Origin of the sequence: Streptomyces sp. CB01201, from assembly GCF_002803085.1 — a bacterium.
Lineage (GTDB): Bacteria > Actinomycetota > Actinomycetes > Streptomycetales > Streptomycetaceae > Streptomyces > Streptomyces hundungensis.
Genome location: NZ_NNBJ01000005.1, coordinates 235,698 through 293,368, shown reverse-complemented (window position 1 = coordinate 293,368; position 57,671 = coordinate 235,698). Strand labels below are relative to the sequence as shown.

Genomic DNA, 57,671 nt, shown 5'->3' with positions numbered 1-57,671 from the left:
GCCACGCCCCACCCGGGGTCGAGGACCACGGACGGGAACGGAAGGGCGTCCGTCATCGCGAAGTAGTCGTGGACATAGGCACGGATCTCGGGGTCGTCCGGGAGCCCGGGGGGCTGTGTTCCGTCGGTCGCCGGGTCATCGGCGGCGCGCTCCCCCGCGGCCGTCTGCCGTCCGGGCGGCTCCTGGACCAGGGCGAACGGTCGCCCCGCCACCGGGGCATGCGCTGCCGGAACCTTGGGCACCGATTCCTTCGCCACCAATTCTTCCGCCATCGAGTACGCGACTCCTCTTGCTGGCCCGCGAGTGCGGCGGCCGGCCTTCGGGCCCGCCCGGGGCACGGAGGGCGATCTTCACACCGTGTGGCGATCCTGATGCCGCCGACACAATGATGTCAAGCATCGTGGCATTCCGGCCCCCCGAAGCTTTGATTGCGCCACAACTGTGGCAAGTTCTGGTTGTTGTTGCCGGGACCCGCTAATCTCCGGAGCATCCACTGTTGTGCCCACCAACCTCGCATGATCTAGGAGAACTACTGGTGACGGACGGCTTCTTGGTTCCGGGACCGACGGCCACGGGCCCCCTCGCGGCCGTCGTCGCCCGTGTGGCCGAGCTCGCCGGAAAACTCGGAACGAGTCAGGCGGACGTGTTCGACGTCCACCGGCTCTCCGAGGCGTCGGGGGTTCCGGCCGATGTCGTGGGCGCCCTGCTCGACGGCCGGCCGGCCGGTGAACCCGATCTCCAGGCGCGCTTCCTCCAGAGGTTCAGCCTGCTGCGCAGCACCCGGCGCAAGCCCAACGGGCGTCCGCACACCCAGCAGGAGATCGCCGACGGCGCGGGCATGTCGCGCCAGCAGGCGGGGGCGCTGATCAACGGCGACCGGCGGCCGACGATGGAGCACTGTGACGCGATCCAGCGCTTCTTCGGCGTCCACGCCGGCTTTCTGACCGCCGACGACACCGACGCGCTCGGCGGCGCCCTGCTGCGCACCGAGCAGGAGCTCCTCCAGCAACTCGCGGGCCGCGAGCGGGAGGTGGCGCGCGCCGGGCAACCGGGTGGCGACGCGCTGGAGCGGCTGCTCCAGGACCACGGGGTCCGCGGCATCGCGTGGCGGGCGGCCCAGCTGCCCACCGACAAGCACCGCGACAAGGTCACCGAATGGCTCGACATGCTCCTGGAGAGCGTCAAGCGGTCGGAGTCCTGACATGGCCCGCACCACCCGGCGGCGACACGCCGCATCCATCAGCCTGCCCGGATGTCGCCGTCCGTTCATTTCCGGCCTTCATGTGATGCCGAGTTCAACGAACTCCGGCTCAATGTCGACTGGATCATTCACGTACGGCTCGGCAGGCTGCACATTGACGGGCTGCTCGACGAAGTGCTGCTCCATGAACGGCTGGCGGGGAGAACGGTGGGCATAGGCAAGGAGATGCGCCGGCTGTGCGGCGAGCTGGTCGCGGGTATCACGATCCCGGCACCGGCGGAACCGACCGATCTGTACGCCGCCCTGTGCGAGGGCATGAGCAAGCGCCGGGGCCGCCCCGTCGACTTCCGTATGGCCGCCTTCCCGTCCGGCACCGCGAGCGGGCTGTGGCTCGACATGGCCGACCGGGATCTGGTCGTGGTGGAGGAGCGGACGACACCCGACCATCAACTGGTGATCCTGGGACACGAGTTGTGGCACATGGACGCGGGGCACGGCAGCCACCACGTGGCGGGCGCGGCGGTCGCCGCCCGGCTCCTCACCGCGGAGGGCGACCTGGGCGCGGCCGTGCGCAAGGTGGCGGCCCGGACCCGTTCGCACCTGGCGGAGGAGTCCGAGGCGGAGAGCTTCGGACTGCTGCTCGGCAGCAAGTGCCGCCCCTGGCTGCCCGGTTCGGGCGCCCACGTCCCCGCGCATCGGGATGCGCTCGCCGGTCGGATCGAGGCCTCCCTGGGCTATCGCCGGCCCCAGGGCTGACGCGTGAAGGATCTGGGTTACTACGTCCCGGCGGTGCTGCTCGCCACCGGGTTCGCCTGCCGGGTGCCCGGCATGCGCCGCACCTGGCGCGACCCGCTGCTACGGACCGTCAACACCCTGCTCATCGTGGCGAGTTCGGTGCTGTTCTTCGCCGCACCGACGACGATCGCCCTGGTCAATCGCGTCACCGGCGTGCCCAACTTCTCGGGGCCGCTGGTGTACTCGATCCTCACCGCGTACAACGCCGCCTGTCTGGTGATGATCATCAATTGGCGGGGCGGGCCGCCCGAGGCGGCCCGCCGGGCGAGTCTGCGGTGCCTTGCGGCCTACGCCCTGGTGATCGTCGCGCTGTTCACCCTCTTCGCTCTCGGGGACCACTCGAAGGAGCGGCTCCGGGACCTGGACACGTACTACGCGAACACCCCCTACATCCGCGAGATGATCGTCCTCTATCTGGTCGCGCACTCCATCGCCTCCCTGGTCACGACCGTGCTGTGCTGGAAGTGGTCGGTCCGGGTGCACGGCTGGCTGCGGGTCGGCCTGGTGCTCATCGTGAGCGGGTACCTGCTCAACCTGGTCTTCGACGTCCTGAAGTTCGGCGCGGTCGGGGCACGTTGGTCGGGGCACGACTGGGACTGGCTCAGTACCGACGCGGCCCCTCCCGTGGCGTCCGTCTCGGCGCTGCTGGTGGCCGCAGGGTTCATCGTCCCCCTGGTCGGGCCGAGGCTCTCGCACACCTGGCAGTCCTGGTCGGCGTACCGCAGACTGGGCCCCCTGTGGCGCGCCCTGCACGCCGGCCCGACGGTCGAAGGCGGATCGGTGCGGATGGCGTGGTGGTCACCGGCCGAGCTGCGACTGACCTACCGCGAGGCGGGCATCCTCGACGGGTTCCTCTCCCTCGCCCCCTACTTCGACCTAGCGTTGCACGCCGCCGCCAGGTCGGCGGCGGCCGGCGCGGGAGCCGACCCGCGACGGGCCAAGGCGGTCGCGGACGCGGCCATGATCGCCGCTGCCCTCACGGCGCGGGCCCGCGATCCGGAGGGCCGGGCCGTACGCGGCGAGCAGCCCGAGGCCGCGTCGGCGATCGAACGGGCCCAGGACCTGGTCCTCGTGTCCGAGGCGTTCCGTACCTCACCCATCGTCGAAGCAGCCCGCCGCGACTCGGCACGGGCGGGAAGCAAGCAGCCATGAACACATCGGACACCGCGCCCTCGGGGCCCTCGCGCAGACCCGGCCCCACCGCCGGGTCCTCGGCCCCCAGGGGCCGGGCCGTCGTCGTCGGGGGCGGTCTCGCGGGCATGCTGGCGGCTGCCGCGCTCGGCGGGTACTGCGACGAGATCACCGTGATCGAGCAGGACACGCTGCCCGCGGGCGCGGAACCCCGCAAGGGACTTCCCCAGGCCCGGCACGGGCACATGCTCTGGTGCGGCGGGGCCGAGGCGATGGAGCGCCTGGTGCCCGGAGTGCTGGAGAGCTGGCTGGCCTTCGGGGCCCGCCGGATACCGCTGACATCCGGGATGATCGGGCTGTCTCCGCAGGGCTGGTACCGGCGCTGGCCCGACTCCCACTATCTGATCTCCTGCGGCCGTGACCTCCTGGACTGGGTGGTGCGCGAGCGGGTCACCGCCCACCCGTCGGTCAGGGTTCTGGAGCGGACGAAGGCACTCTCCCTGACCGGCACCGCGAACCGGGTCACCGGTGTCCGGGTGCGCGGGGAGGACGGAGTCGAGCGGGTGGTCGACGCCGATCTGGTCGTCGACGCGGCCGGCCGGGGCTCGCACGCCCAGCGGTGGCTCACCGAACTCGGTGTGCCCGCCGCGAAGGAGGAGGTCGTCGACGCCGGCACGGTCTACGCGAGCAGGCTCTACCGCTCACCGGCCGGCCAGGCCCCCTTCCCGGTGGTGAGCGTGCAGGCCGATGTGCACGCCCCGCCCGGGCGCACCGCGGTTCTGCTGCCGATCGAGAACAGCCAATGGCTGATCACCCTCTCCGGCACCCGGGGCAGCCGCCCCACCGGGGACGACGAGTCCTTCGTCGCCTTCGCGGCGGCGGCCCGGCATCCGGTGGTGGCCGAACTCATCGCCGGGGCAGAGCCGTTGAGCGAGGTGAGCGTCTACGCCAACACCGCCAACCGGCGCCGGTACTTCGAGCGCGTCGGCTCCTGGCCCGAGGGATTCGCCGCCATCGGTGACGCGGTCGCCGTGTCGAACCCCGTGTACGGACACGGCATGTCGGTGGCGGCACTGAGCGCGCTCGCCCTGCGCAGGGTGGTCGACGAGCGGGGATTCTCGACGACACGGGGCCTGGCGCGCCGGATACAGCGGGCGATGGCCCGCCCGGTGGCCATGGCGTGGACGCTGTCCGCGGGGCAGGACGCCTTCTACCCGGGGGCCACGACCCGTCCGCCCGGGGCGGCCGAACGCCTGCTGTCGCGCTATGTGGACCGGCTCATGCTCACCGCGACCGGCAATTACACGGTGGCCACCGCCCTCACCGAGGTCATGACCCTCTCGGGTCCCGCAGGCGGCCTGGTGCGTCCCCGCGTTCTGCTGGCCGCCCTCGCCGGACCCGGCAGGCCTCAGCTGACGGCCCCTCCGCTGACGGACCGTGAACTCGCCCTCGCACAAAGCCCGCAGAAGACCCCCTAGCCGCACATCACGCATCCGGGGCCGGGGCGGGCCGATTTGGGCCGGGTATCCATGCTTCCATAGGATCCGGCGATGATCACCAGAAAACGGCTGGCGGCCGGAGTGTGCGTACTGGCCGCCGCTTTCGCCACCGGCATCCTCCCCGCCGCGGGCCCGGCCACCGCGGCCGCGCAGCCCGACGGGCAGTCCGCGCCGGCCGCACCCAAGGTCGACCTCGTCCTCGACGTCTCCGGTTCGATGCGGACCGCCGACATCGACGGCAAGTCGCGGATGGCCGCCGCCAAGCAGGCGTTCAACGAGGTCCTCGACGCGGTCCCGCAGGAGGTCCAGCTCGGGATACGGACGCTGGGGGCCAACTACCCGGGCGAGGACCGGAAGGTGGGCTGCAAGGACACCCGCGCGCTCTACCCGGTCGGACCGCTGAACCGCACCGAGGCGAAGACCGCCGTCGCCACCCTCGCGCCCACCGGCTGGACCCCGATCGGACCGGCGCTCCAGGGCGCGGCCGAGGACCTCAAGGGCGGTGACGCCACCCGCCGGATCGTGCTCATCACCGACGGCGAGGACACCTGCCAGCCGCTGGACCCGTGCGAGGTGGCCCGCGACATCGCCGCGCAGGGCATCCACCTCACCATCGACACCCTCGGTCTGATCCCGGACGCCAAGACCCGCGCACAGCTCACCTGCATCGCCGAGGCCACCGGCGGCACCTACACCTCGGTCCAGCACACCGACCAACTCTCGGGCAAGGTCAAGCAGTTGGTGGACCGGGCGGCGGACCCCGTCGCCGTGCCCGTCGCCACCAACGGCACCGCGAGCTGTGAGAACGCCCCGCAGCTGAAGCCCGGCCTGTACACGGACCGCGAGAAGTTCGCCGAGCACCGCTCGTACAAGGTGGACGTGCTGCCCGGCCAGGAACTGCGCGCCTCCGCCAGCATCGGCATGGACCGCCCCGCCAACCCGGACTACGGCGTGCTGCTGCGCGCGGTGACGGCGCACGGCCGGGAGATCGTGCGCGGCTCCGAGGCCGGAGACGGGCGTACGGACCTGATCTCGACGGGGCTGCGCTATCCCAAGGCACCCGCCGACGACTCGGACGACAAGACCCCGGAGACCGTCTGCCTCCAGGTCTCCAACTCCTTCTCCGCGGGACCCGGCGTGAAGACCGATCCGGGTCTGCCGGTCGAGCTCGCCATCGACGTGGTGAACGGCCCCGACCAGGCGTCCGACGTGGCCTCCTTCGGCCTCGGCCGGGGCTGGTGGCTGCTGGGTGCGCTCACCCTGGCCGGGCTCGTCGCGGGCCTGGTGTGGGGCTGGATCTCGCGCTGGCGCATCGCGGTCTGGCGGACCAACTGATGCCGAACACCACATCTCACCCCGGGGGCCAAGTGATGCGCACAGCACGGAAGTCGGCGGCCACCGTCCTGGCCGGAGCCACGCTGGCCGGCGCGGCCCTGTTCGGCGCGGCCGCCCCCGCGCTCGCCGACTCGCCGTCGCCGAGCCCCTCCGCGTCCAAGAGCGACCAGGCGCCCACCGAGGCCGGCACCGCCTTCCGTACCGCGGTGGCCGTGCATCAGGGCCAGCAGGCGACGGCGTCCGCGTCGAGCGGTGACTACCTGTACTGGATGTTCCCCGCCGACGCAGGACAGCGCCCCACCGTGACCGCGAAGGTCACGCTCCCCGAGGCCGCCTCGCGGCACGGCTCCTCCACCTGGCGCCTCGACGTGTACGACGGACTGCGCCGCCGCCAGCCCTGCATGTACGGGATGCAGTCCCGGTCCGCGGCGCAGGACGCGGCCGCCGTGGAGCTGTCCTGCACCCTGCGGCCGACCGTCGCCTGGGCCGACACCTGGTCGACCGACCCGCTGCCGGGCACGTACTACATCCGCCTCACGGCGGTCTCGCTGCCCGACACCGACCGGGGCCTGCCGTTCAAGGCCGAGGTCGAGCCGACCGTCCTGGACACCGGCGGCGCGCACGCCGTGGACGGCAAGCTCGCCACCCCGCTCGGCGCCAGGTCCGCGGTCGAGCCGGACGGCGGCTGGTCCTCCGGCTGGTGGACCGACCGCTGGGTGTGGACCGCCGCGGGTGGCGTGCTCGCCGCGCTCGCGGGCGTCGCCGGGTACAACCTGACCCGCGGCCGGGGCCGGCCGTCCCGGGTGCCGCGGGGGGTGTGAGAGGCGGAGGTCGCGAGTGCGGGTCCGCGTGCGGCAGCGGCAGCGGCAGCGGCAGCGGCAGCGAGTACAGGTGCGGCTGCGGCTGCGGCTGAGAGAGCGCTCCCGGGTCCGCGCCGCGGCCTGAGCACGGGCCGCCGCCGGCGGTGAGAGCGCTCTCGCCCACCCCGTCCAGCCCTCCCCACTCCCCTGCCCGCCCTCCCCTCGCCCGGGAACGGCGGGCAGGGCTCATTGCTGGAGCTCACGCCTGGACGCCTGAACCCCACTCCTGGCGCTCCCGCCCGGGCCTCATTCCCGGCGGTGCCGGTCACCTCCGCGGCGGCGCATCCGTACGAGACTCGGGGTACGCGACACTCGGCCGTACGTGTCCGGCCGTGCGAGACCCGGCCCCCTCGGTCGAGTGCCACCACCCACGCGAAGGAGTCCCCGTGTCCTCAGCCTCCAGCACGTCGAGCACTTCCGGCCCGTCCAGCACATCCGGTGCGTCCAGCAAGCCCGCCGTCGCCGTACTCGGCACCGGGATCATGGGATCCGGGATGGCCCGCAGCCTGCTTCGGGCCGGGCTCGGTGTGCGGGTCTGGAACCGGACGGAGGCCAAGGCCCGGGCGCTGGCCGACGAAGGGGCCACGGCGTTCGCGGACGCCGCCGAGGCGGTGCGCGGCGCGGACGTCGTGCTGAGCGCGCTGAACGACGGCCCGTCCGTGTCCGCCGCCCTCGAAGCCGCCGCCGACGGCCTGCATCCCGGTCAGTTGTGGCTCCAGACCTCGACCGTCGGCCCGGAGGCCACGCTTCAACTCGCGCGCCGGTCGGGCGAGTTGGAGGTGGTGTACTACGACTCCCCCGTCCTCGGCACCAAGGCACCCGCCGAGCAGGGCAAGCTGACCGTCTTCGTCTCCGGGCCCCCCGAGGGCCGCGAGCGCCTCACGCCGGTGCTCGACGCGATCGGGCAGCGGACCGTCTGGGTCAGCCACGAGCCCGGCGGGGCCTCCCGGCTGAAGCTGGTCGCGAACACCTGGGTGATCAATCTGGTCGGCGCGGTCGCCGAGTGCCTGGGCCTCGCGGAGGCGCTCCAGGTGGACCCCCGGCTCTTCCTGGACGCCGTCGCGGGCGGCCCGCTGGACACCGGCTATCTGCATGCGAAGGCCGCCGCCCTCCTCACCGGCGACCTCAGCCCGAGTTTCGCCCTGTCCACCGCCCTCAAGGACACCCGGCTGATCCTGGAAGCGGCCGAACAGGCGGGCGTACGGCTGGATCTGACCGAGGCTTCGGCCGAGCGGTTCGCGCGGGCCGAGGCGCGCGGGCACGGCGCGGAGGACATGATCGCCACGTACTACGCGGGCCGCGCCGAGGGCTGAGCGACCGCGCCGGGCGGCGGGGGCCCCAAACTCCGGCGAGAAGGGCGCGGACGGTTCGATAGCATGGCCCTGCCCATCGGGCGGGGGCGTCACCTGGTGTGACCCCGCGGGTGGGCCTCCCTACCTGGGTTCGCCGCGGCCGCGCCGCGGTGCCGCACGTACGAACATAAGGAGCATCCGAGGATGTCTCGACACCTGATCACCAGCGCGCTGCCGTACATCAACGGGATCAAGCACCTGGGCAACATGGTCGGGTCGATGCTTCCCGCGGACGTGTACTCGCGCTATCTGCGCCAGCGCGGCCACGACGTCCTGTACATCTGCGCCACCGACGAGCACGGCACCCCCGCCGAGCTGGCCGCGAAGGAGGCGGGTCTCTCCGTCGCGGAGTTCTGCGCGCAGGCGCACGACACCCAGAAGGCGATCTACGACGGCTTCCAGCTGGCCTTCGACTACTTCGGCCGCAGCTCCTCGCAGCAGAACGTGGAGATCACGCAGCACTTCGCGCGGAAGCTGAAGGAGAACGGGTTCATCGAGGAGCGGGCGATCCGCCAGGTCTTCTCGGTCGCCGACGACCGGTTCCTGCCGGACCGCTACATCGTGGGCACCTGTCCGCACTGCGGCTACGACAAGGCGCGCGGCGACCAGTGCGAGAACTGCACCCGCGTCCTGGACCCGACGGACCTGCTGGAAGCGCGTTCGGCGATCAGCGGCAGCAGCGAGCTGGAGGTCCGCGAGACCCGGCACCTGTTCCTGCTCCAGTCCAAGCTCCAGGGCGAGGTCGAGAAGTGGATCGACCGGGTCGGGGACGAGTGGCCGCAGCTCGCCTCGTCGATCGCCCGCAAGTGGCTGACCGAGGGGCTGCACGACCGCGCGATCACCCGTGACCTGGAGTGGGGCGTGCCCGTCCCGGCCGACACCTGGCCGGAGCTGGCCGCCGAGGGCAAGGTGTTCTACGTCTGGTTCGACGCCCCGATCGAGTACATCGGCGCGACGAAGGAGTGGTCCGACCTCGACCCGGCGAACCGCGACTGGAAGTCGTGGTGGTACGAGCCCGAGGGCGCGGCCGACGTCCGGTACACCGAGTTCATGGGCAAGGACAACGTCCCGTTCCACACGGTGATGTTCCCGGCGACGGAGCTGGGCGTGCGCGAGCCGTGGAAGAAGGTCGACTACGTCAAGGCCTTCAACTGGCTGAACTACTACGGCGGCAAGTTCTCCACCTCGCAGCGGCGCGGTGTCTTCACGCACGACGCCCTGGAGATCCTGCCCGCCGACTACTGGCGCTACTTCATGATGGCGAACGCCCCGGAGTCCGACGACACGTCGTTCACCTGGGAACACTTCACGGCGACCGTCAACAAGGACCTCGCGGACACGCTGGGCAACTTCGTGAACCGCGTCCTGTCGTTCTCGCGCAAGCGCTTCGGCGACGACGTCCCGGCGGGCGCCGCGGCCGGGCCCGCCGAGGCGAAGCTGGGCGAGGAGATCGCGGCGCTGCTCGCCGAGTACGAGGGCCACATGGAAGCGCTCTCGTTCCGCAAGGCGGCCGCCTCGCTGCGGGCCCTGTGGTCGGCCGGCAACTCCTACCTGGAGGAGAAGGCGCCCTGGCTGGAGATCAAGACCGACCCTGAGGCCGCCGCGCTCACGCTGCGTACCGCGATGAACCTGATCCACCTGTACTCGGTGGTCTCCGAGCCGTTCATCCCGTCCTCGGCGACGGCGATGCGCTCGGCGTTCGCGCTCGGCGACGACACGGCGACCTGGGTCACCCCGGAGCAGGCCAGGGCCCTGGACACGGTTCCGGCCGGGACGGCCTTCACGGTGCCGCCCGTCCTCTTCGCGAAGATCACGGACGAGGACCTGGAAGCCTACCGAGAGCGCTTCGGCGGCGCCGACGAGGCGTGACGCATGACCGAGGGCCCCGTCCGGCACGGACGGGGCCCTCGGTCGTGTGCCGGTACACCGGGTCACACGGCGTCTGCCAGAGGTACGGCCACGGAACCGGTACGGGTCAGACGGTGATCAGCGCCGGGTCGCTGACACCGGACGCGCCGGTCTCGACGTGTCCGGCGAAGCGGCGCAGGAAGGTGGTGTCGGCGTCGGAGGTCACCGACACGTCGTACCAGCTCTTGCCCGCCCGCAGGTCGACGGTGTACTTGACGGTGGCGCCGGCGGCCACCGTGAAGGTCTGGGTCGCTCCCCCGTAGGCCGCCGCACTCGCGACCTTCAGGTGGACGGTGGCCTTGCCGGCGTTCGTCATGGTGAGGTCGAGGTTGCCGGTGCCCGCGTTGTGCCGGGCGGTGACCTCGGGGCCCGCCGTCTTGCCGGGCCCCTGGAAGGTGCGCAGGAAGCCGTTGGGCCCGAAGACGCTCAGGTTGGTGGCCCCGCTCGAATAGGCCGTGTTCCAGGAGTCGGCGATCGTCTTGCCCGCCTCGGTGGTGTACGTCCACGGGCCGTCCGTGCGGTTGGCCGAGGTGACGAGGAACTGGGCCCCGGCCGAGGCTCCGCCGCCGAAGGTGAGCGTGTACTTGCCGGTGCTCACGTTCGCCGAGCCGTCGACGAACGGCGCGTAGCGCAGCGGCCGGGTCGGCCGGGTGCCGCGTTCCTGCTTGGGCAGGGTGCCGGTCGCGGGCGGCACCGGCACGAAGTCGGGGTGCCGGTTGTGGTCCGGCGGGATGTACGCGGTCGTCGAAGGCAGGCCCGGCGCCGCGGAGTTGGTGCGGCTGAAGTCGAACGCCGAGGTCAGGTCGCCGCAGATGGCGCGCCGCCAGGGCGAGATGTTGGGCTCCTGCACGCCGAAGCGGCGCTCCATGAACCGGATGATCGAGGTGTGGTCGAAGGTCTCGGAGCAGGTGTACCCGCCGGTGCTCCACGGCGAGACGACGAGCATGGGTACGCGCTGGCCCAGCCCGTAGGGTCCGGCCGCATAACTCGCGTTGCCCGGGAAGTAGTCCGGCCCGGTCGCCACCGTCGAGAGGCCCTGGTTGGCGTCGGCGGGCACATAGGGCGGGACCACATGGTCGAAGAAGCCGTCGTTCTCGTCGTACGTGATGAACAGCGCCGTCTTGGCCCACACCGCCGGGTTGGAGGTCAGCGCGTCCAGGACCTGGGAGATGTACCAGGCGCCGTAGTTCGCCGGCCAGTTGGGGTGCTCGGTGAAGGCCTCGGGGGCGGCGATCCAGGAGACCTTGGGCAGGGTGCCGGCCTTGACGTCGGCCTTGAGGATGTCGAAGAAGCCGTCGCCGTTCTTGGCACTGGTGCCGGTGCGCGCCTTGTCGTACAGCGGGTCGCCCGCCTTGGCGTTGCGGTAACTGTTGAAGTAGAGCAGCGAGTTGTCGCCGTAGTTGCCCCGGTAGGCGTCGTTGATCCAGCCCCAGCCGCCGGCCGCGTCCAGGCCGTCGCCGGTGTCCTGGTAGATCTTCCAGGAGACGCCCGCCTTCTCCAGGCGCTCGGGGTATGTGGTCCAGCCATACCCCTTCTCGTCGTTGCCCAGGACCGGGCCGCCACCGGTGTTGTCGTTGCCCGTGTAGCCGGTCCACATGTAGTAGCGGTTCGGGTCGGTGGAGCCGATGAACGAGCAGTGGTAGGCGTCGCAGATGGTGAAGGAGTCGGCGAGCGCGTAGTGGAAGGGGATGTCCTCGCGCGTGAGGTACGCCATCGTGGTGGACGTCTTCGCGGGGATCCACTGGTCGTACTTGCCGTTGTTGAACGCCTTGTGGCTACCGGTCCAGTCGTGGTTCAGGTCCTGGATGAACTGGAGGCCGAGCTTGTCCGCCGCGGGCCGGAAGGGCAGCACTTCCTTGCCGGCGCCGACCTGGTGGAAGACCGACTTGCCACTGGGCAGCGTGACGGGCCGCGGGTCACCGTAGCCGCGAACGCCCTTGAGGGAACCGAAATAGTGGTCGAACGAACGGTTCTCCTGCATCAGGACGACGATGTGCTCGACGTCCTGGATGGTGCCGGTACTGCCCGCGGCGGGGATGGCGGCGGCCCGCGCGATGCTCTGCGAGAGCGCGGCGAAAGCGGCGGTGCCGCCCGCGAGCTGCATGAACCGGCGCCGGTTGAGTTCAGCCATGAGTGGGGGCCTCTGCAAGCGTGAGGGAACAAGGGGGCGAGAGGGGTGTATCAAGAACACCCTGGGCCGCGAAAGACCCCATGTCGTCACTGTGACGTTCGGCGGTACGTCGAACGAACAGGAAACCCGGCAGATACCCCGCCGGTCGCCCCGGCAGGGACCCCGACCCGGTGCGTCCAGCCTGCGCCGGTGACGTATCCGCGCTTTTCGTTCATGCCATCCACTTCATGGCATCCGGTTCATGCCATCCAGAAGAAGACCGCGGTCATGCGTTTGTCGTCGATGGTGCTGCCGCAGTATCCGGTGGCGCTGTGCATGGTGTTGGCGGTGTAGAGGAGAAGCCGGTTGTAGCGGTGGGCGACGCGCACGTCCTCGGTGAAGGAGTCCGGGGGAACGAAGCGCGTACCGAGCGCCTCGACCAGGTTGTTGTGCGGCGCCGTGACCATATTGCCGCCCAGTACGCCGCCGGGCAGGCTCTGCCGGTAGAAGCTGGTGCCGCAGTCCTTGGGCGCTTTCGGGCTGAGGTAGAGGACCGCCGCGAATCGGCACAGCGCCCGGGAGTCGGTGTGCGGACGCGGCTCGCTCTCACCGGCGCCGACGACCTGAATGCAGTTGTGGTTGAGGGTGGCGCCGCCGGGGGCGGTGGCCTGCCAGAGTTCCTTGGCGCCGGTGTGCTGCTTGACCAGGCGCTCCACCCGGGCGAGCTCGGCCGGCGCGAGGCCGGGCATGGTGCGAAGGCCGGGCCAGGATTCGGGCTTGTACGGATATCCCTCGACCCAGTCGTCCTTGGCGACACAACGCGCGCGCACCTCGTCGATGTTGGGCAGCACATCGTCCAACACCCAGTAATCCCGGCCGAGTTTGGGCTTGCGATAGGGAAGGACCGGGAGCGCCGGACGATTGGGGGGCATACGGCCGACCCTACTGACCGGCCACTTGCCGCTCTCCACCGAAGAGGTCAACCTTTCGCCAATACAAGGGAATTGAAGGCGGAGGGATATCGGGCACGGGCTCGCAAATGTCCGGAGCATGATCGCGCGGAATGAAAAGGGAGGGAAAGAACGGTCCATGGGCTGGTAAGGGGTAGCTCCGCATTTCGCCAGGTGGTGGATACGTGCGCCCTCGGGACGCCCCGAGGCGCCCCGGGACCGGCGCCGGCCACCCGAGAGCGCTCCCGGAAACCCGCGCAAGGCCGCCCGCGGCCGCCCCCGGAAACCCGCGCAAGGCCGCCCGAGAGCGCTCCCGGCTCGCAAAGATCCGGAGAGCGGCTTGTTGCGACGCGCGGCCCGTCATCCCGTACGCCGCCCGTACGCCGACCCCGCCACGGCCGGTAAGCGCCCCCGCGCTCGCGCCCGGGACACTTCGGCCTCCGGTGGGCCGCGGGCTGGGATTAGGCTCCTGGGTGATATGGACGATCAATCGACTTCGCGCGGCCGCCCCGCCCCGCTCGCACCCAAGGCCGACAAGGACACCGTGCGTCGGCACAACCTCAGCCTGGTGCTGCGGGCCGTACACGACGAGAGCGCTCTCAGTCGGGCCGGCGCCGCCGCCCGTACCGGCCTGACCAGGGCCGCGGTGTCCTCGCTCGCCGATCAGCTGATCCGGGGCGGGTTCCTCACCGAGTCCGGCAAGTCGTTCAGCGGGCAGGCCGGGCGGCCGGGCACCATGCTGACCCCGGCCCGCACCGGGCCCGCCGGCGCGGGGGTCGAGGTCAATGTCGACTACGTCTCGGTCTGCGTGGTGGACCTCGCGGGTACCGACCGGGTGCGCCTGACCGAGCACTTGGACAACCGGCGCGAACCACCGGCCGACGTGCTGGAACGGGCGGCCCGGATCGCGGCCCGCGCCCTGGAGTCCGCCGCCGAGCAGGAGCTGCACCCGGTCGGTACGGACCTCGCACTGCCGGGCCTCGTCTCGCAGGGGTCCGTGCGCCAGGCCCCCAACCTGGGGTGGAACCAGGTCGAGGCCGAGGCGCTGTTCAGCCGGGCGCTCGGCCGGTTCCGGCCCGACTCCGCGCCCCTGCCGGTCAGTTCGGACAACGAGGCCAATGTGGCGGCCCTCGCCGAGCTGTGGTTCGGCGCTCCGGAGGAGCGGGTGGAGCACTTCCTGTATCTGACCGGCGAGATCGGTGTGGGCGGGGCGCTGGTCGTCGGCGGTGAACTGCTGCGCGGTGCCCACGGCTTCGCCGGGGAGATCGGGCACACGGTGGTCGACCCGCGGGGCCCCGCGTGCCGCTGCGGCTCCCAGGGGTGTCTGGAGCAGTACGCGGGCCAGCTGGCGCTGCTGCGGGCCGCCGGTCTGGACGAGAACGCCGGAGTCCCGGGCGTCGCCGAGCTCGAACGCCGGGCCCGGGCGGGCGATGAAAGCGCTCTCGGCGCGCTGGCCGAGGCCGGCCGGACCCTGGGAGTCGTCCTGTCCGGCGCCGTCAACCTCTTCGACCCGGAGGCGGTGGTGCTCGGCGGCATCTACCGCGTCCTGATGCCCTGGCTCGCGCCCGCCGCCGACCGCGAGCTGACCCGCCGGACGGTGTCCGGCCTCTGGCCTCCCGGCAGCGGCCGGCTGCGCGCCTCCTCGCTCGCCGGGGACGCGGCCCGGGGCGCGGCGGCCCGCGTGGTGCGCAGGGTCCTCGCCGACCCGCTGGCGTACGGGTAGCCACGCCGTCGGCCGTGGTGCCGGCCACCGGGCGGCCGGGCGTGGCAGTGCCGGCCGGGGCGGGTCCCCGTAGCGGCCGGGGGGTCAGGGCGGCGGCCGGGGCGGGTCAGTGGTGGCCGTCGCCCCGGTCGAGTTCCAGGTACTCCTCGGCCGTCGGCTTGGGGATCTGGCTGCCGGGGCCGTACATGGCCTGCGCCAGGCGCGCCCGCAGCCGGTCGGAGGGGCGCGGTCTGCGCGTCACGCCGTTGGCGTCGACGGTGGGCCCCAGTGCGTAGGGCCGGGGCTGCTCGTAGGCGGTGAGCGTGTACAACTCGGCCGGTGTGAGCGGGTCGTGGACCTCCACGTACTCGCCGTGGGGCAGGCGCTTGACGATTCCGGACTCCCGCCCGTGCAGGGCCTTGTCGCGGTCGCGCCGCTGGAGCCCCAGACAGAAGCGTTTGGTGACCACGAAGGCCAGGACGGGCACCACGAAGAACCCGATCCGCACGAACCAGGTGATGGCGTTGATCGACACCTGGAAGTGGGTGGCCCACAGGTCGTTGCCGCCGCCGACGAGCAGCACCGCGTACAGCGCCAGCCAGGCGACCCCGAGGGCCGTGCGGACGGGAGCGTTCCGGGGCCGGTCCGCGATGTGGTGTTCGCGTCTGTCGCCGGTGACCCATGCCTCGATGAAGGGGTAGACCGCGATCGCCAGCATGATCAGCGGGAAGAGCGCGAACGGGATGAACACGCCGAGTTGGAGGGTGTGCCCCCACGCGTTGATCTCCCAGCCGGGCATCACCCGGATCAGTCCCTCGGAGAAGCCGAGGTAGAAGTCCGGCTGTGCTCCCGTCGACACCAGGTCGGGCCGGTAGGGGCCGATCGCCCACAGCGGGTTGATGGTGGCGACCGCGCCCATCACCGCCAGCACCCCGAACACGAGGAAGAAGAAGCCGCCCGCCTTGGCCATGTAGACGGGCAGGAACGGCGCTCCCACCACGTTCTTCTCGGTCCTTCCCGGTCCGGCGAACTGGGTGTGCTTGTGGTGGAAGACCAGGATCAGATGGGCGACGACCAGGCCGAGCATGATGCCGGGAAGCAGCAAGACGTGCACCGGGTAGAGCCGCGAGATGATGTCGTGCCCCGGGAACTCGCCGCCGAACAGGAAGAACGACAGATACGTGCCGATCACCGGGATGGACAGGATCGCGCCCTGCGCGAAGCGGATGCCGGTGCCGGAGAGCATGTCGTCGGGGAGCGAGTAGCCGGTGAGCCCGGTGATCAGGGCCAGCATCAGGATCGTCCAGCCGAACAGCCAGTTGACCTCGCGGGGCTTGCGGAAGGCGCCGGTGAAGAACACCCGCATCATGTGCGCGAGCAGCCCGGCGACGAAGACGATCGCCGCCCAGTGGTGGATCTGCCGGATGAGCAGCCCGCCGCGTACGTCCAGGCTGATGTTCACGGCGGACTCGTAGGCCCGGGTCATCCGTACGCCGTTCAGCGGCACGTACGAGCCGTGGTAGACGACCTCGACGCCGCTCGGCTCGAAGAACAGGGTCAGATAGACGCCGGTCAGGATGAGGATGAGGAAGCTGTAGAGGCAGATCTCGCCGAACATGAACGACCAGTGGTCCGGAAAGATCTTGCGCATGTTGGCCTTCGCGAGGGCGTGGATGCCCAGGCGGCCGTCGGCCCAGTCGGCGAGCCGCTCGCCCTTGCCCGTCTCGGGCGGCCGCCCACTGGATCGGGTGCGCTCGATACGTCCGCTCATGCGTCTCCCCCCTCAGGCGTATTCCAGGGTAGGCACATGCATCGGCATGACCAACTGCCCTGCTGGTAAAGGAACATGATCTGTCGTCAGATATGACCCCGGCTGCGGCCGAATCCCGGCCGGGAGCGAAGGCAGGTGCGCCGGAAGGCGCCGGTAGGAACCGGTGGCAACCCACGGAACCGAGCGGAACCGGTGGGGGTGAGCCATCGGGGCCGAATTCGATCGAGGCCTCCGACCATCCGTCACATCCCCCACTCACGCCCCAGCGGTACCACCCGCCGGGTCCGGCCCGGCCTCGCCATACCGTCCCCAACCAGCCAGGTTTACTTGTTACTTGACTCAAGATGACTGCCACTGTTGAATTTGTGGAGTCGCAAAGTGAGCCGAGGAGGCAGGACACGATGGGGGACGACAGCACCGCCGGAATCATCCTGGCGGGCGGCCGGGGGGAACGGGCGAAGCCCATAACCCTGCAGTCCGCCGACTACATCCGCAGCAAGGCGCTCATCCCGTTCGCCGGCAAGCCGCTCATCGAGTGGATCGTCGAGGCCTGCCGCGAACAGGGCATCCGCCGCTTCTACGTGGTGGCCCAGGGCATGGAGAACCGGAGCCAGATCAAACTCGTACTCGGGCACGGCGAGCGGTACGGGGTCGAGATCAACTACTCGCGGTCCCGCTTCGACCAGTACAACGTCGGTTCGGGCGCCGCCACTTTGCACAACCTGGAGCAGTGGGACCTCACCGGGCCCGCGCTCGTCATGCCGGTCGACTCGCTGTTCGACTTCTCGCTCGACCGGCTGCTCGCCACCCACACCGCGACCGACGCCCTGGTCACCGTCGCGGCCGTCACCCGCACCCCGCTGGAGACCGCGGGCAAGTACGGCGTCATGCGCACCACCGACCAGGGGCTGATCTCCGGCTTCGTCGAGAAGCCGCGGCTCCAGCTCATCGAGCACCTCTTCCCCGAGGCACTCGCCACGCCCGAGGCGCGCACCATCGCCACCAGCGCCGGCATGTACCTCATCGACTGCGGCAGGCTCCGACTGGCGGCCCGCAACCCGGAGTTGATCCGGCTGGCCCAGCAACGCCTGGACTGGGGAGCCGACTTGCTGCCGTGGCTGGTCGGCCACGACCTGCCGGTGGCCGTCGGACGGATCGGGCGGCTCGGCGACCTCGGCAGCATCGGGGACTACCTCACCACCCTCGGCGAGGTGCTCACCGGCGAGTACCCGCAGATGAACCGGGCGATGGAGAGCCCGCTCAGCGTGGAGCCCCGGTACTGGATCCACGAGTCCAGCCTGCGCACCAAGGACAACGTCACCGGCACCACGCTCGCCCAGAAGATCGCCGACGGCAGCGTCGTCATCGGCCCCGGGGTGCGCATCGGCCGCCATGCCGAGATCGGCGCCGGCGTCCACCTCCAGTACACCGACATCGGGGACGGCGTCGATGTGCACGAGGGCGTCCACCTGCACCGCTCGGCGCTCGGCGATGCCGCGGTGGTCGGGGCGTACGCGCAGATCAGCGACTCCTACGTCGGGCCGATGGCCCATGTGCACTCCGAGCAGCGCAGCCCGGTCCGGCTCGACGACCACTCGGCCGTCGGCGACGGCGCCCATCTGTGGCCGGGCACCCGCCTGTCCGGGGTGAGCGTCTATCCGAGGCTGCGCGTGCCGGCCGTTACGGGGCTGCCCGCCGGGACGCAGCTCACCAGCTCCGACGACATCCTCCAGTGGGTCTGAGCAGAGGCCCACTCCCCCAACTCCCTGCCCCAACTCCCTGACCGATCGACCGATCTGATGCTCTTTCAGGAGACTTCCGTGAACAGTCCGATCGCAGTGATAGGCGGTACCGGCCGGGTCGGCCGGCTCATAACACGACGGCTCATCGACCGCGGCGAGGCGGTGCGCGTCGTCGGCCGCAGCATCGAGCGCGGCCGGGACGTGCCGGAGCCGGCCCAGTTCTTCCTCGGGGACGTCCGCGAACCGGAGACGCTGCGCATTCCGCTGCGCGGCTGCTCAGCGATCGTCTACACCGTGGAGCCGGGCACCGATCCGGCCGGCCCCGACAGCCCCGAGTCCACCCTGCACACCGGGGTCCGCAACGCGCTCGCGGCGGCCTTCGGCGGAGCCGCCCTGCCGCAGTTCGTCCTGGTGAGCCAGCGCTATGTGACCCGCAGGGACCACCCGATGAACGCCTACGGCCGGATGCTGGACTGGCGTCTGGCCGGCGAGGACGCGGTACGCCTGTCGGGCCTGCCCTACACGGTGGTGCGGCCGAGCTGGCTGACCGACCTGGAGGGGGACGCGCGCATCACCCTCGAACAGGGCGACCGCAGGGACGGCTACGTCTCGCGCCAGGACGTCGCCGAGGCCTGTGTGCAGGCGCTGTACTGCCCGTCCGCGCGCGGGGTCACCTTCGAGATGCGCAGCGAGCCCGGCAGTGGCCCCGCCGACTGGGAGCCGCTCTTCGCCCGGCTCCGCTCCGACGAGCCGGCCCGCGAGTCCGGCACCCGCCGGTTACTGGATCCGGTCCCCGACCGGGCCATTGCTTGACCATCCGCTTGACGTCCAGTCATCAGACCAGGGAGGCACCCGTGACCGAGGCTCCGCAGATCACCGCAGGACGGCCGCAGCCACTGGGGACCACGGTCGACGCCGACGGGGTCAACTTCTCCGTCTTCTCCGAGCACGCCACCCGCGTGGACCTGCTCCTGTTCGACAAGTGCGACGACCCCGAGCCCTCCCGGACCATCCAGCTGCACCCCGACCGCCACCGCAGCTTCCACTTCTGGCACTGTCACGTCCGCGGGCTCGGCGCCGGGCAGGTGTACGCGTACCGGATGGACGGGCCGCACGACACCAGCCGGTCGGGTGCCCGCTTCGACCACCGCAAGGTACTGCTCGACCCCTATGCCCGCGCCAACATCAACAGCCGCTGGCAGCGCACCCAGGCCATCGGTCTGGACGACAACGTCGCGCACTCCATGCGCAGCCTGGTCGTCGACCTCGACGACTACGACTGGGAGGGCGACCAGCCGCTGCGCACCCCGATGTCCGAGACGGTCATCTACGAGCTCCATGTGCGCGGCGCGACCGCCTCACCGACCGCGCGCGCCGAGAACCCCGGCACTTTCTCCGCCCTCACGGAGAAGATTCCGCACCTCCAGCGGCTCGGGATCACGGCGGTGGAGCTGCTGCCCGTGTTCGACTTCGACGAGACCCAGGTGCTGCGTACCGGCCCGGACGGCAGCGAGCTGCACAACTACTGGGGCTACGACCCGTACGGGTTCTTCGCCCCCCACACCGGCTACTGCTCCGAGCCCCATCTCGCCGGACACATCGCGGAGTTCCGCGACATGGTCAAGGCGTTCCACAAGGCGGGCATCGAGGTCATCCTCGACGTCGTCTTCAACCACACCAGTGAGGGCAACGAGTACGGGCCCACCATCAGCTTCCGCGGCCAGGCCAACGAGGCGTACTACCACCTGTGGCCGCAGGACCGCAGCCACTACATGGACTTCACGGGCTGCGGGAACGCGGTCAACGCCAACCACCCCATGGTCACCAAGTTCATCCTGGAGTCCTTGGAGTACTGGGTCACCGAGCACCATGTGGACGGGTTCCGCTTCGACCTCGCCTCCGAGCTGTCGCGTGGCGCGCTCGGGTACGAGATGGCGGTGCCGCCGGTCCTGTGGGCGATCGAGCTGTCCCAGGTGCTGGCCGAGACCAAGATCATCGCGGAGCCGTGGGACGGCGGCGGCCTGTATCAGGTCGGCCGGTTCCCGGGGAAGCGGTGGGCACAGTGGAACGGCCCCTTCCGGGACGACGTGCGGCGCTTCGTGCGCGGTGACGCCGGCCTGGTGGGGGACATAGCCGCCCGGATCGGCGGCTCCGAGGACCTGTTCGGACCCCAGCAGGAACTCCCCACCAACAGCATCAACTTCATCACCTGCCACGACGGCTTCACGCTCAACGACCTGGTCAGCTACGACGAGAAGCACAACCACGCCAACGGCGAGGCCGGGGCCGACGGGGCCGGCGAGAACTTCAGCTGGAACTGCGGCGTCGAGGGTCCCACCGACGATCCCGAGGTCGAGCGGCTGCGGGTGCGGCAGATGAAGAACCTGCTGGCCGTCCTGATGCTCAGCCGCGGCGTGCCGATGCTGCTGGCCGGTGACGAGTTCCGCAACAGCCAGGGAGGCAACAACAACGCCTACTGCCAGGACAACCCGACGTCATGGCTCGACTGGGACCAGGCCGAGAAGGAGCAGGAGACCTGGAACTTCACCCGACGACTGATCGAACTGCGCAGGCGCTACCGCACGTTCCGTGAACCGCGTTTCTACAACGGACACCTCAACTCCCGTCTGCTGCCCGATGTCACCTGGCACGGCACCAGGCTGGAGCAGCCCGGCTGGGAGGACACCCACGCCCGGGTCCTGGCCTGCACGCTCGGCGGCTTCAACCAGGACCCCGACCTGCATCTGATGCTGAACATGTACCACCTGGGCCTGGACTTCGAGCTGCCCCGGATCCGCGGCCGGCGCTGGCACCGCGTGCTCGACACCGCGCGCCCCGGCCCGTACGACATCCTCCCCGCCGGACAAGAGGAGCTGATCGACGACTACACCTTCCATGCCCACGGCCGCAGCGTCGTGCTGCTGGCGGCCTTGCCTGACGAGAAGGGCACCTCTCGATGAGTGGATCTGCCGAACGCCGCACGTTCTCCGACACCCTGGCGGGCTACGTCACGTACTACAGCCCCACCCAGCACCGTTTCGGTCTGCGCACCTCGGACGACCGGGAATTCACCGTCCACCTGCCCCGCAATGTCTCCTCGCGCATCGTGCGCAACCTCGGTGACGACTACCGCGACACCACCGCGAACACCCAGGACATGCTCGCCGAGGGCCGCTATCTGTTCGCCTACGGCATCACCTACCAGTGGGAGGGCGGAGAGCGCTTCGAGGCGAAGGAGATCACCTTCCCCGAGGAGAGCCGCGGATCCTACGTCTTCGAGCACCCGGCGTGGTGGGTCCAACAGGCCGCCGCCGTCGCCGACTTCTATCTGCGCGGGCACTTCCCCGACGGCAAGTACGACTGGCGCAACTTCCGCACCCATCTGACGCTGAGCGGCACCCATCTGCCCGACTTCGACGGCGCCGATGTGCGCCAGGAGACCGACACCATCTCGCGGCTCGTGTACGGCCTGTCGACCGCCTAACTGCTGACCGGCGAGGACCGCTTCCTGGAGGCCGCCGAGAGCGGTACCGAGTATCTGCGCGAGCACATGCGGGTCACCGACGCGCAGGACGGGATCATCTACTGGTACCACGGCATCGACGTGACCCGCAGCGGCCAGCGCAAGGTGTTCGCCTCCGAGTTCGGCGACGACTTCGACGCGATCCCGATGTACGAGCAGATCTACGCGCTCGCCGGGCCGACCCAGACCTACCGGATCACCGGCGACCCGCGGATCCTGAACGACATCGACGGCACGGTGGCCCTGTTCGAGCGCTACTTCCGCGACCGCGCCCTCGGCGGGTTCTTCTCGCACCTGGACCCGATCACGCTCGACCCGAACGCGGACTCGCTGGGCCGCAACCGGTCCCGCAAGAACTGGAACTCGGTGGGCGACCACGCCCCCGCGTACCTGATCAACGCCTATCTCGCCACCGGGCGCGAGGACTTCGCGGCGCTGCTCGAAGAGACCGCGGACACCATCGTGGAGCGCTTCCCGGACGAGGAGACCAGCCCGTTCGTGCAGGAGCGCTTCCACGCCGACTGGAGCCCGGACCGCACCTGGGGCTGGCAGCAGGACCGGGCCGTGGTCGGGCACAACCTGAAGATCGCCTGGAACCTGACCCGCATCAAGGCGCTGCACGACAAGACCGAGTACGGCGTCACCGCCGACCGGATCGGCGAGATCATGCCGGCCGTGGGCAGCGACCAGCTGCGCGGCGGCTGGTACGACGTGGTCGAGCGGCGCCCCGACCCGGACAGCGGCATCCACCGCATGGTGTGGCACGACCGCAAGGCGTGGTGGCAGCAGGAGCAGGCGATCCTCGCCTATCTGATCCTGGCCGGCACCTCGGGCGACCCCGAGCAGCTGCGCCTGGCCCGTGAGGCGGCGTCGTTCTACAACGCCTTCTTCCTCGACTACGAGGACGGCGGGGTCTACTTCAACGTCCTGGCCAACGGCATCCCGTATCTGCTCGGCACCGAGCGGCTCAAGGGCAGCCACGCCATGGCCGGCTACCACGCGCTCGAACTCTGCTATCTGTCGGCCGTCTACACGGGCCTGCTGATCAGCAACGACCCGCTGACCCTGCACTTCCGGCCGCGCCCGTGCGATCTGCCGGAGCGCGTGCTGCGGGTGGCGCCCGATCTGCTGCCGGCCGGTTCGGTGGAGCTGACCCGGGTGTGGGTGGACGGATTGCCGTACCACCGCTTCGACAACAAGGAACTCACCGTCCAGCTGCCCGAGGGGGACATGCCGGTGCGGGTGCGAGTCGAGCTGGAGCCGGCGCAGATGCGGCTGCGGATGCGCACCGAGTTCGACGGCGACACCGCGCACATCCGCTGCGACGGCGTCATCGACGCCGCCGAGCTGGAGAAGTTCCGCCGCATCCTGGGCGAGGTCATGGCCGCGCAGCCGCAGCGGGTGGAGTTCCACCTGTGCCAGGTCACCGAGATGTGCCGGCCGGCCATCAACGAACTGCTCTTCCAGCGCACGAAGGCGGGGCTCGACGCCGACTTCGTCATCGTGGGCTGCACCCTGCCGGACGTCGCCGACGCCCTGCTCGCCACCGATGCCTTCCTGCTCGAAGGCGGCGACGAGTGCGCCCATGAATGACCTCATCCGTCCGCTGGCTTCCAGCGTCACCGATCGATTCGGACACATCCGGGGGCACCGTGTCTTCCATCCTCCAACTCTCCGAGGCCCGCAGGGCTCCTGCGACGGCGGACTTCGCCGCCTACTGCCAGGATCTGTTCGTCGCGCTGACGCGCTCGGACCAAAGACGCTGGGGCGAGGTGTATCTGCGCGGTCTGCTCGACGTACCGGGCCGCAAGACACCCACCCGGATCTCCGAGCACGTCCTGGGGCACCGGGCCGTGCAGCAGCTGCAGCAGTTCGTGCACCAGAGCCCGTGGGACTCGGGGCCGGTCCGCCGCAGGATCGCCGAGCGGACGGGCGCGGTGTTCCGCACCGAGGCGTGGGCCGTCGACGAGGTGGTGTTCGCCAAGAACGGTGACCGCTCGGTGGGGGTGGCCCGCCAGTACGCGCCGTCCCAGGAGCGCACCGTCAACTGCCAGCTGGCGTACGCCACTTCGCTGGTGGGGACCGGTGGCGGACTGCCGGTGAACTGGCGGCTGCTGCTCCCCCAGCGCTGGGACCGGGACGAGCGGCTGCGCGGTCAGGCCCATCTGCCGCAGGAGGAGCACTGCCGGCCGCGCTGGAGCTATGTCCTGGAGGCGCTCGACGAGATGACCGAGGAGTGGCTCCTGGAGCCGCAGCCGGTGCTCGCCGACTGGCGCTGCGAGAGCGATGTGGAGCCGCTGCTGCGGGGGCTGGAGGCGCGCGGTCACGGCTACTTGATCGAGGTGTCCCCGAGCACCGGGGTCACCCTGCCGCGCCCGCACGCCGCCTCCCCCGCCACCAGGGGGACGGTGACCGAGCTGGCCGAGCACGTGGCGCGCCGCGACGAGCGCACGCCGATCGCCTGGCACGACCGGACGACGGAGCGGATGCGGCGCTCGCAGTTCCTGTCCGCTCCGGCGCTGCTCTGCTCGGAGGGGGCGCAGCACTCGGCGCACCGACAGCGGCCCCGGCACCTGGTCACGGACTGGCCGTACGGCCGGCCCGCGCCGCGTGCCTACTGGCTGACCAATCTGCCGGCCCGCCGCCTCGCCGAGGCGATCCCGCTGGCGCAGTTGCGCAGTCTGTCCGCGGACGGGCTGCGCAGGCTCCAGGAGGACTTCGGGCTCGGTGACTTCGAGGGCCGCTCGTTCCGCGGCTGGCACCACCACGTCACCCTCGCCTCGGCGGCGCTCGCCTTCGACGCGCTGAGCCGGCACAGCGAGGAGGAGTGGCTGAGCGGTCAGGGCGCCTGACGCCCCAAGGATCGTTCCGACCGGCCGTCCGCCGGGCCCAGTTGGGGGTCCGGCGGACGGCCGGGGCTACTTGGTCCAGCCGATGGCGGCGAAGTCGACGTCGCCGAGGCCGGCCACCCCGAAGTTGGCGAGGCCCTTGCGGACCGCCGTCATCTGGGGGCGCTGGTAGAGCTCGATGTCGTGTCCCAGCCGCCAGATCTCCGCGTCCGCCTGGTTGTAGAGGCGGGCCGCGGCGGCGCGGTCGAGGGTGCCGGACGCCTCCTTGAGGAGGCCGTCGAGGGCGGGGTCCGAGATCCGGCCGTAGTTCTGGAAGCTCTGGGCGCCGCGCGGCAGCCGGTAGATCGCCTGGGCCTGGCTCGGGTAGGTGAGGTCGGTGAAGCGGAAGATCGCCAGGTCGAAGTTGCCGAGGTCGAGGTACTTGGGACCGTAGTCGTCGGCCGGCACCTTCTGGATCTCCACCGCGATGCCCACCTGTCCGAGCATCTGCTGGAGGAGTTGGGCGAGGTCCAGGCCGAGCCGGTTGGTGGACTCCGCGATCACGAACCGCAGCTTGAGGCTCTGGCCGCCCTTGACCCGCGTCCGGCCCGCGCCGGGCGATGTCCAGCCCGCCTTGTCCAGGAGCTGTTCGGCCGCCTTGGGGTCGAATCGGCCCCACTGGCCGGAGTTGTCGGCGTATCCGGGCTGGTTGGTCATGAAGATGTGATTGCCGAGCAGCGGCACCCCGACGGGCAGCCCCTCGGCCGCGACATCCGCCAACGCCTTTCTGTCGACCGCCTGTTGGACGGCGTGCCGTACGTCGATGTCCTGGAGCGGACCGCCCGCCCCGTTGAGGCTGACGTGCACCTCGTCCCAGGCCGAGCCGATCCGCACGGTGCTGTTCGGGGCCGATTTGAGCTGCTGGTACGCCTCGGCGGTGGCCGCGTTCACGGCGTCGATCTCGCCGTTGAGGTACGCCTGGAGGGCGGCGGCGGGCAGCAGGGCACGGAAGACCACCTTGTCGAGCCGGGGCCTGGTGCCCCACCAGGCGGGGTCGGGCACGGCCGTGACGGACTCGGTCGTCCGGTCCATCGAGGCGATCTTGAACGGGCCGGCGGTGACCGGGATCCGGGCCCGCCAGCCGTCGTTGAACTGCTCGGGCGTGCTGGTGGCGGACGCCGGGAAGAGCGGGTCGAACAGACGCTGCCAGTCGGCGTACGGGGAGCGGAAGACGACCCGCACCTCGCTCGGGTCGGCGCCCTGGCGCACCTCGGATATCTGGTCGTAGCCGGAGGGGTCGGCCACCAGATAGCGGTCGTCGCCGCGGCCGAGGGCCTTCCACTGGGCCTCGAAGTCGGCGACGCCCAGCGGCTTTCCGTCGGACCAGCGGGCGTGCGGGTTGAGCCGGTAGGTGACCGTCTGCGGCGACGAGCCGGTGACGGAGGCGGAGAGCAGATAGTCCGGGTCGGCGTGCGGGACGCCCTTGGCGTCGCGGCGGAACAGCTGGGGCTCGACCAGGCTGTCGATCTCCAGGGCCTCGCCGATCGTTCCGGCGGCCTGGTTCACGTTGTACTGCGTGATCCACTGGGAGGTGGCGAGGGTCAGGGTGCCGCCCTGGCGGAGGTTCTGCGGGGGCTCGCGGCCCATGTCCTCGGTTCCGGAGGCCGGAACGCTCATCGCCCGCGGAGCCTGCGTCCGATGGGGCGCGGCCGTGCACCCGGCCAGCGTCAGCGCCGTTGCCGCGATCAGCGCCGCCCACATCCGCACCCGACGTAACCGAGACACTGCAGCCTCCGTTCTGACATAGCGTCAATTAGCCGAACTGATCTGCGATTTATGGCACGGACCTTAACATTGCAGCCTGTCAGGCCGGTGAACTGTCCACGCCCGCGCCCCGCTTGAGGAGAAACCTTGGTCGGCCGCTTGTCCAAGCGCCTCGCCCACACCGTGCTGTTGCTGCTCTGCGCGGTCTTCCTCTCGTACGTCATCGCCTCCGCGGCCCTCAGCCCGCGCGCCTATTTCGAGGACCGCCAGCCGCGCCCCTCGGCCGCGACGGTGAACCACGAACTGGCCCTGCTCGGCGCCGACGACCGGACGCCGGTCCTGGAGCGCTTCGGACACTGGTCGTGGCGGGCGGTCCACGGCGACCTCGGGCGCACCGTCGACGGGGACTCGGTGAACGACGAGTTCGGCCGCCGGATCGGGGTGTCCACCCGGCTGCTCCTCGTCGGCACCCTGGTGGGCACCGGGCTCGGCGTGCTCGCCGGCCTGTGGGCCGCGGTGCGCCGCCACCGGCTGCCCGACCGGGCGCTGACCGTGTTCTCCTTCCTCGTCCTCTCGGTGCCCACGTTCGTGCTCGCGCTGCTGTTCAAGGAGGGCGCCCTCTGGTTCAACCAGAGCGCCGGCCACACCGTCATCCGCTACACCGGAGAGCGCACCCCGGGCCTGACCGGCTCGCTCGCCACCCACCTCAAGGACCGGGCGGTGCACCTCGCCCTCCCGGCGGCCACGGTCGCCCTCTGCGCGATCGCCTCCTACAGCCGCTACCAGCGGGCCGCCACGCTCGACGTACTCGGCTCCGACCATCTGCGCACCGCGCAGGCCAAGGGGCTCACGCCGGGCCGGGCCCTGCTGCGGCACGGGTTGCGCACCTCGCTGATCCCGCTGACCACCTTCTTCTCGTTCGGTTTCCTGACCCTGTTCACGGGGGCCGTCTTCACCGAGCAGATCTTCGGCTGGCCCGGCATGGGCAGCTGGTTCATGGACTCGGCGCAGAAGGGCGACATCAACGCGGTGGTCGCGGTCAACCTGTTCGCGGCGGTGACCGTGCTGCTCGCCGGCTTCGTCGCGGACGTCCTGCACGCGGTGCTCGACCCGAGGGTGCGGGGCCGGTGAGCGCCGGGGCCACCGTGCTGCGCGGCCGGGGTGCGACCGTCGGCCGGTCACTGCTGCGCTCCCCACGGGCCCTGACGGGCCTCGCGCTGATCGCGGGCCTGTTCCTGCTGGCGTACGCGGGACCGCGGCTGACCGGCTGGAGCTACACCGACATCGACTACACGGCACTGCGCGCCGCTCCGAGCGCCGACCACTGGATGGGCACCAGCCGGATCGGGCAGGACGTGTTCGCCCAGACCGTGCGCGGGCTGCAGAAGTCGCTGCTCATCGGCGCCCTGGTGGCCCTGGTCAGTACGGCGCTCGGGGCGGCGTTCGGCGCCTGCGCGGGGTACTTCGGCGGCTGGGTCGACCGGGTGCTGATGTTCGTGGTGGACCTGATGCTGGTGATTCCCGGCTTTCTGCTCCTGGTGCTGCTCGCGCCCCGGCTGCGCGGCCTCGGCTGGCCCGCGTTCGCGGGACTGCTCGCCGCGCTCGGCTGGATGATCACGGCCCGGGCGGTGCGGATCATGACGCTGTCCCTGCGGGAGCGGCCCTTCGTCGCCGCGGCGCGGCACATGGGCGTGAGCCCGTTCCGGATCATCGTCCGGCACGTCCTGCCGCACCTCGCCTCGTTCCTGATCACGGACGCGACCGTCGCCGTGGCCGCCGCCGTGATCGGCGAGACGGGCCTGTCCTACTTCGGGTTCGGCGTGCAGCCGCCGGACGTGTCGCTCGGCACGCTCATCGCCTCGGGCACCGATGTGGCCCTGACCTGCCCCTGGATGTTCTTCTTCCCGGCCGGCCTGCTGCTGCTCTTCGTCCTCGCGGTGCACCTGGTGGGCGACGCCCTGCGGGACATCCTCGATCTGGGTTCCGACCGGGCGGAGGCTCTGCGATGACGGCCCCCACGGTGCTCGACGTCCGTGATCTGCACGTGTCGTACGCGGACGCGTCCGGCGCGGCGCTCCCCGTCGTGCGCGGGGTGGGCTTCTCGCTGCGGCGCGGCGAAGTCCTCGGCCTGGTCGGCGAGTCCGGGGCGGGCAAGACCGCGACCGCGCTGGCGCTGCTCGGGCTGCTGCCGCCGGGCGCCCGGACCAGCGGCTCGGCACGGCTGCTCGGCACCGAGCTGATCGGACTGCCGGTGCGTGAACTCGCCGGGCTGCGCGGCCGCCGCATCGCGATGGTGTTCCAGGATCCGCTCGCCGCGTTCAACCCGGCCCAGCGCGTCGGCGACCAGATCGGCGAGGCCCTGCGCATCCACCAACGGCCGCGCCCCCGACGGGAGTCGGTGCGCCGCCGCGTCCTGGAACTCCTGGAGGGCGTACGGGTCCCGGACCCGGTCCGCAGCGCGCGTTCGTATCCGCACGAACTGTCCGGGGGCCTGCGCCAGCGCGCCATGATCGCCATGGCGATCGCCAACGACCCCGATGTGATCGTGGCCGACGAACCGACCAGTGCCCTCGACGCCACGGTGCAGGCGCAGGTCCTGGACGCCCTGGACAGCGCCCGCCGGGCCACCGGCGCCGCCCTGCTGCTGGTCAGCCACGACCTCGGGGTGATCGCGGGCGCGGCCGACCGGGTGGCCGTCATGTATGCGGGACGCATCGTCGAAACCGCTCCGGTGGACGCCCTGTTCGCCGCCCCGCGCATGCCCTACACCCTCGGTCTGCTCGGCTCGGTGCCCCGTCTGGACACGGCCGTGCCGCTCACTCCGGTACCCGGCGTCCCGCCCGCCCCGGGCCGGGCCGGCCCCGGCTGCGCGTTCGCTCCCCGCTGCCCGCTCGCCTCGGCCGCCTGCCTCGAAGTGGAGCCCGAACTCACGGGCGCCCAGGACCACTTGGCGGCCTGTGTCCGCCCCGGCGCCCTCGCGGGGCGGTCCGCCACCGACCTCTTCCCCGCCTCGGCCCCGGCGCGCCGCATCCCCCCGGGCGGCGCCCCGCTGCTTCGCGTCACGGGCCTCGCCAAGTCCTATCCGCTCCCCGGCCGGCCCGCCGCCCGGCTGCGAAGACGCCCGGAGGGGACCCGGCTCGCCGTGGAGCGGGTGGACCTGGAGGTGCGGCGGGGCGAGACGGTGGCCCTGGTGGGCGAGTCGGGGTCCGGCAAGACCAGCACGCTGATGGAGATCATCGCGCTCGGCCCGCCCGAGTCCGGGTCGATCGAGATCGCCGGGTACGACACGTCCGCGCTGAGCCGTTCCGATGTCCGCAGGCTGCGCGGCTCGGTGCAGATCCTGGTGCAGGACCCGATGGCCAGCCTCGATCCGCGCATGCGCGTCGCCGACCTCGTCGCGGAGCCGTTGCGCGCCCAGCGGTTCCCCCGGGACGCCATCGCCGCGCGGGTGCCCGAACTCCTGCGCCGGGTGGGCCTGGAGGCCGCCGACGCCGAACTGCGCCCGCACCGGTTCTCGGGTGGCCAGCGCCAGCGCATAGCACTCGCCCGCGCGCTGGCCGTCGGACCCGAACTGCTGCTCCTGGACGAGCCGGTGTCCGCGCTGGACGTGTCGGTGCAGGCCGGCATCCTCGATCTGCTGCGCCGTCTGCGCGAGGGGCACGGCCCGGCCTGTCTGTTCGTCACCCACGATCTCGCGGTGGTGCGCCAGATCGCCGACCGGGTGGTGGTGATGTACGGGGGCCGGACCGTGGAGAGCGGTTCGGTCGCCGATGTCTTCGACCGGCCGCGCCACCCCTACACCCGGGCCCTGCTCTCGGCGGTGCCGCTGCCCGATCCGCCGGCCGAGCGGGCCCGCGCGAGGATCGTGCTGCCGGGCGAGCCACCGGGCGCCGCCGAACGCTCGGCGGGCTGCCGCTTCCGCGGGCGCTGCCCGGTGTACGCGACGCTCGGCGCGGAGCGGACGCGGTGCGAGCGGGAGACGCCCGTGCCGGTCGGCGCGGACCCGCTCGCCGGGCACACCGCGGCCTGCCACTTCCCCCACGGCACCGAGGGAGCGTCCCTCCGGCTCGGCTCCGAGCCGGAGGAACACCCCCCGGTGCGCTGAGAGGTCACCCCTGATGGGCCCGGGCCGCTTCGCGGTAGACCTCCATGGTCCGCTCGGCCACCCTGTCCCAGGAGAAGTGTTCCACCGCCCGCGCGCGGCCCGCGGCGCCGAAGGCGGCGGCGCGGCCCCGGTCCTCGATCAGGTCGCCCATGGCGTCGGCGAGCCCGGCCGCGAACTTGTCGGGATCGACCGGCTCGCCCGTGGCGTCGGGGCGGGCCTCGAAGGCGACGAGCCGTCCGGTCACCCCGTCGTCGACCACCTCGGGGATCCCGCCGACCGCGGAGGCCACGACCGGAGTGCCGCAGGCCATCGCCTCCAGGTTCACGATGCCCATCGGCTCGTACACCGAGGGGCACACGAACACCGTTGCACGGGTGAGCAGTTGGCGCACCGAGTCCTGGTCCAGCATCCCGTCGATGCGGAAGACCCCGGTGCGTACGGCGCGCAGTTCCTCGACGAGGGCCGCGACCTCGGCGGCGATCTCGGGTGTGTCCGGCTGCCCGCAGCACAGCACCAGCTGGACGTCGGAGCGCAGACCGAACGCGGCCCGCAGCAGATGCGGCAGGCCCTTCTGCCGGGTGACGCGGCCGACGAACAGCACGATGGGCCGGTCCGGGTCGATGCCGTACCGCTCCACCGCGTCCGGGCGCGGGTCCGGCCGGTAGGCCTCGGGGTCGATGCCGTTGTGGATGACGTGCACTCGCTCGGGCTCGACCTCCGGGTAGACGCGCAGGATGTCCTCGCGCATCGCGGCGGACACCGCGACGAGGGCCGAGGCGGAGCGCACGGCGGTGCGCTCCATCCAGCACGACAGGGCGTAGCCCCCGCCGAGTTGTTCGGCCTTCCAGGGGCGCAGGGGCTCCAGGCTGTGCAGCGTCATGATGTGCGGGACGCCGTGCAGCAGGCTTGCGAGGTTCCCGGCCATGTTCGCGTACCAGGTGTGGCTGTGCACGACGTCCGCCCCGGCGCAGTCACCGGCCATCGCCGCGTCCGCCCCGAGAAATCCCAGCGCGGCGTCGGCGGCGGCGAGATGCGCCGCAGGCTCGTAAGCCGTGACCCCCGGTTCCGTTCTGGCCGTTCCCAGGCATCGCACCCGCACATCCGCGAGCCGGCGAAGACCTCGTGTCAGCTCCGCCGCGTGAACGCCGGCTCCGCCGTAGACCTCGGGCGGATATTCACGGGTGAGCAGATCGATTCGCACGTTCCCTCCTTCCCTTGTACGGCCCGGCACGGCCGATCAGCAGCAAGCCCCAGACGAGGCGGGCATCGCGATCTCGGCGCGGCGGACGGCAGGCGATTCGGAAGAGGGCCCCGACGTGAATATCAGGCACCCGCTGAGAATTACTCCAATGGAGAACATCGCACCGATGATCAGCCATATCCCCTTCGAGCTCATTGAATTATCCCCCCACATGGACGACTGAATTTGACAAGAAGAGTCAATCAGTGGTGACCGAGTCAGTCAAGTATAGGTTCAGCAATGAGTGATCTTGCCCTTACGGAGGGGGGAATTCCGAATCCGGCTCCGCACCAGAGCGTGCAGAAGCAGCCAAAGCGCGCCTGACCTGCCCAGAAAATCAGGTGCGAGGGCTTGTAGGCGCCTGACTTACGGGTAGCATCAGCTGTAATGATCTGAGTCAAGTACCCGTGCTCAAGGAGTCGCCGTGGATCACTCTGAGCCTTCCTCTCCCGTTGGCCTCGGGCAGCGCATCCGGGAGCTCCGGATCCGGCGCGGACTCAAACAGCAGGACCTCGCGTCCGAAGAGATCTCGACCAGCTATGTGTCGCTCATCGAATCCGGCAAGCGGGCACCGTCCGATGCCGTGCTCGCCGCTCTCACCGAGAAGCTCGGCTGCTCGGCCGAGTATCTCCGCACCGGCCGCGACCAGCACGAGATGGAGGAGGCCCGGCTCAAGCTGGCCTTCGGGGACATGGCCCTGCGCAACGGGGCGGACGGCGAAGCACTCCAGACCTTCAGCGGGCTGCTGGGGAGCACCCTGCCGCTGGACGCGGTGATGCGGCGGCGCGCCCGCGTGGGCCAGGCCACCGCCCTGGAGAAGCTCGGGCGCCTGGAGGCGGCGATCCCGCTCCTGGAGGAGATCTACGACGATCCCGGCCTCGCGGCCGGCTCGGACGAGTGGTGCCGTACCGCCGTGGCGCTCTGCCGCTGCTACCGCAACATGGGCGACATCACCGTGAGCATCGAGATCGGCGAGCGGGCCATGAGCAGGCTGGACGCGCTGGGACTGGATGTGACCATCGATCACGTCCAGCTCGGCTCCACCCTCATGGGCTCCTACCGCATGCGGGGCGACCACACCCGGGCCCATCTGCTGGCGCAGCGGCTCATCCCCGTCGCCGAGAAGCAGGGCGCACGGGCGGCCCGGGGCGCGGTGTACTGGAACGCGGGCCTGGTCGCCCAGTCGCGCGGGCAGCTGAACGAGGCGCTGGCCCTGACCGAGCGCGCGCTCGCGATGATGGCCGAGGACGACAACGTGCGCCATGTGGCCATGCTGAAGATGAACTACGGATGGCTGCTGCTCCAGACCGAGTCCGGCGAACTCGACCGGGCCAAGGACCTCTTGGAGGAGGCGCAGCAGTCCCTGGCGGAGACGGGCAACGCCGACGAGCTCGCCCGCTGCGAACTCAACCTGGCCGAGGCCGACACCGCTCTCGGCAACTGGCCCGAGGCGGCCGCCCATGCGGAACGCGCACTCGGCCTGCTCGGCAGCGAACCCCGGGTGGTCGCGGTGGCCGCCCGGTCCATCCTCGCCCAACTGCACTTCCTGCGCCGGGAGACCGACCTCGGCAAGCAGACCCTCGAAGCCGCCACCCGGCAGCTGCGGCACTTCCCCGTCTCGTACGAGACGGCCGTGTACTGGCGCCGCATCGGTGACATGTGGCGCGACGAGGGCTTCCCCAAGCAGGCCCTCGCCGCCTACGACTCCGCCCTGTCCGCGTCCGGGCTCCAGCCCACGCCCAGCCCGCGGCACGCGCTCAGCGAGCGCACACGCTAACTGGTCAGCACCGCCAGGACCCGGTCGCGGAGCGCCTCCATCGTGGCCGGGTCCTCCGCCTCCACGTGGACGCGGATCAGCGGCGCGCCGTGCGCGGCCCGTACGTTGAACCAGGAGCCGTCGCCGAACTCCCCGGTGACGCCGTCGAGTCGGTCCAGTTCCGCGCCGGTGTCCGCGAAGTACGCGGCGACGCGCCGCAGCGCCGCCATCGGGTCCGCGACCCGGATGCCGATCCCGCCGGAGCGCGGGTAGCGGTCCAGGCCCGCGGTCAGTCGCGAGAGCCCGCGGCCGGTCTCGCCCACCTCCGCCACCAGGTGCAGTGCGGCGAGCATCGCCGAGTCGGCGCACCAGAAGTCGCGGAAGTAGTAGCGCCCGGAGTGGGCCGCGCCGAATGCCGCGCCCTGCTCGGCCATCAGGGAGCGGATGGCCGCTCGGCCGACCGGGGAGCGCAGGGGGATGCCGCCGGCCTCCTCGACCGCCTCGATCGCGGCCCGCGAGACGATGAGGTCGTGGACCACCGCGGCCCCCGGGCGGCGGGCGAGTTCGCGCGCCGCGACCAGGGCGACGACCGCGGCGGGCGAGACCGCGGCGCCCCGCTCGTCCACCACCCGGCAGCGGTCCGCACCCTCGTCGAAGGCGAGGCCCAGGTCGGCGCCGGACCGGCGCACTCGCTCCCCCAGGTCCCCATCCGGCTGCCCGGCGGGGTCCTCGTCGAACGCGAAGCGTACGGGGACGAGTTCCACGGCCGGGTGGTGCAGCGCCCGGGGCGCGGTCAGCGCGGCGATGCCGTGGGCCGCGTCGACCACCACCTTCAGCGGACGGATCCCGCCGAGGTCGACCAGGGAGCGCAACTGGCGGACGTAGTCGTCGAGCACCGGCGCCCGGACCACGGAGCCCGGGTGGTCGGTCAGCGCCGGGCGGGGGCCCGCGAGGCGTTCGCGGATCGCTTCGAGCCCGGTGCCCTCGGTGACCGGGGCCGCGCCGGCGTGGCACAGCCGGATCCCGTACGGGGCGCCGGGGCCGCGGCCCGCCGTGACCAGCGCGCCGGGCACGTCCAGCCGGCCCGAGAGGTAGGCGAGGCAGTCGGCGGGACCGGCGCCCGCGTCGACGACGTCCGCACCCTGGTCGAGGACGCCCTGGGCGAAGGCGTCGGCGAGGGCCGGCGAGCAGCCCCGCAGGTCGTGCGCCACCGCGATCACGGGCGCGCCGGTGAGCAGCGCGAAGGCGGCTCCGGTGCGGTAGGCGCCGCCCGGGTCCAGTTCCTCCGGGACCCGTCCCCTGATGCCGTGGGTCCCGACGATCCGCTCGGCCGTGCCGCGCGACTCAGTCATCGGCGCTCTCCTGCCGGTCTCGGGCCGGCCGCAGCCAGAAGGTGGCGAGCGGCGGCAGGGTGAGGGCGGCGCTTCGCGCGCGGCCGTGCCAGGGCACCGGCTCGGGCGTGATGACACCGGAGTTGAGCACGCCGCTGCCGCCGTAGCGTTCGGCGTCGCTGTTGAGGACCTCGGTCCAGGCGGCGGCGTCCGGCAGGCCGATGCGGTAGCCGGTGCGGACCACCGGGGAGAAGTTGCAGACGACGACCAGGGGCCGGCCGTCGGCGTCGTACCGCACGAACGACAGCACATTGTGCTCGGCCCGGGATCCGTCGATCCAGGAGAAGCCGGCGGGGTCGTGGTCGAGCTCCCACAGCGCGGGGGTATCGGTGTAGACCCGGTTCAGATCGCCGACCAGTGAGCGCAGCCCCCGGTGGTCCTCGTGCCCCGGCCAGTCCCGGTCGAGCACCCACCACTGGGGTCCGCGGTCGTGGTCGAATTCCTCGCCCTGCGCGAACTCCTGCCCCATGAAGAGGAGTTGCTTGCCCGGGTGGGCCCACATGTGACCGAGGTAGGCGCGGAGATTCGCGCGGCGCTGCCACCAGTCCCCCGGCATCTTCGCGACCAGGGACCGCTTGCCGTGCACCACCTCGTCGTGCGAGAGCGGCAGCAGATAGGCCTCGCTGTAGGCATAGACCATGGAGAAGGTCATCTCGTCGTGGTGGTAGGCGCGGTGCACCGGGTCCCGGGCGACATAGCCCAGCGAATCGTGCATCCAGCCCATGTTCCACTTCAGGTCGAAGCCGAGCCCGCCGAACCCGTCGGGGCCCACCTCGTAGGTGGGACGCGTCACCCCCGGCCAGGACGTGGACTCCTCGGCGATGGTGAGGGCGCCAGGGGCGCGGCGGCGCACGGTATCGGTCAACTCCTGCAAGAAGGCCACCGCCGCCAGGTTTTCCCGCCCTCCGTGTTCATTGGGAGTCCACCCGCCGTCGTCACGGGAATAGTCGAGGTAGAGCATCGACGCGACGGCGTCCACGCGGATCGCGTCGACGTGGAATTCGGTGCACCAGTAGACGGCGTTCGCGATCAGGAAGTTGCGCACTTCCCGGCGGCCGTAGTCGAATTCCAGCGTGCCCCAGTCGGGATGGTGGGCACGGCGGATGTCGGCGGGTTCGTAGAGGGGTTCTCCGTCGAACCGGGAAAGGGCGAACTCGTCCTTCGGGAAGTGGGCCGGCACCCAGTCGGCGATGACGCCGATCCCGGCGCCGTGCAGCGCGTCCACGAGGCACCGGAAGTCGTCGGGCGTGCCCAGGCGGGCGGTGGGGGCGAAGTAGCCGGTCACCTGGTAGCCCCAGGAGCCGCCGAAGGGATGCTCCATCACCGGCATCAGCTCCACATGGGTGAAGCCGAGGCCCGCTACGTACTCCGGCAGCTCCTCGGCGAGCTGACGGTACGTCAATCCCGGTCGCCAGGAGGCCAGATGCACCTCGTAGACCGACATCGGACGACTGCGGCAGTCGGACCCGCCGCGCTCCGCCATCCACTCGGCGTCACCCCACTCGTGGGCGCAGGCGTCGACGACGGACGCGGTCGCGGGCGGGCACTCGGTGGCACGGGCCAGCGGATCGGCCTTCTGGAGCATGCGGCCGTCCCGGGTGTGGATCTCGTACTTGTAGCGGGTGCCGGGCCCCGCGTCCGGCACGAACAGCTCCCACACACCGCTGGAGCCGAGCGAACGCATGGGGTGCGCGGTGCCGTTCCAGCCGTTGAAGTCGCCCATGACGCGCACCCCTTGGGCGTTCGGGGCCCAGACCGCGAAGGCGCAGCCGGTGACGCCCTCCAGGGTGCGGACCCGGGCCCCGAGCACCCGCCACAGCTCCCAGTGCCGGCCCTCCGCGATCAGATGGAGATCGAGGTCGCCGAGGGTGGGCAGGAAGCGGTAGCCGTCCTCGTGGCCCTCCTCCCGGGCGTGCGCCCGCTCGCCGTAGGCGACCTGGAGCCGGTAGACCGGTGCGACCGCGCCCGGCAGGAGTCCGGTGAACAACCCGTCGCGCTGGTGGGCGAGTTCGACCCGGTCGCCGTCGCCGGTGACCACCGTGACGCGGCGGGCGAGCGGGCGGAGCACCCGGACCGCGACGCCGTCGGCCACCGGGTGGGCGCCGAGCACGGAGTGCGGGTCGTGATGGGCGCCCGCCAGCAGCCGGTCGAGCTCGGCTTCGGCCATACGGGTCGTCAACTGCCGTGTCTGGAGCACGGGTCGGGGTTCCTCTCGGGGTCAGCGGGAGTGCGCGAGCCGGTGGACGGCGGCCAGCGGTACGGGCAGCAGGGCCGGGCGGTGCCGCGCCTCGTAGACGGCCTCGTACACCGCCTTGTCGGCCTCGAAGGCGCGCAGCGGCACCGGCCGGCAGTAGGGGTCGGCGCCGCCCGCGTCGCGATAGCCGTCGCAGAAGGCGCGCCGGTTGCGCACCGACCAGGCGTACGCCCTGCGGGTGCGCCGCGTCCGGGGGCCGGGGCCCGCGTCGTCGGAGCGCTCAAGGACGTCGGCGAGTGCGGTACGGGCGGCGTAGTCGAAGGAGCGCAGCATGGAGGCGACGTCGCGCAGCGCCGACTGCGGGCGGGCCCGTTCGGCGGCAGGGGTGGCGGGCTGGCCCTCGAAGTCGATGACCCGCCAGCCGTCGGCGGTGCGCAGCACCTGCCCCAAGTGCAGGTCGCCGTGCGTGCGTTGGACCAGGAGCGGGCAGCCGCGGGCGGCCATCGCCGCGTAGTCCTCGTACAGGGCGCCGAGCGCGGTGCGGTAGCGGGCGAGCGCGGGCACCTCCTCGATGGCCTCCCGCAGGCGCCGGTGCATCCGGGCGGCGTCGTCGGCCACCTCGCCCGGCCCGACCAGGCTCTTGGGGAACGCATCGGCGAGCGCGGTGTGCACCTCGGCGACGGCCTGGCCGAGGGTGCGGGCGTGCGCCGTGAAACCGCCGGTGGCCCCGATCGTGCGGCAACTGCCCTCGACGCAGTCGGCGGCGTGCCGCACCGCGCTCTGCCACCCGTCGGACTCGGCGGGCAGGAAGTCCTCGACCAGCCCGAGCACCAGGTCCTCGCCGCCCGGCGCGTCGGTGTGCAGCGCGCCGTGCAGGCGGGGGGTGCGGGCGCAGCGCTGCTCGGTGAGGGCGCGCAGGGTGTCGATCTCGGTGTGCGGCCCGGGCTCGGGCCGCCGGTAGAGCTTGAGCAGCAGCCGGTCGCCGTACGCCACCGTGCTGTTGCTCTGCTCGGCGGTCAGCGCGCGCGGCACCAGGCCGACCGGCAGTGGCAGGGCCGAGGTGCGCTCCAGGCGCGGTCCGCCCGAGCCGTCGCGCACGGCCAGGGTGCGCAGGAGCACCCCGAGCAGGGCCGGGTCCTCGACGGCCTCGTAGAGGGTCCAGCCCCGCCAGGGCCCGTCCGGCACCTCGGCGATGGCGGACGGGGCGAGGCGGGCCGGCAGCTGCGGGCGCAGTCCGAGCAGCAGCTGGTAGAGCCGCTCGGGTCCGCCGGTGTGGCGGGCCCGGAGCACGGCGTGGACCAGGGCCGGGGACTGGTCGCGTACGACGGTGACGGCGAGCGGGGTCAGGTCGGCGAGCGGGCCGCCGCCGCCCGCGAACCAGCGGCGGGTGACCAGCCACGGTTCGAGGGCGGGCAGCAGCGGGGCGAGGACCCCGGCCTCGGTGGCGGTGACGCTCATGGCGTACGCCCCTCGTCGACCGGGGTCAGCAGATGGGCGGGGCCCTGCGACGGCTCCAGGCGTACGTAGGTGTGCGGGTGCCAGGCGTGCAGGGCGCCGGTCAGCTCGTCGCGCAGCTTCAGGGAGCCGTCGTCGGGCAGGCCCAGTGAGGCGAGGTCGAAGGAGACGGTGGCCTCGCTCGCGTGGTGCGGGTCGAGGTTGACCACCGCGAGCACGGTGTCGCTCGTTCCGTCCGGGCGCGTCAACTGCTTGGAATACGCGATGACTTGGTCGTGGTCGGTGGGGTGGAAGCAGAGGTTGCGCAGTTCCTGGAGGGCGGGGTGCGCGCGGCGCACCGCGTTGAGGCGGGTGATCAGGGGGGCGATGGTGCGCCCCTCGGCCTCGGCGGCGGCCCAGTCGCGCGGGCGCAGTTCGTACTTCTCGGAGCGGGCGTAGTCCTCGGTGCCCGGCTCCAGCGCCTCGCCCTCGTACAGCTCGTAGCCCGCGTACACGCCCCAGGTGGGCGCGAGGGTCGCGGCGAGCACCGCGCGCGCCTCGAAGGCGGGTCTGCCGCCGTCCTGGAGGTAGGCGTGCAGGATGTCGGGAGTGTTCACGAACAGGTTGGGGCGCAGGAAGTCGGCGCTCTCCTGGGCGAGTTCGCTGCCGTACTCGGTCAGCTCGTCCTTGGTGTTCTTCCAGGTGAAGTACGTGTACGACTGCTGGAAGCCGGCCTGGGCGAGTGCGTGCACCATGGCCCGGCGGGTGAACGCCTCGGCGAGGAAGACCACATCGGGGTCGGTGACGCCCACCGCGGCGATGACCCGCTCCCAGAAGGAGACCGGCTTGGTGTGCGGGTTGTCCACGCGGAAGACGCGCACGCCCTGGGCGATCCAGTGGCGCAGGATGCGTACCGTCTCGGCGACCAGACCCTCGAAGTCGGTGTCGAAGTCGAGGGGGTGGATGTCCTCGTACTTCTTCGGCGGGTTCTCGGCGGAGGCGACGCTGCCGTCCGCGCGGTGGGTGAACCACTCGGGGTGCTCGGTGAGCCAGGGGTGGTCGGGCGAGCACTGGAGCGCGAAGTCCAGGGCCACCTCCATCCCCAACTCCCCTGCCCTGATGACGAACTGGCGGAAGTCGTCGAGGGTGCCGAGGGCCGGGTGGACGGCGTCGTGGCCGCCGTCGGGCGAGCCGATCGCCCACGGCGAGCCCACGTCGTCGGGGCCGGCGGTGAGCGCGTTGTCCGGGCCCTTGCGGTGGCTGCGCCCGATGGGGTGGATGGGCGGCAAATACACCACGTCGAAGCCCATCGCGGCAATCGCGGGCAGCCGTTCGGCGGCGGTCTTGAAGGTGCCGCTGACGGGCGCGAGACCCGGGCTGAGCCGTGCCCCCTCCGAGCGCGGGAACAGCTCGTACCAGGAGCCGACGAGGGCGCGCCTGCGTTCCACGAGGAGGGTCAACGGCCGGGAGGCGGTGAGCAGTTCACGCAGCGGATGTGCGTCCAGCGCGGCGACCACCTTCGGGTCGGTGGTCGCGGCGAGCCGACGGGGGGTGGGGCTCGCTTCGTCGCGCAGCGCGGCCGCCGCCGCTGTCACCGCCTCCCGGCGGTCCGGGTCCGGGATCGCGAGGGCGGCCCGCTCGTGCAGCAGGGCCCCCTCGGCGAGCGTCAGCTCCACATCGACCCCGGCGGGTATCTTCAGCTGTGCGTCGCGGCGCCAGGTGCCGACGGGGTCGGCCCAGGCCTCCACGGTGTAGGTCCAGCGCCCGGGGGCTTCAGGGACGACGGTCGCCTCCCAGCGGTCGGCGTCCGCGTCGACCAGGGCCATCGGCGTCCAGGGTCCCGGCCGGCCGGCGGGGTCGCGCAGCACCACGTTGGCGGCGACCAGGCCGCTGCCCTCGCGGAAGACGGTGGCGCCGATGGTCACGCTCTCACCGGTCACCGCCTTGGCGGGCGCCGCGCCGCCGCGCACCTGCGGCGTGACGTCGAGGACGGGGATGCGGGCGCCCCGCGGGGCGGCCGGGGTCGTGAAGCGGGCGGAGGTCATGGAGGTCATCGGGTACTCCTCACCACGGTGCGGGCCCCGGCGCGGGACGGGCGCTCCCGGTCCGCGAGGAGGTCGATGATGGTGCGGGCGAACAGATGGCAGTGGGCACCGGTCCGCGCGGTGACCAGGTCGTCGTGGACGACGACGTCCTGGTCGACGTACTCGCCGCCCATGTTGCGCAGGTCGCCGAGCAGGTTGTTGTGGACGACCGCCCTGCGCCCGCGCACCAGGGACGGGACCGGGGCGGCGAGCCACATGCCGTGGCAGATGATGCCCTTGACGATGGCCGGGTCGTTGAAGGCCCGGCGCAGGAAGGTGGAGGCGGGCGGCAGCCGCTCGGGGTCCTCGGTGTAGCGCAGCCGGTCGGAGACCATGCCGGAGGGCACGATCACCGCGGAGAACTCCTTGAGCGCGAACTCGTCGATGTCCTCGAAGGAGCGGTCCACCTCGAACGGCATCCGGTGCTCGTGCCCGGTGAAGGTCATCCGGTCCTGGCCCCACAGCCGGGTCAGGAAGTGCACCTCGGCGCCTTCCTCGGGGAAGCGGTGCTGGTAGTAGAGGATCTCCGGTTCGTAGAAGTCGCTCTCCATCAGGACGGCGATCTTGTGGCCGGTGAGCCGCACGGCTAGTCCTCCTTCCCTCGGCCGGTGACCAGATCGATGAGGAACGGCCCCGGGGTCCCCAGCGCCTCGGCCACGGCCGCCCCGGCCTGGCCGGGCTTGTCCACGCGTACGGCCGGTACGCCCAGGGACTTGGCCAGGGACGTGAAGTCGATGGCGGGGCGGCTCAGGTCGAAGATCTCGGGGTGGTCGTGGGCCGCCACGTCCACCGAGCGCCAGTACTGCTCGATGTTGTCCTCAAGGAGCTTGTAGCTGCCGTTGTTGCAGATGACGAACTTGGCGCCGATGCCGTAGCGGGCCGCGGTCCACAGCGCCTGGATGGTGTACATCGATCCGCCGTCGCCGGTGAAGCCCACGACTGTCTTGTCGGGGTGGGCCAGTTGGGCGCCGATGGCGCCCGGGATGCCGACGCCGAGGGAGCCGCCACGGGTCTGGAACCAGTGTCCTGGCCGGGTCGGCGGCAGCTGGCGGAAGAGTTCGGGCGACGCGGTGAGGGCCTCGTCGAACAGGATGGCGTCCTCGGGGAGCTGACGGGCCAGTTCCTGGGCGAGGGCGGTGGTGGGGAGGGCCAGCGGGTCGAGTGCGGCCTCGTTCTTCTGCCGGCCCGCGGCGAGTTCGTAGGACCGTTCGGCGGCCCGGCGCTTCAGCCAGTCCTCGGCGCGCCGCCGGCTCTCGCGGCTCATCCGCGTCTCCAGCGCGTCGGCGAGAGCGGACAGGGTGCGCTTGGGGTCGGCGACGAGTCCGAGGTCGACGGGGAAGTTCTTGGCGATGGCGTCGGTGTCCAGGTCGATGTGCACGACCGGTGCGCCCGGCGCGAACACACCGTCCAGGGCCGGATACACCTCGGGCAGCGCATAGGTGCCGACGAGGAGGACGGCGTCGGCGGCCGCGGTCACCCGACGGCTGCTCTCGCCGAACATGTGCCCCAACTGGCCTGCATAGGAGGGGTGTTCGACGGACAGGTTCACCTCGGACCAGTCGGCTCCCCACACCTCGGCGCCCCAGGTCTGGGCGAGGCGGGCGAGCTCCTCCTGGGCGCCGGAGAAGTGCACTCCGTCACCGGCGACGACGATCGGCCGCTCGGCGCCGGCGAGCAGCTCGGCCGCCCGGCCCAGCGCCGCGGGGTCGGGGGCGCTCGCGGTGTCGAGATAGGTGACCGGGACGGCCGCCTCGGTGGTGGGCCGGTCCATCACATCGGCGGGCAGCACGACGAGCACCGGACCGTAGGGGGGTGTCGCGGCCACCTTGAAGGCGCGGCGCAGGGTGCGCAGCGTGGACTCGGGGTCCACCACGCGGGTGGCCCACTTGGTGACCGGCTCGGCCATGGCCACCAGATCGGCGGCCATCTGCGCTTCCATGTTCTCGTAGCGCAGACCGGCCTCGCCGGCGATCACCACGAGCGGGGCATGGCCCCGTTTGGCCTGGTAGAGCATGCCGATGCCGTTGCCGAGGCCCACTCCGGTGTGGAGCTGGACGACGGTGGGGCGCCGGGTGGCCCGCGCGTAGCCGTCCGCCATCCCGACGGCAACGGCCTCCTGTAGCGCCAGAACGTACTCAAGTGAGGGGAAGTGGCGCAGTTCGTCGAGGAAACCCTGCTCGACCGTGCCGGGGTTGCCGAACATGTACCGGACCCCGTCGGCCTGTAGCTGTTCCAGCATCGCGACCCGCGCGGGCCTGCTGACCATGGTGTGCTCACCTCTCGTGCGGAACGGTAACTGCCCTGTCCGGCGCGTCAGTTGGCGAGGAAGCCCCACTGCCGCAGACCCTGTTCCAGAACCTCGACGACCTTCTCGCCGGTGAGGTAGGAGTCGGGGGTGGAGCGCCCGGTGATGAACGGGTAGTCGACGATGACCGAGGTCTCCTTGCCGAAGTTGCCGTGGTAGGCGCCCCCGGGAGCGGTCGCGTCGCGCAGGATGTACTCCAGCGGGTACGGCGGCGGCCCGATGACGAAGTCGGTGCCCATGAAGCCGGTGCCGTCCTTGTAGTCGTACTCGATGCAGTGCCCGGTGACGTGCTTGCCCCGGATGATGCTGGTGCGGTCCTCCTGGTCGCGGGCGAAGGCGAGCGCCGCGACGCCGTAGCACTCGGCCGCGATCGGCAGGTCGAGCCCGTGGAAGGCGAGGATCAGGTCGTGCACCCGCCAGTTGTTGGCGAGGTCGACGATGGGGCCGCTGCCGCCGACGATGAGGAGCGCGTCGTAGCGGCCCGCGATCTGCTCGCGGACCTGCTCAAGACGGGTGTTGTACGCCTCCCAGTCGCGCAGGAAGTACGGCTTGCTGCGGTAGGGGCGGTCGGGCAGCCAGGAGGACAGGTCCAGCGGGTCGTCGAGGCGGTCCGAGGTGTCGATGGCGCGGACCTTGGCGGCCATCTCGGGGGTGGTGACCGAGCGGCCGAGCGGCGGGTCGATGTAGTCGGGGTCCATGCTCGGCGGCAGGGCCGGGGCCCGCTTGCCGGTCGGGGTCGCGAAGCTGACGTGATAGCCGGCCTTGTCGAACGTCTCCAGGGGGCCGATCAACTCCTCGCCCCAGTAACCGTATTCGGACAGGACGACGAGGATGCGCTTGCTCACGGGAGTTCCTCTCCTTGGGGGGTTCCACGTGGTGCCGGGGTCATGTCTAGGTCCGCTCCCGCGGCCGGGACCAGCCCTGCGCGGTCCGGAACACGGACATCCACAAGTGGGCGGACGCACTACGGCATGTCATGCTCCGGCCCAGGCCACAGGGGGTGCGGGCGACCCAACAGGCCCTTGGAGAGGGCGAGTTGCCGCAGCCCGTGGGGCGACTTCACGCAGTGCGTACCGGCCACCGGCCGGGCCGTGCGCGAGGGTCGCGGCCCATGGCGAAATCGTGGGGCGGCACCCCGGCACGGGCGCCGCGCCGAGTCGTGCCGCGGGCCCCCGCCCGCGCACCGGAAGGAGTCAGCCATGACGGCCGAAAAGACCGCGCCCGGCACGGGCATCGCCGCGTTCGTCCAGCACTGGTTCGACATTCTCAGCGACCACCAGCCGGTCGAGGAACTCCTGGCCCACATCGTCGACGACGGCCTGGAGATGGCCTTCCCCGAGCGCACCCTGCGCAGCCACGCCGACTTCCGCGACTGGTACGCGGTGGTCGGCGAGGCCTTCAGCGACCAGACCCATGTCGTCGAGCGCCTCGACGTGAGCGAGGACGGCGCCGGCGTCGACATCTCGCTGACCGTCGTGTGGACGGCCAAGCAGACCTCCGACGGCACCGTCAGCTCGTTCCGCATCGACCAGACCTGGCGCCTGGTGCGCGAGTCCGGCACCGGACGTCCGCTCATCTCCGGCTACCGCGTCGGCGACCTCAACCCGGCCTGAGCGCGACCTAGTTGATCCTGGAGGTTCCATGTCACCCGATTTGGCGGGCACTTCCCCCGGCCGCGCCTTCGACTACGTTGTGGTCGGCGCCGGTTCGGCCGGCTGCGCCGTGGCGAGCCGGCTGAGCGAGGACGGGAGCGCGGCCGTGCTCGTCCTGGAGGCGGGCGGCTGGGACGAGCGCCCGGAGATCCACCGCACGGACGCGGCCGCGGTGTTCGCGCTGCTCGCCTCCGAGTGGAGCCCCGACATCGACTGGGGCTACGCCACCGAGCCCGAACCGGCCCTGGACGGGCGCCGGATCCCGGTCGCCCGGGGCAAGGTGGCCGGCGGCTGCAGCTCCGTGAACGCGCTGATGTGGGTCCGCGGCAGCCGCCACGACTACGACCGCTGGGCGGCGCTCGGCAACCCGGGCTGGTCCTACGACGACGTACTGCCCTACTTCCGGCGCTCCGAGGACTACTCGGGCGGCCCGTCCGCGCTGCGCGGCACCGGCGGCCCGGTCCGGGTGCGTGAGCTCGACGACCCCACCCCGCTCGCCCGGGCCTTCGTCGCGGGCGCCGCCGAACTCGGCTACACCGCGCCGGAGTCGGACTACAACGGCGAGCGCCAGGACGGCTACGGCTTCCTGTACCAGACCACCCGGGACGACGCCAACAGCCGCTCCTCCACGGCCGACGGCTATCTGCGCCCGGCCCTGAAGCGGCCCAACCTGACGGTCGAGGTGGGAGCCCGGGCAACGCGGCTGATCCTGGACGGCAGCCGGGTGACGGGCGTGGAGTACGAGCGGGACGGCCGCCTGCACCGGGTCCGGGCCGAGCAGGAGGTCGTGGTCTCGGCGGGCGCGTTCGAGTCCCCGAAGCTGCTCATGCTCTCCGGGATCGGCCCGGCCGCGCATCTGCGTTCGCACGGCATCGACTGCGTACAGAACCTGCCGGGCGTGGGCGGCAACCTCCAGGACCATCTGTTCGTGCCGGTCTGCTACCAGTCGCTCCAGGAGCATCCCGAGGGCGCGCTGATCTCCGAGGCCGGCCTCTTCACCCACACCAGGGACGCCGGGCCCGGCGCGCCCCCTGACCTCCAGTTCACGTTCGGGCCCATCAAGTTCCTGGCGCCCGACGCCCCGGCCGCCCACCACCGGGGCCCCGGCTTCACCTTCGCGCCGATCTCGCTGCTCCCGCAGAGCCGCGGCCGGCTGCGGCTGCGCAGCGCCGACCCGTCGGCCAACGCGGTCGTACGCGCCAACTACCTCGCCTCGGCGGCCGACCGGGACGTCCTGGTGCACGGCATCCTGCTCGCACGCGAACTCGCCCACACCTCCGCCTTCGGCCCGTTCCGGGGCGCGGAGCTGGGTCCCGGCGAGCGGGTGACCGACCCGCGCGAGCTGCGCGGCTACGTCGCAGCGCACGCGACCACCCTGTGGCACCCGGTCGGCACCTGCCGCATGGGCACCGGGCCCGACGCGGTCACCGACGCCCAGCTGCGCGTCCACGGCGTCGACGGGCTGCGGGTCGCCGACGCCTCCGTCATGCCGACGATCGTCGCCGGCAACACCAACGCACCGAGCGTGATGATCGGCGAGAAGGCGGCCGCTCTCATCCAGCAGTCCCAGTCGCACACCTCACTTCGGACCGAGGGGAATCCCCATGCCCACGTCTGACAACATCCGGCTGTACGAGCGGTTCCTCACCGCGCTCAACACCGAGGACTACGCCGAGATCGCCCGTGTGATCGGCGCCGACTTCGAGGACCACCACCCGGGCTTCGACATCTTGGGCCTCGACTCCTACCTGGACGCCCTGCGCGGCGCGCACCGCACGCTCGGCATCCGGGGCGAGCTCCTGGAGACCATCGAGTCGGGCGACAAGGTGATCACCCGGGTCCGGCTGACCGGGACCCACCAGGAGCCCGTCCTCGACATCCCGCCCACCGGACGCAAGGTGGAGTGGACCACCACCGAGATCTGGCGGGCCGAGGACGGCCGGCTCGTGGAGCGCTGGGCGGAGGACGACCTGTTCGGCCTGCGCGGCCAGCTCTCGCCCGACGAGGAGAACGTCGCGGTCGTGCAGAAGGTCAGCGACGCGGTCAACGAGCGCCGCTACGACGACCTGGACGCCCTGTTCGGCCCCACCTTCAAGGACAACAACCCGGCGTGGGACGTGCAGAGCCTGGACGAGCTCAAGGGCATCATCAAGGCCGCCCACGACGCGCTGGACTTCCGGGTCACCCTGGACGCCCTGTACGCCGCCGCGCCGGACAAGGTGATCATGCACATCACCTTCCACGGCAAGCACATCGCGCCGTTCTTCGGCATGGAGGCCAGCGGCAAGGAGGTGTCCTGGACCAGTCTGGAGGTCTACCGCCTGGAGGACTTCAAGGTCGTGGAGCGCTGGGTCCAGGCCGACACGGCGGGCCTCATGCGACAACTCGACGTACCGCTGCCGTAGTTCACCCGTCCACCGAGGAAGGGACTCCCCATGAGCACGAAGAGCACGCGAGAGATCGTCGACACCTACTACCGGCTCGCCAACGCGGGTGAGTGGGACGCTTGGTGCGACCTGTTCGCCGTCGACCAGACGATGGACGAGCAGCTCGCCGGGCACGTCGAGGGACGCGAGACGCTACGGGACATGATGAAGGGCTTCCCCGAGATGTACGCCTCGTTCTCCAACACCCCGGTGCACATCGTGGTGGACGGCGGGCAGGCGGCGGTGGTCTCGCACATCTCGGCCGTCACCACCGGCGGGGACAGCGTGGAGGCGGAGGTCTGCAACTACTTCCAGGTCTCCGGCGGTCTGATCCACTACATGTCCAACCATCACGACAGCGTGCCGTTCGCGGCCGTCACCGGGGCGTGAGGCCATGTCCGCACCCGTCGACGTGAACGTCCGCTGGTCGCACGTCGGGCTCAACTGCCTCGACCAGAAAGCCACCGAGGAGTTCTACACCCGCTGGTTCGGCTTCGGCCGGGCCCGGGTGGTCGAGGCCGACGGCAGCCGCGTGGTGTTCCTGCGCAGCGGCCCGGTCTATCTGGAGCTCTTCCCCACCGACTCGGCGCCCGCCTTCGACACGGTCAAGGACGGGCCCGACAACCCGGGCGCCGCCCGGCACCTCGCCTTCCAGGTCGACGACGTCGACGCGTTCCTCGCGGCGGCGGACGGCGAACTGGAGATCACGCTCGGTCCGCTCTCCTTCGACGAGTTCATCCCCGGCTGGCGGACCGTCTGGGTCCGCGACCCCGACGGCGTCGTCATCGAGGTGAGCCAGGGCTACACCGACCAGTCCGCAGAAGAACTGCGGACCTACGCGTGAATCCGCACGATCGCTCGGGGCACGGCCGGTCACTCGACCGGCCGTGCCCCCATGGGCACCATCCGACATCCCACGGAGTGAAACCGCATGACCGCTGTCACCGAGCAGACCGTCCTCATCACCGGTGCGACCGACGGCCTCGGCCGGGCCCTCGCCCATGAACTCGCCTCCCAGGGCTACTCGTTGATCCTGCACGGCCGCAGCGCCGCCAAGGGCCAGGAGCTCCTCGACGAGCTGCGCGAGAAGACCGGGAACCAGAACATCAGCTACGAGCTGGCCGACTTCGCCTCGCTCAAGGACATCGGCGCACTCGCCGACCGGATCCTGGAGCGCCACGACCGGCTCGACGTCCTGGTCAACAACGCCGGCATCGGCGTGGAGCTGGCCCGCCAGGAGAGCCAGGACGGTTATGAACTGACCTTCCAGGTCGACTACTTGGCGGCCTACATGCTCAGCTGCCGGCTCGCCCCGCTCCTGGTGCGCTCCGCGCCGGCCCGCGTCATCAACGTCAGCTCGGCCGGGCAGGCCCCGATCGACTTCGGGGATGTGATGCTGGAGCGCCGCTGGGACGGGGTGCAGGCGTACTGCCAGGCGAAGCTGGCGCAGATCAGCCTGACCGTGGACCTCGCCGAGCAGCTGGCCGGCACGGGTGTCACGGTCAACGCCCTGCACCCGGCCTCGTACATGCCCACCAAGATGGTGGTGCACCTGTTCACACCGCAGAGCACGGTCGCCGAGGGCATGCGCAATGTGGCGCGCCTGGTCACCGACCCCGCGCTCGCGGAGGTCACCGGTGAGTACTTCGACCGCGACCGCCGTTCGCGGGCCGGCGCCCAGGCCTACGACCCGGCGGCCCGTGCCCGGCTGCGCGAGCTGAGCGAGTCCCTGACCGGGGTCGCGCTGCCCGCCCTCACCTGACGCCCGACCCGGCCTGATAGCCGCTCCCCCCTGCGCGAAGTGCCCCGCCCCGGTCGAACCGGGGCGGGGCACTTCGCGTGGTGCGGCTCAGGCCGTGACGGACAGGGCGTGGTGGAAGACGTTCCGCGGGTCCCAGGCCTTCTTGACCTTCTGCAGGCGCGGGTAGTTGCCCTTCCAGTACAGGGTCTGCCAGGGGACGCCCGAGGTGTTCCAGGCCGGGTCGGTGAGGTCGGTGTCGGGATAGTTGATGTAACTGCCGTCGGCGGCCCCGTCGGGCAGCGGCACCCCGCCGGTGTCGGCGTACATGTCGCGGTACAGGTTGCGCATCCAGGCGATGTGCCGGGCGTCCTGGGTGGGGTCGCTCCAGTAGGTGGTGAAGTTGGCTTTGAGCATCGAGTCGCGCTGGGCCAGCGCGGTGGCACTCGGCGCGACGTTGTTGACCTGCCCGCCGTAGGTGTAGAGCAGGATGCCGGCATGGCCGTCGTAGGTCTTGTCGGAGAGGCCCTGCCACAGGACGGCGAGCTGTGCGTCGGACCAACTCTGGCGCAGATACGCGCCCTTGAACTTGCCGCGGTTGAACACACCCGTGTCGTAGGGGTCCTTCAGGGTGGCCTTGAGCCAGGGCCAGCTGGAGGTGGCGGTGGTGTGCGGGGCGGCCACCCCGTCGGCGACGGCCGCGATGTAACTGTTCATCAGGTCCGCCGAGTTGGCGAGCGAGCCGTCGATCTGGGCGCTGAGCACCAGGGCGCCCTGCACATAGTTGTTCAGGATGAACACACTGTTGAGGCTGTCGTACGCGGTGCCGACGGTGTTGTTCGCGTGGTGCCAGTTGTTGTGGTTGCGCACCAGGCGGCCGAAGTCCGCCTCGGTGAGGTCGCTCCACTTCCAGCTGGTGCTCGCCTTCAGGAGGGTGGCCGGGGGCTTGGGGAGCAGTGCCGAGGGGGCGCTGCCGGTGGCGTTCGGGGAGCGGAACCAGTACCGGGTCACGATGCCGAAGTTCCCGCCGCCTCCGCCGGTGTGCGCCCACCACAGCTCGCGGTTGGGGTCGGCGGCGTCGCGGGTGGCGACCACGCACCGGGCGGTGCCGGCGGCGTCGACGTACACCACCTCGACCGCGTACAGGTGGTCCACGACCGCGCCGTACTGGCGGCACATCGCCCCGTACCCGCCGCCGCTGACATGGCCGCCGACGCCGACGGTGGGGCAGGTGCCGCCCGGTATGGTGACGCCCCACTCCAGATAGAGGGTGCGGTAGACATGGCCGAGCATGGCTCCGGCCTCCACGGCGAAGGCGCGGCGCGCCGCGTCGTAGGTGATGGCGTCCATCTCGGACAGGTCGACGAGTATGCGCACGTCGGGGTCGTCGACGAGGCCGTCGAGGCAGTGTCCGCCGCCGCGGACGACGATTCTCCTGCCGCCGGACACCGCCTCCTGCACCGCCGCCACGACCTGGTCGGTGGAGTGCACCAGGCGTATGGAGTCCGGTTTCGCGGCGAATCTGGCGTTGTAGCCGCGGGCCGTGAGGTCCAGATAGCGGGGGTCGTCGGGCGTGACGGTCACGGCGGCGGCCGTGGTGCTCGCCGTCGTGCTCGACTCGGCCCGGGCGGGCCCTGCCGCGGTGATGCCGAGTACGGCGGCGCCGCCGACTTTGGAGGCGGTGCCGAGGAATCCCCGGCGGGTCACTCCAGCCATGGTTGTCTCCTTCAGTATCCGTGGACGTGCCGTCAACAGGTGTGCCGGAAAAGGGAGCTGCCGCTCCTCGAAGCAGGGGGCCTCGGGGAGCGGCAGCGGGGAGGAGCCAGGGGGCGGCTCAGTAGACGTCGTGACCACTGACGGTGGTCTCGGGCACGTCCTCGCGGACGTCCCAGTGCTCCACGATGCGGCCGTCGTCGATCCGGAAGACGTCGACGACGACCGTGCCGCGGTGGCCCGGCTGCGGCCGGAAGTGGGAGTGCGTGAAGACCAGGCCGTCGTCGCCGACGATCCGGCGGATCTCGAACCGGGCCTCGGGCAGCTGCTTGCGGAAGCCCTCGATGAACTCGACCAGCGGCTTGCGTCCGTCGGGGAGGTTCGGGTTGTGCTGGATGAGGCGGTCGGCCAGGTACTCGTCGGCCCGCTCGGTCTGCCCCTCGTTCCAGATGTTCTCGATGTAGTCGCGCACGAGCTGCACGTGGTGGTTGGACACGGTGTCTCCTTGTGGTTTCTGCCTGGTGCGAGATGTGGTTCGGGGGTGGTCCCGTCATGCGCCGGGTCCGGGGTGGTCCCGTTACGCGCTGGGGACCGGTGTGGCGGGCTGTTCGGCCACCGTGACCTTGCGGGCCGACGAGGCGTGCGCGAGGGCGGCGACGGCGAGGATGACGAGGGCGACGGCCGGGATGGGGCCCGCGCCCGTGTCGGGCAGCAGGGCGCTGCCGATGAAGCTGCCCAGGCTCATGCCGAGGTAGAGGGCGGCGGCGTTCATGGCCAGGATGAGACCGGGCTGGGTGGGCAGCAGGTCCACGAGGCGGGCCTGCTGGGGTGCCTGGTACATCTGGCTGAAGAACGCCCAGATCGCGAAGAGGACGAGTCCGGGCTCGGAGTGCGGGGCCACCAGGAGCAGTACGAACCCGGCGGCGAGGCCGGCGACCGCGATGGTGATGGTCCGCGAGCCGCCGAGCTTCTCGGCGATCCGGGGCGACGAGGCGTTGCCCAGGACACCGATGACGCCGAACGCGAGCAGGGTGACCGAGATCAGTCCGGACGAGGCACCGAAGCGCTCCTTGAGATAGGCGCCCGCGATGCCGTAGACCGTGAACTGGGCCGCCATGAACAGCAGCGTCGTCGAGACGGTGGAGAGCGCGGCGGGGGTGCGCAGGGCCGAGCGGTACGCCTTGACCGTGGGCGGCTCACCGGAGGGGATCTCCGGCACGTACACCGCGACCAGCAGACACCCGAGTGCCGACAGTGCGGCCACGCCGAGCATCGCCGGGCGCCAGCCGAGGCTGCCGCCGAGGAACGAGGCGAGCGGGACGCCGAGTACGGCGGCCGCCGTCATCCCGGCGAACACGGTGGCGAGCGCGCGCTGCCGGCGCTCGGGCGGGACGATCAGCGAGCCCGCGGCCGAGGCGCCGGGCCCGAACACGGCCGCGCCCATCGCGCCGACGACCCGGGTCACGACCAGGAAGCCGTAGTTGGGGGCCAGCGCGCCCAGCGCCGCGCCCACGGTCAGCAGGCCGATGCCGAGCAGGAGCACCCGCTTGCGGTTCCAGCGGCGCAGCAGAATCGGGGCGGCCGGAGCGAACAGGGCGAACGTGAGCGCGAAGACGGTGACCAGGAAGCCCACGCGAGCCGGCGCGACGTGCAGGTCGTCCCCGATGGGACCGTTGAGGCCGACCACTGCAAGTGAGATCGTCCCCAGACTGAAATAGCCCAGCGACAACGCGAGCAGGGCCGGTGTCGAACTGCGGGACGGCATCACGCCACCTCCTTTTCCATGCCGGAGAAACTTGAGTACGCAGGAACGGTAGGGTCCGAAGACCCTGGGTTTCGCGCTCGGCGGGCCCCCCTCGCGACACTTGGCGATGTCACCCGGCGCACTACGTCAACTAGCCCTCTGACGGGGCATGTTGAGCCTTCCTGAAGATCATGGGGACCTCGCGTCCGCTGCTGATGAGCCAGTGTTCGAGGCCGTTGACGCAGACGAGCAGCGCGGCCGCCGAGCCGAGCGTGGCGAGCCCCGGGAGCCAGGGCGCGGCAGCGCCGAGCGCGAACAGGGCGAGTGCTGCGGCGAACCGGGTCAGGGAGGCGGCGCCGAACATCCGGCGCCGGGTGTAACAGAAGGTCAGGGTGAACAGGGCGGCGCCGACGGGCAGCAGGGCGGCGGCGAACCGGTGGGGCACATGGGTGGGTTCGATCACGATCCGGTCGGCGCCGACGGAGACCAGCAACAGGCCCAGTACCAGCACGAGATGGCCGTAGCTGAGGACGTCACGCACCACGACGGACGGGGTGGGGTGGGTGCGCAGGGCGTGGGCGATGGCGGAGGCGACCAGATGGAAGTAGAGCCACCACAGGGCGCAGCCGGTGAGGAACGCGAGGGAGACGGCGAGGAGTTCGAGCAGCCCGAGCCGGCGCCCGGCGACCCAGGCGCCGACGGAGACCACGTTCTCGCCGAGCGCGATGATGATGAAGAGCCCGAAACGTTCGGGCAGGTGGTTGACGCCGAACGCCAACTGCCGCAAATGGCCGCTCAGTACGAGCGGTGCGAGGATCTCCGCGACCACGGCCAGGGCCCAGCCCACCGTCCGCGGGCCCGGTGGCAGCACGGCCGTGGCGAACAGGACGAGGGCGAAGGCGAGCCCCGCGCGGTAGGGGTGGATGGTGTAGACGGCGCACTCGCGCCGGATGGCCTCCCCGATGAGCAGCCGGAGCGCGAGATAGCACCCGGCGTAGAGCAGCGCTTCGGAGCGGGTCTCCAGGGCGTGCGGGGCGGCGACGCTCATGCCGTACGTGGCGAGGCCGGCGAGCAGCAGGAACACCCGCTGCATGACGGTCTCGTGCACGGCGTTCATCGCCATGACGACATCGACCCAGGCCCACCAGAGCGGCACCAGGACCAGCAGACAGCTGCCGAGCGTGGCCCAGCCGGGATGCTGGGCCAGCACATGCGCGATCTGGCTCACCCCGAAGGCGAGCACGAGGTCGTAGAAGAGTTCCGTCCAGGTAGCCCGGTCCCTGACATCGACGAACCCGGCTTCCGCGGACCGTACTTGACCAGCGAGGTAGACCACCGCTGCACCTGCTCCCCTCGGACGACGGGAATTGCGGTTGCGGTGTCAAATCTGTCCGTACGCCCACAAGCGGCCGCGGCCGGCCGGCGGCGCGGGGGCGCATTGCCGTAAGTCGGGGCGGGGGCTATTCCAACTCGGCCGTCAGGCGCCGGGCAGCTCCCCTGCGGTCGGGTAGGACTCCTGGGCGCCCTTGCGAGTGACGGCCGCGGCACCGACCCGGGAGGCGTAGGCGGCGGCCCGCGGCAGGTCCTCGCCGAGCCCGAGGCGCCAGGCCAGGGCCGCGGTGAAGGCGTCGCCCGCGCCGGTGGTGTCGACGGGTTCGACGCGCGGGCTCGGCACCCGCTCGGTGCCGTCCGGGCCCGCGACCAGGGCGCCCGCCGCGCCCAGCGTGACGACGACGGAACGCGGGCCGAGCGCGAGGAGGGCCGCGGCCCAGTGCTCGGGGCTCTCCCCCGCCGAGTCGCCGAGCATGAAGCGCGCCTCGTGCTCGTTGACGATCAACGGGTCGCACACCGCGAGGACTTCGCCGGGCAGCGGGGCCGGCGGCGAGGGGTTCAGGACCAGGCGGGCACCCGGCGCCAGACTGCGGGCCACCTCGGCGACCGTCGCCAGGGGGATCTCCAGCTGGACGGAGACGACGGGCGCCGAGGCGAGCAGGGCCCCGGCGGCGCGGACGTCGTCGGGGGTGAGCCGGGCGTTGGCACCCGGGGACACGACGATGCTGTTGTCGCCGGAGGGGTCGACGACGATGAGGGCGACGCCCGTGGGGGCCGGGTCCACCAGCACGCCGGCGGTGTCGACTCCGGCCTCCCGCAGCGACGTCAGGAGCAGTCGTCCGTGGTCGTCGTCGCCGACCTTGGCGAGCAGCGCCGTCCGGGCGCCGAGGCGGGCCGCGGCGACCGCCTGGTTGGCGCCCTTGCCGCCGGGGTGGACGGCGAGGTCGGAGCCGAGCACCGTCTCCCCGGGCTCGGGCCTGCGCTCGACTCCGACGACGAGGTCCGCGTTGGCGGATCCGACGATCAACAGGTGGTGTTCGTGGGCGAGTTGTTGGTGCATGAGTTCGTTTTGCTGGTGCATGGGTTCGTTCCGCTGGTGCATGGGTTCGTTCCTCGGTTGTACCGGAAGCACTGATGGCCCGTCAGCGGGGCATCAGGTCGGGCGACTTCAGGAGAACGCCGCCGCGTTCTCCCGGGTCACCACCTTGACCGGCACCTTCACCGCGCTGTCCGGCTTCTTGCCCCGGGTCGCGAGGACCGCGTTGCGTACGGCGATCCGGCCGAGCTCCTCGGGCTGCTGGGCCACCGAGGCGTACAGCGTGCCCGCCGCGACCGCCTTGACGCCGTCGGGGGTTCCGTCGAATCCGACGACGGCGACCGCGCTGCCCGCCCGGTCGCCCAGGGCCTTGACGGCGCCCAGGGCCATCTCGTCGTTCTCGGCGAAGACACCGGTGACGTCGGGGTGGGACTGGAGCAGGTTGGTCATGACGTCGAGGCCCTTGGTGCGGTCGAAGTCGGCGGGCTGGCGCGCGACCACCTCGATGCCCGGGTACGCCTTGAGGCCTTCGGTGAAGCCGGCGCCGCGCTCCCGGCTCACCGAGGTGCCCGCGGTGCCCTGGAGGACGGCGATCCGGCCCTTGCCGCCGAGCTTCTCGGCGAGGGTCCGCGCGGCGAGCCGGCCGCCGGCCGCGTTGTCGGAGGCGACCAGGGTGGCGGTCTCGGCCTTGTTGACGCCGCGGTCGGCGGCGATCACCGGGATGTCCGCCTTGTTGGCGCCCCGCACGGCGGGGCCGACCGCGTCCGAGTCCACCGGGTTCACGATGATCGACTTCATGCCGGAGCCGGTGAAGTTCTGTATCTGGTTGGCCTGTTGGGACGCGTCGTTCTGGGCATCGGTGACGGTCAGGTCGATGCCCTCGGCCTTCGCCTCGGCCTGGGCGCCCGCCTTCATCTGCACGAAGAAGGGGTTGTTGAGGGTGGACAGGGACATTCCCAGCTTGGGCTTGGCGCTCCCGGAGGACCCGGGGTTCAGGAGGTACCCGGCGCCGATGACGGCGGCCAGGCACACCACGGCGACGGCGAGTTTCATCGCGCCCGGCCCCTTGCGGCCGGCCCCGGCCTTGCCGCCGGCGGCGCCGGGCGCGGCCCCGGCCTTGCGGCGCAGGGTGTCGAGCAGGACCGCCAGCGCGATGACGACGCCGATGACGACCTGCTGCCAGAACGCCGACACGGAAAGGAGGTTGAGGCCGTTGCGCAGCACCGCGAGGATCAGCGCGCCGATCAAGGTGCCCGACGCCTTGCCGACACCGCCCGACAGGCTGGCCCCGCCGATGACGACGGCGGCGATCGCGTCCAGCTCGTAGCCCTGGGCCGCCTGCGGCTGCGCCGAGGAGAGCCGTGAGGCGAGCACGATGCCCGCGACGGCGGCGAACAGACCGGACAGCGCGTAGATGACGAGCTTCTGCCGCTTCACCCGCAGCCCCGAGAGCCGGGCCGCCTCCTCGTTGCCGCCGATCGCGTACATCGAGCGCCCGATGTAGCTGCGGGACAGGACGAGCGCGGTGAGGAGACCGGCGCCGATCATCACCAGGACGGGGACCGGCAGCCAGCCGCCGAGCGTGTCACCGAGGTGGGACACGGAGTCCGGGAAGGCGATGGGGCTGCCCTGGGATATCACCAGGGACAGGCCGCGGCCGACGGACAGCATCGCCAACGTCGCGATGAACGGCGGCAGTTTGCCGTACGAGACCAGTACGCCGTTGACGAGGCCGCAGGCGATGCCGGTGGCGACGGCCATCAGGACGGCGAGCCACACCGGCACGCCCTCGGACGTCGCCGACCAGGCGAGCACGGTGGCCGAGAGCGCGGCCACCGAGCCGACCGAAAGGTCGATGCCCGCCGAGACGATGACGAAGGTGACGCCGAACGCGAGGATCGCGGTGACCGCGGCCTGCACACCGACGTTCAGCAGGTTCTGGGTGGTGAGGAAGTCGCCGGAGAGCAGCGCGAGGGCCGCCACGAGGACCACCAGGGCGCTCAGCGCGCCGTTGTCGAGCAGCAGACGGCGCAGGCCCTGGGCCCCGCCCCGGCCGGTCCGGTTGTCGAGCGTGTCAGTGGCCACGGGAGCCCTCCACATCTTCCTGTGCGTTCGGTGCGGCGACGGCGAGCGCCATCACGGCGTCCTGGGTCGCCTCGTGCGCGGGGAGTTCGCCGGCGATCCGGCCCTGGGCCATGACGAGCACCCGGTCGCTCATGCCGAGCACCTCGGGCAGATCGCTGGAGATCATCAGGACCGCGCGGCCGGATGCCGTCAGTTCGTTGATGAGCTGGTAGATCTCGACCTTGGCGCCGACATCGATGCCCCGGGTCGGCTCGTCGAGGATCAGCACCCTGCTGTCGGCGAGCAGCCACTTGCCGATGACGACCTTCTGCTGGTTGCCGCCGGACAGGGTGCGCACCGGCTGGTCGAGCCCGGCCATCCGCACCCCGAGCTGTCCGGCGACGCGGGCGGCGGCCGCCCGCCGGCCCTTGAGGTCGACCAGCCCGCAGCGGCCGGCCGAGCGCAGCGTGACCAGGCCGAGGTTCTCCTGCACGGAGGCGTCGAGCACCAGGCCCTGCCCCTTGCGGTCCTCGGGCACGAGCCCGACCCCGGCCCCCATGGCCGCGCTCACATCGCCCCGGGCCACGCGTGCGCCCCGCACCTCGACGCTGCCCGCGTCGTAGGGGTCGGCGCCGAACACCGCGCGGACCACCTCGGTGCGGCCCGCGCCGACCAGTCCGGCGAGGCCGACGACCTCGCCCGCCCGTACCTCGAAGCTCACGTCGTGGAAGACACCGTGCCGGGTCAGGCCCCGCACCGTGAGCAACGGGCCCCCGGGGTCGGGGCGTTCGCGCGGGTACTGCTGCTCGATGCTCCGGCCCACCATCAGGCGTACCAGCTCGTCCTCGGGGGTGGCGGCGGGGACCTGACCGACACTGCGGCCGTCGCGCAGCACGGTGACCCGGTCGCCGAGGGCCGCGATCTCTTCGAGGTGGTGGGTGATGAAGACGATGCCCACGCCGTCGTCGCGCAGGGTGCGCACGATG

General features: G+C 71.4%; 43 protein-coding genes and 1 pseudogene (1 of these 44 only partly in view). 24 read left to right on the top strand and 20 right to left on the bottom strand.

Going from position 1 to position 57,671, the window contains the following annotated elements; all coding sequences use genetic code 11:
* Window positions 1-272: the beginning of an MmyB family transcriptional regulator gene (locus CG740_RS13455; RefSeq protein WP_159030292.1), read on the bottom strand. It extends 496 nt beyond the left edge of the window; 272 of the gene's 768 nt are visible here — the first part of the coding sequence; the start codon lies at window positions 270-272; the stop codon falls past the left edge of the window.
* 263 nt (window positions 273-535) lie between these two features.
* Between CG740_RS13455 and CG740_RS13450 the strand changes: the two genes are divergently transcribed.
* The 8 genes from CG740_RS13450 to metG all read left to right on the top strand — a co-directional run bounded on the left by CG740_RS13450 (window position 536) and on the right by metG (window position 10,042).
* Window positions 536-1,201 (top strand): helix-turn-helix domain-containing protein, encoded by a 666-nt coding sequence (locus CG740_RS13450; RefSeq protein WP_100575312.1) that lies wholly within the window; start codon window positions 536-538, stop codon window positions 1,199-1,201.
* Window positions 1,202-1,426: 225 nt separating this feature from the next.
* Window positions 1,427-1,957, top strand: a complete 531-nt coding sequence (locus tag CG740_RS13445) for a toxin-antitoxin system, toxin component (protein ID WP_100575441.1) — start codon at window positions 1,427-1,429, stop codon at window positions 1,955-1,957.
* A 3-nt stretch (window positions 1,958-1,960) separates the two neighbouring features.
* Window positions 1,961-3,148 carry an MAB_1171c family putative transporter gene (locus CG740_RS13440; RefSeq protein ID WP_100575311.1) on the top strand — a complete coding sequence of 396 codons (1,188 nt, stop codon included), beginning with the start codon at window positions 1,961-1,963 and terminating at the stop codon, window positions 3,146-3,148.
* Window positions 3,145-4,605 carry an FAD-dependent oxidoreductase gene (locus CG740_RS13435; protein ID WP_159030291.1) on the top strand — a complete coding sequence of 487 codons (1,461 nt, stop codon included), beginning with the start codon at window positions 3,145-3,147 and terminating at the stop codon, window positions 4,603-4,605. The genes CG740_RS13440 and CG740_RS13435 overlap by 4 nt, the downstream gene beginning before the upstream one ends.
* 72 nt (window positions 4,606-4,677) lie before the next feature.
* On the top strand, window positions 4,678-5,961 hold the full coding sequence (locus tag CG740_RS13430) for a VWA domain-containing protein (protein WP_100575310.1): 1,284 nt from the start codon (window positions 4,678-4,680) through the stop codon (window positions 5,959-5,961).
* Window positions 5,962-5,996: 35 nt separating this feature from the next.
* The gene (locus CG740_RS13425; RefSeq protein WP_100575309.1) at window positions 5,997-6,782 is read left to right on the top strand and encodes a hypothetical protein; all 786 of its coding nucleotides are present in this window, start codon (window positions 5,997-5,999) and stop codon (window positions 6,780-6,782) included.
* Window positions 6,783-7,207: 425 nt separating this feature from the next.
* Window positions 7,208-8,134, top strand: a complete 927-nt coding sequence (locus tag CG740_RS13415; RefSeq protein ID WP_267895402.1) for an NAD(P)-dependent oxidoreductase — start codon at window positions 7,208-7,210, stop codon at window positions 8,132-8,134.
* Window positions 8,135-8,317: 183 nt separating this feature from the next.
* On the top strand, window positions 8,318-10,042 hold the full coding sequence (gene metG, locus CG740_RS13410) for a methionine--tRNA ligase (RefSeq protein WP_100575308.1): 1,725 nt from the start codon (window positions 8,318-8,320) through the stop codon (window positions 10,040-10,042).
* A 106-nt stretch (window positions 10,043-10,148) separates the two neighbouring features.
* Here metG and CG740_RS13405 read toward each other — a convergent pair whose 3' ends face one another.
* On the bottom strand, window positions 10,149-12,212 hold the full coding sequence (locus CG740_RS13405) for a phosphocholine-specific phospholipase C (protein ID WP_100575307.1): 2,064 nt from the start codon (window positions 12,210-12,212) through the stop codon (window positions 10,149-10,151).
* Between the two features lie 239 nt (window positions 12,213-12,451).
* A complete protein-coding gene (locus CG740_RS13400; protein ID WP_100575306.1) occupies window positions 12,452-13,123 on the bottom strand; it encodes a DUF6445 family protein in 672 nt (223 codons plus the stop codon).
* A gap of 496 nt (window positions 13,124-13,619) precedes the next feature.
* On the opposite strand from CG740_RS13400, the gene CG740_RS13395 reads away from it, so the two are divergent.
* Window positions 13,620-14,864 (top strand): ROK family protein, encoded by a 1,245-nt coding sequence (locus tag CG740_RS13395; RefSeq protein ID WP_100575305.1) that lies wholly within the window; start codon window positions 13,620-13,622, stop codon window positions 14,862-14,864.
* A gap of 106 nt (window positions 14,865-14,970) precedes the next feature.
* On the opposite strand, the gene qcrB is transcribed toward CG740_RS13395, so the two are convergent.
* On the bottom strand, window positions 14,971-16,614 hold the full coding sequence (gene qcrB, locus CG740_RS13390; protein ID WP_100575304.1) for a cytochrome bc1 complex cytochrome b subunit: 1,644 nt from the start codon (window positions 16,612-16,614) through the stop codon (window positions 14,971-14,973).
* Window positions 16,615-17,015: 401 nt separating this feature from the next.
* Between qcrB and CG740_RS13385 the strand changes: the two genes are divergently transcribed.
* From CG740_RS13385 to CG740_RS13365, 5 genes and pseudogenes are all read left to right on the top strand, one after another.
* A complete protein-coding gene (locus CG740_RS13385) occupies window positions 17,016-18,356 on the top strand; it encodes a sugar phosphate nucleotidyltransferase (protein ID WP_100575303.1) in 1,341 nt (446 codons plus the stop codon).
* Window positions 18,357-18,434: 78 nt separating this feature from the next.
* Window positions 18,435-19,169: an NAD(P)H-binding protein gene (locus CG740_RS13380; protein ID WP_100575302.1), complete on the top strand. Its 735-nt coding sequence runs from the start codon at window positions 18,435-18,437 to the stop codon at window positions 19,167-19,169.
* Between the two features lie 41 nt (window positions 19,170-19,210).
* Window positions 19,211-21,316, top strand: a complete 2,106-nt coding sequence (gene glgX / locus CG740_RS13375) for a glycogen debranching protein GlgX (RefSeq protein WP_100575301.1) — start codon at window positions 19,211-19,213, stop codon at window positions 21,314-21,316.
* Window positions 21,313-23,472 (top strand): annotated as a pseudogene (locus CG740_RS13370) (AGE family epimerase/isomerase). Before glgX ends, CG740_RS13370 begins: the two are co-directional and overlap by 4 nt.
* 59 nt (window positions 23,473-23,531) lie before the next feature.
* Complete coding sequence (locus CG740_RS13365) at window positions 23,532-24,731, top strand: IS701 family transposase (protein WP_234376233.1); 1,200 nt, start codon at window positions 23,532-23,534, stop codon at window positions 24,729-24,731.
* 66 nt (window positions 24,732-24,797) lie between these two features.
* On the opposite strand, the gene CG740_RS13360 is transcribed toward CG740_RS13365, so the two are convergent.
* A complete protein-coding gene (locus CG740_RS13360; RefSeq protein ID WP_234376232.1) occupies window positions 24,798-26,492 on the bottom strand; it encodes an ABC transporter family substrate-binding protein in 1,695 nt (564 codons plus the stop codon).
* Window positions 26,493-26,618: 126 nt separating this feature from the next.
* Between CG740_RS13360 and CG740_RS13355 the strand changes: the two genes are divergently transcribed.
* From CG740_RS13355 to CG740_RS13345, 3 genes are read left to right on the top strand one after another with little or no spacing between them, the layout of a single operon-like run.
* Window positions 26,619-27,602 carry an ABC transporter permease gene (locus CG740_RS13355; RefSeq protein WP_100575298.1) on the top strand — a complete coding sequence of 328 codons (984 nt, stop codon included), beginning with the start codon at window positions 26,619-26,621 and terminating at the stop codon, window positions 27,600-27,602.
* Window positions 27,599-28,480, top strand: coding sequence for an ABC transporter permease (locus tag CG740_RS13350; RefSeq protein WP_376208519.1), 882 nt, complete (start codon window positions 27,599-27,601; stop codon window positions 28,478-28,480). Before CG740_RS13355 ends, CG740_RS13350 begins: the two co-directional genes overlap by 4 nt.
* Window positions 28,477-30,576, top strand: coding sequence for a dipeptide ABC transporter ATP-binding protein (locus CG740_RS13345; protein ID WP_100575297.1), 2,100 nt, complete (start codon window positions 28,477-28,479; stop codon window positions 30,574-30,576). The genes CG740_RS13350 and CG740_RS13345 overlap by 4 nt, the downstream gene beginning before the upstream one ends.
* Window positions 30,577-30,580: 4 nt before the next feature.
* Here the strand turns inward: CG740_RS13345 and glgA are convergent, their stop codons facing one another.
* The gene (glgA, locus tag CG740_RS13340; RefSeq protein WP_100575296.1) at window positions 30,581-31,777 is read right to left on the bottom strand and encodes a glycogen synthase; all 1,197 of its coding nucleotides are present in this window, start codon (window positions 31,775-31,777) and stop codon (window positions 30,581-30,583) included.
* A 463-nt stretch (window positions 31,778-32,240) separates the two neighbouring features.
* Between glgA and CG740_RS13335 the strand changes: the two genes are divergently transcribed.
* On the top strand, window positions 32,241-33,593 hold the full coding sequence (locus CG740_RS13335; RefSeq protein WP_100575295.1) for a helix-turn-helix domain-containing protein: 1,353 nt from the start codon (window positions 32,241-32,243) through the stop codon (window positions 33,591-33,593).
* Here the strand turns inward: CG740_RS13335 and manB are convergent.
* The 7 genes from manB to CG740_RS13300 are packed head-to-tail and all read right to left on the bottom strand — an operon-like array spanning window position 33,590 to window position 43,825.
* Entirely contained in the window at window positions 33,590-34,924 is a 1,335-nt protein-coding gene (gene manB / locus CG740_RS13330) for a phosphomannomutase/phosphoglucomutase (RefSeq protein ID WP_100575294.1), read from the bottom strand. The two genes, CG740_RS13335 and manB, sit on opposite strands and share 4 nt — an antisense overlap.
* Entirely contained in the window at window positions 34,917-37,160 is a 2,244-nt protein-coding gene (gene glgB / locus CG740_RS13325; RefSeq protein WP_384496056.1) for a 1,4-alpha-glucan branching protein GlgB, read from the bottom strand. The genes manB and glgB overlap by 8 nt, the downstream gene beginning before the upstream one ends.
* A 21-nt stretch (window positions 37,161-37,181) precedes the next feature.
* On the bottom strand, window positions 37,182-38,615 hold the full coding sequence (locus tag CG740_RS13320) for a maltokinase N-terminal cap-like domain-containing protein (RefSeq protein ID WP_100575292.1): 1,434 nt from the start codon (window positions 38,613-38,615) through the stop codon (window positions 37,182-37,184).
* Window positions 38,612-40,645 carry an alpha-1,4-glucan--maltose-1-phosphate maltosyltransferase gene (locus CG740_RS13315; protein WP_324901094.1) on the bottom strand — a complete coding sequence of 678 codons (2,034 nt, stop codon included), beginning with the start codon at window positions 40,643-40,645 and terminating at the stop codon, window positions 38,612-38,614. Before CG740_RS13315 ends, CG740_RS13320 begins: the two co-directional genes overlap by 4 nt.
* Entirely contained in the window at window positions 40,642-41,259 is a 618-nt protein-coding gene (locus tag CG740_RS13310) for a DJ-1/PfpI family protein (protein ID WP_100575291.1), read from the bottom strand. The genes CG740_RS13315 and CG740_RS13310 overlap by 4 nt, the downstream gene beginning before the upstream one ends.
* A gap of 2 nt (window positions 41,260-41,261) precedes the next feature.
* Window positions 41,262-42,941, bottom strand: coding sequence for a thiamine pyrophosphate-binding protein (locus CG740_RS13305; protein WP_100575290.1), 1,680 nt, complete (start codon window positions 42,939-42,941; stop codon window positions 41,262-41,264).
* A 47-nt stretch (window positions 42,942-42,988) separates the two neighbouring features.
* Window positions 42,989-43,825 carry a type 1 glutamine amidotransferase domain-containing protein gene (locus CG740_RS13300; RefSeq protein WP_100575289.1) on the bottom strand — a complete coding sequence of 279 codons (837 nt, stop codon included), beginning with the start codon at window positions 43,823-43,825 and terminating at the stop codon, window positions 42,989-42,991.
* Window positions 43,826-44,179: 354 nt separating this feature from the next.
* On the opposite strand from CG740_RS13300, the gene CG740_RS13295 reads away from it, so the two are divergent.
* The 6 genes from CG740_RS13295 (at window position 44,180) to CG740_RS13270 (ending at window position 48,820) form a co-directional block, all read left to right on the top strand.
* Window positions 44,180-44,593, top strand: a complete 414-nt coding sequence (locus CG740_RS13295) for a nuclear transport factor 2 family protein (protein WP_100575288.1) — start codon at window positions 44,180-44,182, stop codon at window positions 44,591-44,593.
* 28 nt (window positions 44,594-44,621) lie between these two features.
* Window positions 44,622-46,250: a GMC family oxidoreductase gene (locus CG740_RS13290; RefSeq protein ID WP_100575287.1), complete on the top strand. Its 1,629-nt coding sequence runs from the start codon at window positions 44,622-44,624 to the stop codon at window positions 46,248-46,250.
* Window positions 46,237-47,037, top strand: a complete 801-nt coding sequence (locus tag CG740_RS13285; protein ID WP_100575286.1) for an ester cyclase — start codon at window positions 46,237-46,239, stop codon at window positions 47,035-47,037. The genes CG740_RS13290 and CG740_RS13285 overlap by 14 nt, the downstream gene beginning before the upstream one ends.
* Before the next feature lie 30 nt (window positions 47,038-47,067).
* The gene (locus CG740_RS13280; RefSeq protein WP_100575285.1) at window positions 47,068-47,448 is read left to right on the top strand and encodes a nuclear transport factor 2 family protein; all 381 of its coding nucleotides are present in this window, start codon (window positions 47,068-47,070) and stop codon (window positions 47,446-47,448) included.
* Window positions 47,449-47,452: 4 nt separating this feature from the next.
* On the top strand, window positions 47,453-47,902 hold the full coding sequence (locus CG740_RS13275) for a VOC family protein (protein WP_100575284.1): 450 nt from the start codon (window positions 47,453-47,455) through the stop codon (window positions 47,900-47,902).
* A gap of 87 nt (window positions 47,903-47,989) precedes the next feature.
* Entirely contained in the window at window positions 47,990-48,820 is an 831-nt protein-coding gene (locus CG740_RS13270; RefSeq protein ID WP_100575283.1) for an SDR family NAD(P)-dependent oxidoreductase, read from the top strand.
* 87 nt (window positions 48,821-48,907) lie between these two features.
* Here the strand turns inward: CG740_RS13270 and CG740_RS13265 are convergent, their stop codons facing one another.
* The 7 genes from CG740_RS13265 to CG740_RS40900 all read right to left on the bottom strand — a co-directional run.
* Window positions 48,908-50,512 carry an FAD-binding oxidoreductase gene (locus CG740_RS13265; protein ID WP_100575282.1) on the bottom strand — a complete coding sequence of 535 codons (1,605 nt, stop codon included), beginning with the start codon at window positions 50,510-50,512 and terminating at the stop codon, window positions 48,908-48,910.
* 118 nt (window positions 50,513-50,630) lie between these two features.
* Window positions 50,631-51,005, bottom strand: coding sequence for a nuclear transport factor 2 family protein (locus CG740_RS13260; RefSeq protein WP_100575281.1), 375 nt, complete (start codon window positions 51,003-51,005; stop codon window positions 50,631-50,633).
* 81 nt (window positions 51,006-51,086) lie between these two features.
* Window positions 51,087-52,274, bottom strand: a complete 1,188-nt coding sequence (locus tag CG740_RS13255; protein ID WP_100575280.1) for an MFS transporter — start codon at window positions 52,272-52,274, stop codon at window positions 51,087-51,089.
* 130 nt (window positions 52,275-52,404) lie between these two features.
* Window positions 52,405-53,589: a low temperature requirement protein A gene (locus CG740_RS13250; protein ID WP_100575279.1), complete on the bottom strand. Its 1,185-nt coding sequence runs from the start codon at window positions 53,587-53,589 to the stop codon at window positions 52,405-52,407.
* 141 nt (window positions 53,590-53,730) lie between these two features.
* On the bottom strand, window positions 53,731-54,666 hold the full coding sequence (locus CG740_RS13245) for a ribokinase (protein WP_442802823.1): 936 nt from the start codon (window positions 54,664-54,666) through the stop codon (window positions 53,731-53,733).
* Window positions 54,667-54,753: 87 nt separating this feature from the next.
* Window positions 54,754-56,706: an ABC transporter permease/substrate-binding protein gene (locus tag CG740_RS13240; RefSeq protein WP_100575278.1), complete on the bottom strand. Its 1,953-nt coding sequence runs from the start codon at window positions 56,704-56,706 to the stop codon at window positions 54,754-54,756.
* The coding region (locus CG740_RS40900; RefSeq protein ID WP_234376231.1) for a sugar ABC transporter ATP-binding protein at window positions 56,696-57,671 on the bottom strand (976 nt) is incomplete at its 5' end. The genes CG740_RS13240 and CG740_RS40900, both read right to left, overlap by 11 nt.

What these genes read in the sequence shown, in the direction of transcription:
- CG740_RS13280 (WP_100575285.1), top strand. Translation starts at nt 47,068, where the DNA reads ATGAGCACGAAGAGCACGCGAGAGATCGTCGACACCTACTACCGGCTC.
- CG740_RS13430 (WP_100575310.1), top strand. Translation starts at nt 4,678, where the DNA reads ATGATCACCAGAAAACGGCTGGCGGCCGGAGTGTGCGTACTGGCCGCC.
- CG740_RS13285 (WP_100575286.1), top strand. Translation starts at nt 46,237, where the DNA reads ATGCCCACGTCTGACAACATCCGGCTGTACGAGCGGTTCCTCACCGCG.
- CG740_RS13445 (WP_100575441.1), top strand. Translation starts at nt 1,427, where the DNA reads ATGCGCCGGCTGTGCGGCGAGCTGGTCGCGGGTATCACGATCCCGGCA.
- qcrB (WP_100575304.1), bottom strand. Translation starts at nt 16,614, where the DNA reads ATGAGCGGACGTATCGAGCGCACCCGATCCAGTGGGCGGCCGCCCGAG.
- CG740_RS13345 (WP_100575297.1), top strand. Translation starts at nt 28,477, where the DNA reads ATGACGGCCCCCACGGTGCTCGACGTCCGTGATCTGCACGTGTCGTAC.
- CG740_RS13265 (WP_100575282.1), bottom strand. Translation starts at nt 50,512, where the DNA reads ATGGCTGGAGTGACCCGCCGGGGATTCCTCGGCACCGCCTCCAAAGTC.
- CG740_RS13290 (WP_100575287.1), top strand. Translation starts at nt 44,622, where the DNA reads ATGTCACCCGATTTGGCGGGCACTTCCCCCGGCCGCGCCTTCGACTAC.
- CG740_RS13400 (WP_100575306.1), bottom strand. Translation starts at nt 13,123, where the DNA reads ATGCCCCCCAATCGTCCGGCGCTCCCGGTCCTTCCCTATCGCAAGCCC.
- CG740_RS13315 (WP_324901094.1), bottom strand. Translation starts at nt 40,645, where the DNA reads ATGACCTCCATGACCTCCGCCCGCTTCACGACCCCGGCCGCCCCGCGG.
- manB (WP_100575294.1), bottom strand. Translation starts at nt 34,924, where the DNA reads ATGACTGAGTCGCGCGGCACGGCCGAGCGGATCGTCGGGACCCACGGC.
- CG740_RS13245 (WP_442802823.1), bottom strand. Translation starts at nt 54,666, where the DNA reads ATGCACCAGCAAAACGAACTCATGCACCAACAACTCGCCCACGAACAC.
- CG740_RS13385 (WP_100575303.1), top strand. Translation starts at nt 17,016, where the DNA reads ATGGGGGACGACAGCACCGCCGGAATCATCCTGGCGGGCGGCCGGGGG.
- CG740_RS13270 (WP_100575283.1), top strand. Translation starts at nt 47,990, where the DNA reads ATGACCGCTGTCACCGAGCAGACCGTCCTCATCACCGGTGCGACCGAC.
- metG (WP_100575308.1), top strand. Translation starts at nt 8,318, where the DNA reads ATGTCTCGACACCTGATCACCAGCGCGCTGCCGTACATCAACGGGATC.
- CG740_RS13405 (WP_100575307.1), bottom strand. Translation starts at nt 12,212, where the DNA reads ATGGCTGAACTCAACCGGCGCCGGTTCATGCAGCTCGCGGGCGGCACC.
- CG740_RS13295 (WP_100575288.1), top strand. Translation starts at nt 44,180, where the DNA reads ATGACGGCCGAAAAGACCGCGCCCGGCACGGGCATCGCCGCGTTCGTC.
- CG740_RS13395 (WP_100575305.1), top strand. Translation starts at nt 13,620, where the DNA reads ATGGACGATCAATCGACTTCGCGCGGCCGCCCCGCCCCGCTCGCACCC.
- CG740_RS13275 (WP_100575284.1), top strand. Translation starts at nt 47,453, where the DNA reads ATGTCCGCACCCGTCGACGTGAACGTCCGCTGGTCGCACGTCGGGCTC.
- CG740_RS13255 (WP_100575280.1), bottom strand. Translation starts at nt 52,274, where the DNA reads ATGCCGTCCCGCAGTTCGACACCGGCCCTGCTCGCGTTGTCGCTGGGC.
- CG740_RS13305 (WP_100575290.1), bottom strand. Translation starts at nt 42,941, where the DNA reads ATGGTCAGCAGGCCCGCGCGGGTCGCGATGCTGGAACAGCTACAGGCC.
- CG740_RS13320 (WP_100575292.1), bottom strand. Translation starts at nt 38,615, where the DNA reads ATGAGCGTCACCGCCACCGAGGCCGGGGTCCTCGCCCCGCTGCTGCCC.
- CG740_RS13435 (WP_159030291.1), top strand. Translation starts at nt 3,145, where the DNA reads ATGAACACATCGGACACCGCGCCCTCGGGGCCCTCGCGCAGACCCGGC.
- CG740_RS13425 (WP_100575309.1), top strand. Translation starts at nt 5,997, where the DNA reads ATGCGCACAGCACGGAAGTCGGCGGCCACCGTCCTGGCCGGAGCCACG.